Origin of the sequence: Phytopseudomonas daroniae (genome assembly GCF_004327285.1) — a bacterium.
Classification (GTDB): Bacteria; Pseudomonadota; Gammaproteobacteria; order Pseudomonadales; family Pseudomonadaceae; genus Aquipseudomonas; species Aquipseudomonas daroniae.
Window position 1 is genome coordinate 1 of sequence record NZ_QJUI01000018.1, and the last position, 57,671, is coordinate 57,671.

At 62.9% G+C, this 57,671-nt stretch carries 48 protein-coding genes (1 of these 48 running past the window's edge); 23 read left to right on the forward strand and 25 right to left on the reverse strand.

Annotated elements, in window-relative coordinates:
• The 3 genes from DNK06_RS19100 to DNK06_RS19110 all read left to right on the forward strand — a co-directional run.
• Positions 1-848, forward strand: an 848-nt coding sequence (locus tag DNK06_RS19100; protein WP_479724664.1) for a glucose-6-phosphate isomerase, incomplete at its 5' end; no start/stop codon positions are given.
• Between the two features lie 373 nt (positions 849-1,221).
• Complete coding sequence (locus DNK06_RS19105) at positions 1,222-1,854, forward strand: SCO family protein (protein WP_131181589.1); 633 nt, start codon at positions 1,222-1,224, stop codon at positions 1,852-1,854.
• Between the two features lie 79 nt (positions 1,855-1,933).
• The gene (locus DNK06_RS19110) at positions 1,934-2,461 is read left to right on the forward strand and encodes an REP-associated tyrosine transposase (RefSeq protein ID WP_131181590.1); all 528 of its coding nucleotides are present in this window, start codon (positions 1,934-1,936) and stop codon (positions 2,459-2,461) included.
• A gap of 746 nt (positions 2,462-3,207) precedes the next feature.
• Here DNK06_RS19110 and DNK06_RS19115 read toward each other — a convergent pair.
• Positions 3,208-3,633, reverse strand: a complete 426-nt coding sequence (locus DNK06_RS19115) for a VOC family protein (RefSeq protein WP_131181591.1) — start codon at positions 3,631-3,633, stop codon at positions 3,208-3,210.
• Positions 3,634-3,729: 96 nt separating this feature from the next.
• On the opposite strand from DNK06_RS19115, the gene DNK06_RS19120 reads away from it, so the two are divergent.
• The 11 genes from DNK06_RS19120 (at position 3,730) to DNK06_RS19170 (ending at position 20,456) form a co-directional block, all read left to right on the forward strand.
• Positions 3,730-4,593 (forward strand): LysR family transcriptional regulator, encoded by an 864-nt coding sequence (locus DNK06_RS19120; protein WP_131181592.1) that lies wholly within the window; start codon positions 3,730-3,732, stop codon positions 4,591-4,593.
• A gap of 59 nt (positions 4,594-4,652) precedes the next feature.
• On the forward strand, positions 4,653-5,156 hold the full coding sequence (locus tag DNK06_RS19125) for an RNA polymerase sigma factor (protein ID WP_131181593.1): 504 nt from the start codon (positions 4,653-4,655) through the stop codon (positions 5,154-5,156).
• A 90-nt stretch (positions 5,157-5,246) separates the two neighbouring features.
• A complete protein-coding gene (locus tag DNK06_RS19130) occupies positions 5,247-6,224 on the forward strand; it encodes a FecR family protein (protein ID WP_131181594.1) in 978 nt (325 codons plus the stop codon).
• A 678-nt stretch (positions 6,225-6,902) separates the two neighbouring features.
• Entirely contained in the window at positions 6,903-9,581 is a 2,679-nt protein-coding gene (locus tag DNK06_RS19135; RefSeq protein WP_131181595.1) for a TonB-dependent hemoglobin/transferrin/lactoferrin family receptor, read from the forward strand.
• Between the two features lie 99 nt (positions 9,582-9,680).
• Entirely contained in the window at positions 9,681-10,322 is a 642-nt protein-coding gene (locus DNK06_RS19140; RefSeq protein WP_131181596.1) for a heme acquisition protein HasA, read from the forward strand.
• Positions 10,323-10,546: 224 nt separating this feature from the next.
• A complete protein-coding gene (locus DNK06_RS19145; protein ID WP_131181597.1) occupies positions 10,547-12,313 on the forward strand; it encodes a type I secretion system permease/ATPase in 1,767 nt (588 codons plus the stop codon).
• A gap of 234 nt (positions 12,314-12,547) precedes the next feature.
• Positions 12,548-13,879: an HlyD family type I secretion periplasmic adaptor subunit gene (locus DNK06_RS19150; protein ID WP_131181598.1), complete on the forward strand. Its 1,332-nt coding sequence runs from the start codon at positions 12,548-12,550 to the stop codon at positions 13,877-13,879.
• A gap of 2 nt (positions 13,880-13,881) precedes the next feature.
• On the forward strand, positions 13,882-15,243 hold the full coding sequence (locus DNK06_RS19155) for a TolC family outer membrane protein (RefSeq protein ID WP_131181599.1): 1,362 nt from the start codon (positions 13,882-13,884) through the stop codon (positions 15,241-15,243).
• A 353-nt stretch (positions 15,244-15,596) separates the two neighbouring features.
• Entirely contained in the window at positions 15,597-16,103 is a 507-nt protein-coding gene (locus tag DNK06_RS19160) for an RNA polymerase sigma factor (RefSeq protein WP_165493585.1), read from the forward strand.
• Positions 16,104-16,149: 46 nt separating this feature from the next.
• Entirely contained in the window at positions 16,150-17,148 is a 999-nt protein-coding gene (locus DNK06_RS19165; RefSeq protein ID WP_242674630.1) for a FecR family protein, read from the forward strand.
• A 314-nt stretch (positions 17,149-17,462) separates the two neighbouring features.
• Entirely contained in the window at positions 17,463-20,456 is a 2,994-nt protein-coding gene (locus DNK06_RS19170; protein ID WP_131181601.1) for a TonB-dependent receptor, read from the forward strand.
• Between the two features lie 169 nt (positions 20,457-20,625).
• Here the strand turns inward: DNK06_RS19170 and DNK06_RS19175 are convergent, their stop codons facing one another.
• The 3 genes from DNK06_RS19175 to DNK06_RS19185 form a co-directional block, all read right to left on the reverse strand.
• Positions 20,626-23,244: a TonB-dependent receptor gene (locus DNK06_RS19175; RefSeq protein WP_131181602.1), complete on the reverse strand. Its 2,619-nt coding sequence runs from the start codon at positions 23,242-23,244 to the stop codon at positions 20,626-20,628.
• Positions 23,245-23,352: 108 nt separating this feature from the next.
• The gene (locus DNK06_RS19180; RefSeq protein WP_423228072.1) at positions 23,353-24,330 is read right to left on the reverse strand and encodes a FecR family protein; all 978 of its coding nucleotides are present in this window, start codon (positions 24,328-24,330) and stop codon (positions 23,353-23,355) included.
• A gap of 32 nt (positions 24,331-24,362) precedes the next feature.
• Positions 24,363-24,884, reverse strand: a complete 522-nt coding sequence (locus DNK06_RS19185; RefSeq protein WP_131181604.1) for an RNA polymerase sigma factor — start codon at positions 24,882-24,884, stop codon at positions 24,363-24,365.
• Positions 24,885-25,353: 469 nt separating this feature from the next.
• Between DNK06_RS19185 and DNK06_RS19190 the strand changes: the two genes are divergently transcribed.
• The 3 genes from DNK06_RS19190 (at position 25,354) to DNK06_RS19200 (ending at position 26,881) form a co-directional block, all read left to right on the forward strand.
• The gene (locus DNK06_RS19190) at positions 25,354-25,944 is read left to right on the forward strand and encodes a biliverdin-producing heme oxygenase (RefSeq protein WP_131181605.1); all 591 of its coding nucleotides are present in this window, start codon (positions 25,354-25,356) and stop codon (positions 25,942-25,944) included.
• The gene (locus tag DNK06_RS19195; protein WP_423228073.1) at positions 25,937-26,365 is read left to right on the forward strand and encodes a YbaN family protein; all 429 of its coding nucleotides are present in this window, start codon (positions 25,937-25,939) and stop codon (positions 26,363-26,365) included. The genes DNK06_RS19190 and DNK06_RS19195 overlap by 8 nt, the downstream gene beginning before the upstream one ends.
• Positions 26,366-26,440: 75 nt before the next feature.
• A complete protein-coding gene (locus tag DNK06_RS19200) occupies positions 26,441-26,881 on the forward strand; it encodes a GFA family protein (RefSeq protein ID WP_131181606.1) in 441 nt (146 codons plus the stop codon).
• A 42-nt stretch (positions 26,882-26,923) separates the two neighbouring features.
• On the opposite strand, the gene DNK06_RS19205 is transcribed toward DNK06_RS19200, so the two are convergent.
• The 8 genes from DNK06_RS19205 to DNK06_RS19240 form a co-directional block, all read right to left on the reverse strand.
• Positions 26,924-27,742: an alpha/beta fold hydrolase gene (locus tag DNK06_RS19205; protein WP_131181607.1), complete on the reverse strand. Its 819-nt coding sequence runs from the start codon at positions 27,740-27,742 to the stop codon at positions 26,924-26,926.
• A 192-nt stretch (positions 27,743-27,934) separates the two neighbouring features.
• The gene (locus tag DNK06_RS19210; RefSeq protein ID WP_131181608.1) at positions 27,935-28,711 is read right to left on the reverse strand and encodes a MetQ/NlpA family ABC transporter substrate-binding protein; all 777 of its coding nucleotides are present in this window, start codon (positions 28,709-28,711) and stop codon (positions 27,935-27,937) included.
• A 62-nt stretch (positions 28,712-28,773) separates the two neighbouring features.
• Positions 28,774-29,439: a methionine ABC transporter permease gene (locus DNK06_RS19215; protein WP_090423656.1), complete on the reverse strand. Its 666-nt coding sequence runs from the start codon at positions 29,437-29,439 to the stop codon at positions 28,774-28,776.
• Positions 29,439-30,443, reverse strand: coding sequence for a methionine ABC transporter ATP-binding protein (locus DNK06_RS19220; RefSeq protein WP_131181609.1), 1,005 nt, complete (start codon positions 30,441-30,443; stop codon positions 29,439-29,441). The genes DNK06_RS19215 and DNK06_RS19220 overlap by 1 nt, the downstream gene beginning before the upstream one ends.
• 235 nt (positions 30,444-30,678) lie before the next feature.
• On the reverse strand, positions 30,679-31,500 hold the full coding sequence (locus DNK06_RS19225) for a hypothetical protein (RefSeq protein ID WP_131181610.1): 822 nt from the start codon (positions 31,498-31,500) through the stop codon (positions 30,679-30,681).
• 447 nt (positions 31,501-31,947) lie between these two features.
• Positions 31,948-32,736, reverse strand: coding sequence for a zinc ABC transporter permease subunit ZnuB (gene znuB / locus DNK06_RS19230; RefSeq protein ID WP_131181611.1), 789 nt, complete (start codon positions 32,734-32,736; stop codon positions 31,948-31,950).
• Positions 32,729-33,532, reverse strand: coding sequence for a zinc ABC transporter ATP-binding protein ZnuC (znuC, locus tag DNK06_RS19235; protein WP_131181612.1), 804 nt, complete (start codon positions 33,530-33,532; stop codon positions 32,729-32,731). Before znuC ends, znuB begins: the two co-directional genes overlap by 8 nt.
• Entirely contained in the window at positions 33,529-34,029 is a 501-nt protein-coding gene (locus DNK06_RS19240) for a Fur family transcriptional regulator (protein WP_131181613.1), read from the reverse strand. The genes znuC and DNK06_RS19240 overlap by 4 nt, the downstream gene beginning before the upstream one ends.
• Positions 34,030-34,209: 180 nt before the next feature.
• Between DNK06_RS19240 and znuA the strand changes: the two genes are divergently transcribed.
• The gene (gene znuA / locus DNK06_RS19245; protein ID WP_131181614.1) at positions 34,210-35,166 is read left to right on the forward strand and encodes a zinc ABC transporter substrate-binding protein ZnuA; all 957 of its coding nucleotides are present in this window, start codon (positions 34,210-34,212) and stop codon (positions 35,164-35,166) included.
• Between the two features lie 45 nt (positions 35,167-35,211).
• Here the strand turns inward: znuA and DNK06_RS19250 are convergent, their stop codons facing one another.
• Entirely contained in the window at positions 35,212-36,162 is a 951-nt protein-coding gene (locus DNK06_RS19250; protein ID WP_131181615.1) for a homoserine kinase, read from the reverse strand.
• Between the two features lie 12 nt (positions 36,163-36,174).
• Positions 36,175-36,459 (reverse strand): DUF2782 domain-containing protein, encoded by a 285-nt coding sequence (locus tag DNK06_RS19255; RefSeq protein ID WP_131181616.1) that lies wholly within the window; start codon positions 36,457-36,459, stop codon positions 36,175-36,177.
• A gap of 75 nt (positions 36,460-36,534) precedes the next feature.
• On the opposite strand from DNK06_RS19255, the gene polA reads away from it, so the two are divergent.
• Entirely contained in the window at positions 36,535-39,363 is a 2,829-nt protein-coding gene (polA, locus tag DNK06_RS19260) for a DNA polymerase I (RefSeq protein ID WP_131181617.1), read from the forward strand.
• 698 nt (positions 39,364-40,061) lie between these two features.
• Here polA and yihA read toward each other — a convergent pair.
• From yihA to DNK06_RS19280, 4 genes are all read right to left on the reverse strand, one after another.
• On the reverse strand, positions 40,062-40,706 hold the full coding sequence (yihA, locus tag DNK06_RS19265) for a ribosome biogenesis GTP-binding protein YihA/YsxC (RefSeq protein ID WP_131181618.1): 645 nt from the start codon (positions 40,704-40,706) through the stop codon (positions 40,062-40,064).
• A gap of 83 nt (positions 40,707-40,789) precedes the next feature.
• Positions 40,790-41,686 (reverse strand): D-hexose-6-phosphate mutarotase, encoded by an 897-nt coding sequence (locus tag DNK06_RS19270; protein ID WP_131181619.1) that lies wholly within the window; start codon positions 41,684-41,686, stop codon positions 40,790-40,792.
• Positions 41,687-41,875: 189 nt separating this feature from the next.
• Positions 41,876-43,252, reverse strand: a complete 1,377-nt coding sequence (locus DNK06_RS19275) for a TRAP transporter large permease (RefSeq protein ID WP_131181620.1) — start codon at positions 43,250-43,252, stop codon at positions 41,876-41,878.
• Positions 43,245-43,790 (reverse strand): TRAP transporter small permease subunit, encoded by a 546-nt coding sequence (locus DNK06_RS19280; RefSeq protein ID WP_131181621.1) that lies wholly within the window; start codon positions 43,788-43,790, stop codon positions 43,245-43,247. The genes DNK06_RS19275 and DNK06_RS19280 overlap by 8 nt, the downstream gene beginning before the upstream one ends.
• Before the next feature lie 311 nt (positions 43,791-44,101).
• Here DNK06_RS19280 and DNK06_RS19285 point away from each other — a divergent pair, with 311 nt between their 5' ends.
• Complete coding sequence (locus DNK06_RS19285; RefSeq protein WP_131181622.1) at positions 44,102-45,199, forward strand: TRAP transporter substrate-binding protein; 1,098 nt, start codon at positions 44,102-44,104, stop codon at positions 45,197-45,199.
• A 226-nt stretch (positions 45,200-45,425) separates the two neighbouring features.
• Here the strand turns inward: DNK06_RS19285 and argB are convergent, their stop codons facing one another.
• The 4 genes from argB to coaBC form a co-directional block, all read right to left on the reverse strand.
• On the reverse strand, positions 45,426-46,331 hold the full coding sequence (gene argB / locus DNK06_RS19290) for an acetylglutamate kinase (protein ID WP_131181623.1): 906 nt from the start codon (positions 46,329-46,331) through the stop codon (positions 45,426-45,428).
• A gap of 24 nt (positions 46,332-46,355) precedes the next feature.
• The gene (gene algC / locus DNK06_RS25225; RefSeq protein ID WP_207389948.1) at positions 46,356-47,747 is read right to left on the reverse strand and encodes a phosphomannomutase/phosphoglucomutase; all 1,392 of its coding nucleotides are present in this window, start codon (positions 47,745-47,747) and stop codon (positions 46,356-46,358) included.
• Between the two features lie 1,207 nt (positions 47,748-48,954).
• Positions 48,955-49,410: a dUTP diphosphatase gene (dut, locus tag DNK06_RS19300; RefSeq protein ID WP_131181625.1), complete on the reverse strand. Its 456-nt coding sequence runs from the start codon at positions 49,408-49,410 to the stop codon at positions 48,955-48,957.
• A gap of 31 nt (positions 49,411-49,441) precedes the next feature.
• A complete protein-coding gene (gene coaBC / locus DNK06_RS19305) occupies positions 49,442-50,650 on the reverse strand; it encodes a bifunctional phosphopantothenoylcysteine decarboxylase/phosphopantothenate--cysteine ligase CoaBC (protein WP_131181626.1) in 1,209 nt (402 codons plus the stop codon).
• 176 nt (positions 50,651-50,826) lie between these two features.
• On the opposite strand from coaBC, the gene radC reads away from it, so the two are divergent.
• Positions 50,827-51,501: a RadC family protein gene (radC, locus tag DNK06_RS19310; protein WP_131181627.1), complete on the forward strand. Its 675-nt coding sequence runs from the start codon at positions 50,827-50,829 to the stop codon at positions 51,499-51,501.
• Between the two features lie 18 nt (positions 51,502-51,519).
• On the opposite strand, the gene DNK06_RS19315 is transcribed toward radC, so the two are convergent.
• Positions 51,520-52,746 carry an esterase-like activity of phytase family protein gene (locus tag DNK06_RS19315; protein WP_242674626.1) on the reverse strand — a complete coding sequence of 409 codons (1,227 nt, stop codon included), beginning with the start codon at positions 52,744-52,746 and terminating at the stop codon, positions 51,520-51,522.
• Between the two features lie 317 nt (positions 52,747-53,063).
• On the reverse strand, positions 53,064-54,641 hold the full coding sequence (locus DNK06_RS19320) for an ABC transporter substrate-binding protein (protein WP_131181629.1): 1,578 nt from the start codon (positions 54,639-54,641) through the stop codon (positions 53,064-53,066).
• 381 nt (positions 54,642-55,022) lie between these two features.
• Here DNK06_RS19320 and rpmB point away from each other — a divergent pair, with 381 nt between their 5' ends.
• The gene (rpmB, locus tag DNK06_RS19325) at positions 55,023-55,259 is read left to right on the forward strand and encodes a 50S ribosomal protein L28 (protein ID WP_084303647.1); all 237 of its coding nucleotides are present in this window, start codon (positions 55,023-55,025) and stop codon (positions 55,257-55,259) included.
• A gap of 9 nt (positions 55,260-55,268) precedes the next feature.
• The gene (rpmG, locus tag DNK06_RS19330) at positions 55,269-55,424 is read left to right on the forward strand and encodes a 50S ribosomal protein L33 (RefSeq protein ID WP_083723973.1); all 156 of its coding nucleotides are present in this window, start codon (positions 55,269-55,271) and stop codon (positions 55,422-55,424) included.
• An 84-nt stretch (positions 55,425-55,508) separates the two neighbouring features.
• Here the strand turns inward: rpmG and DNK06_RS19335 are convergent, their stop codons facing one another.
• Positions 55,509-57,671, reverse strand: the 3' portion of a protein-coding gene (locus DNK06_RS19335; RefSeq protein ID WP_131181630.1) for a penicillin acylase family protein. It continues 216 nt past the right edge of the window; the window shows 2,163 of its 2,379 coding nt (coding positions 217-2,379); its start codon lies beyond the right edge, outside the window — the gene reads right to left on this strand; its stop codon occupies positions 55,509-55,511.

The following is a 57,671-nucleotide window of genomic DNA, read 5'->3' on the forward strand; positions in this document are numbered from 1 at the left end:
GGCGCTACTCGCTGTGGTCGGCCATCGGCCTGCCCATCGCGTTGTCCATCGGCATGTCCAACTTCAAGGAACTGCTGTCCGGTGCCTACCGCATGGACGAGCATTTCCAGACCGCGCCGTTCGAAGAGAACATGCCGGTGCTGCTGGCGCTGCTCGGCGTCTGGTACGGCAATTTCTGGAATGCGCAGAGCCACGCCATCCTGCCGTATGACCATTACCTGCGTAACATCACCAAGCACCTGCAGCAATTGGACATGGAGTCCAACGGCAAGAGCGTGCGCCAGGATGGCCAGCCCGTCACCACGGCCACCGGCCCGGTGATCTGGGGGGGTGTCGGCTGTAACGGCCAGCACGCTTACCACCAGTTGCTGCATCAGGGCACCCAGCTGATTCCGGCCGACTTCATCGTCCCGGTGAGCAGCTACAACCCGGTTGCCGATCACCACCAGTGGCTGTACGCCAACTGCCTGTCGCAGAGCCAGGCGCTGATGCTCGGCAAGTCCCGTGAGGAAGCCGAAGAGGAGCTGCGCGCCAAGGGTGTGAGCGAGGAGGAAGTGCAGCGCCTGGCGCCGCACAAGGTGATCCCCGGCAACCGTCCGAGCAACACCCTGGTCATGGAACGCGTGAGCCCACGGCGGCTCGGCGCGCTGATCGCCATGTACGAGCACAAGGTGTTCGTGCAGAGCGTGATCTGGGGCAACAACGCCTTTGACCAGTGGGGCGTCGAGCTCGGCAAGGATCTCGGCAAGGGCGTCTATTCGCGCATGGTCGGCAGCGAAGAAAGCCGTGCCGAAGACGGTTCCACCCAGGGCCTGATCGACTTCTTCCGCGGCCGTCACCGCGGGTAAGGTAGACGTCGCTCTTCACGTTCACGCACTACCGGCCTATTCGGTTCCAGGGGTTGGCGAGGTTCACTCGTCTGCCCCTGATGGCGTGGCGCTGCATATCGAGCGCCACGGCCCCACCGGCGCCCGGAAGGTCGAGGGCTGAACATGCGGTGCAGCAAGCCTGATCGCTGTTGGCAACAGGCGTGTGCTGACCCGACCGTGACAGCTGGCCGCATGCGCCAGTCGGTACCTTGGCAGCCAGTATCTGGTACCTTTTCCCGCTACTCATCGCCTGCCTGCCGATCCCATCTGCCAACCCGGCGCGACTCTCCGCGTCGGCCAGGGTTCATCAGGCCACTGGGCGATCACTTTCACTCAGATCATCGTGGCCGCCATGACCCGAAAGCAAATCACCGTATTCGTCCTCGTCGCCATCGTTGCCCTGGTGCTCGGGCTGACCGTCAACAAGGTACTCAGCGGCAAGTCGCAGAATAACCCTGCCGCGCTGCTCGACGCCGGCATCGTGATGCTGCCGCAACAGCGCCAGGTACCGGCACTGGATTTCATCGATCAGGATGGCCAGACCTTCTCGACCGGCCAGCTCAAGGATCAATGGAGCCTGCTGTTCTTCGGCTACACCTTCTGCCCGGACATCTGCCCGGCGACCCTGGCCCAACTGCGCCAGCTGCGTACGCAGATCCCCGAAGAGGCCTGGAACAATCTGCGCATCGTACTGGTGAGCGTCGACCCGGATCGCGACACGCCGGAGCAGATGAAGAAGTACCTGGGCTATTTCGATGCCGGTTTCATGGGCCTGACCGGCGAGCCGGACACCATCCAGAAACTGGCCAATGCGGTGAGCATTCCCTATATCCCGGCTGACACCAGCAAGGAAAACTACACCGTCGACCACAGCGGCAACCTCGCCGTCATCGGCCCGGATGGCACTCAGCGCGGCTTCATTCGTGCGCCCATCAATATCGACAAACTGGCTGCGCAGTTGCCGGGGTTGATCCGCAAAGACTGAAAAAGTGCGTAGGATGGGACGGGCCGCGCAGGCGCAACCCATCACATATCTCAAAGCCGACCCAGGGAAGGGAACGTTGATGACTGGCTATCGCCGCCACTACCGCGCAGGCGGTGTGTATTTCTTTACCTTGACGCTCGCCGACCGCCGCAGGGATTGGCTGGTTTCCCATATCGATGTCCTACGCCAGAGCGTCCGGGAAGAGCAACGGCGTGCGCCCTTCGCCTTGCAAGCCTGGGTGGTGCTGCCTGAGCACCTTCACCTGCTGGTGCGCCTACCGGATGGCGACAGTGATTTCTCCAACCGGCTACGGCGTATCAAGGGCAATTTCTCCCGCCAGATTCCCTTGCCCGCGCACCGGCGGCAAAGCCTGCTGGGCAAGGGTGAACGCGGTATCTGGCAACGCCGGTTCTGGGAGCATGCCATTCGTGACCAGGAGGATTGGCAGCGACATATCGAATACATCCATCACAACCCGGTCAAGCATGGACTGGTAGATCGGGTACGCGACTGGCCGTATTCATCCTTCCATGCCTATGTGCAGCGCGGGGACTATCCGCTGGATTGGGGCTGGGCAGCGGAAGAGGACATCCCCGCCGGGGAGTAAGTCAGGGCGCTAATTGATGGGTTGCACCCATCCTACAAGGATTGGGATGCGCGGCCCGTAGGATGGGTGAAACCCATCATGCATTTCCCCGCCATTCCCCGTGTGGTACGAGTTGACCATCCGCAGGGTCGGCATGGGCAGCCGAGCAGGATTGGGCGGCGATGGGTTGCACCCATCCTACAAGGATTGGGATGCGCGGCCCGTAGGATGGGTGAAACCCATCATGCATTCCCCGCCATTCCCCGTGTGGTACGAGTTGACCATCCGCAGGGTCGGCATGGGCAGCCGAGCGGGATTGGGCGGCTTTGATGGGTTGCACCCATCCTACAAGGATTGGGATGTGCGGCCCGTAGGATGGGTGAAACCCATCATGCATTTCCCCGCCATGCGCCGTGTGGTTCGAGTTGACCATCCGCAGGGGTGGGTGGGCAGCCGAGCGGGTTTGGGCGGCTTTGATGGGTTGCACCCATCCTACAAGGATTGGGATGCGCGGCCCGTAGGATGGGTGAAACCCATCATGCATTCCCCGTCATGCGCCGTGTGGTACGAGTTGACCATCCGTAGGGGCGGGGTGGGCCGCCGAGCGGGTTTGGGCGGCGATGGGTTGCACTCATCCTACAAGGATTGGGATGCGTAGCCCGTAGGATGGGTGAAACCCATCATGCATTCCCCGCCATTCCTCGTGTGGTACGAGTTGACCATCCGCAGGGGCGGCATGGGCAGCCGAGCGGGATTTGGCGGCTGAGTTACTTGGCGAACAGCTGGCTCATATCCTTGAACGCCTTGAACTCCAGAGCGTTGCCGCACGGGTCAAGCAGGAACATGGTGGCCTGTTCGCCCACCTGGCCCTTGAAGCGCACGTAGGGTTCGATCACGAACGCCGTCTCGCGCTCCTGCAGGCGCTGCGCCAGGGTTTCCCAGACCGGCCACTCGAGAATCACGCCGAAATGCGGTACCGGCACATCGTGGCCGTCCACCGGGTTGCTGTGGGCGGCTTCCTGGTGTGCCATCTTCGGGGCTTCGTGGATCACCAACTGGTGGCCGAAGAAATCGAAATCCACCCAGTGGTCGCTACTGCGGCCTTCGGCACAGCCGAAGACTTCGCCATAGAAATGTCTGGCGGCTGCCAGGTCGTAGACCGGAATGGCCAGGTGAAACGGGGACAATGCCATGATCAGGCTCCTTAGGTCGGTGCCCATCGATTTTAAGTGCAAGAATTTTGATTAAAAGCGAATATTATTGCCGTCCAGCTCAAATGAAATCGATCAATGCTCCGTGAACTGAAGACCTTCGTCGCCGTTGCCCGCTATGGCACCTTCGCCGCGGCCGGGCTGCGTGTCGGCCTTACCCAGTCCGCGGTGAGCGCGCAGATGCGCGTGCTGGAACAGAACCTCGGCGTGCGCCTGTTCGACCGCAGCGGGCGCAGCGCGGTGCTGAGCGCTGGTGGCCGTCACGCGCTGCCATTGGCCGAGCAGATCCTTGGCCTCTACGCACAGATGGCCCTGCCCACGGCGCTGGCGGAATGGCAGGGCGAACTGAAGATCGGTGCCATTGCCAGCGTACAGACCGGGCTGTTGCCCGAGGCCCTGGTGCGTTTTCGTACCCAGGCTTCGCAGGTGGAACTGAAGCTGGTGCCCGGCGTTTCCCTCGATCTGCTCGGCCAGGTGGATGCCGGCGAGCTGGATCTGGCCGTGCTGATCCGCCCGCCGTTCGAACTGCCCAAGGAGCTGCTGCAGGTCGAGCTGGTACGCGAGCCTTTCGTGCTGATCGCCCCGCCCGAGCTGCCGGGAGACGATCCACTGCAGCTGCTGCGCGAGCAGCCCTTCGTACGCTACGACCGGCGTTCCTTCGGTGGCCGCCAGGTCGAGCGCTTCCTGCGCGAGCAGCGCCTGACGCCCCGTGAAGCACTGGAGCTGGATGAACTGGAAGCCATCGTGCGCATGGTCGAGTGCGGCCTGGGGGTTTCCCTGATTCCCCGTGCCGGGCTCTGGTGCCAGCGACCCTCGGTGCTACGCGTGCTGGAGCTGGGCGAACTTACCTTTCACCGTGAGCTGGTGGCGATTCTGCGCCGGGCACAGCGCCAGCCGGCACTGGACTGGTTACTGCAGTGTCTTGGCAAAAATGATAATTGAAAACTATTCTCATCGGTCGGTAAGATGCTGCTCCTTCCCGCTCAGGTCAGGTATGTCGATTGTCGGATCTGGATCTCAAAGGCCTTTTCCAGCAGCACGCCAGGGCGCTGCAAAGCTTCCTGCTGCGCAAGAGCCGTGACCCGCACCTGGCTGCCGATCTGGTACAGGAGAGTTTCCTGCGTCTGACCGAGCAGGCGCGGCACGAGCACATCGACAACTCGCCGGCCTATCTCTACCGCACCGCGCGCAACCTGCTGATCGACCATCGCCGTCAGCAGGAACGCCGCAAGACCGACCTGGTGGGCGACGAGGTGCTCAATGCTGTCGAAGATGAGGTCGACAGTCTGGAAGACACGACCGAGAGGCAGCAACGTATGGAGCTGTTGCAACGTGCAGTGGCCGAACTACCGCCGCGTACCCGCGAAATCTTTCACCTCAACCGCATCGAAGGCCTGACCCATGCCGAGGTCGCCAGGCGCCTGGAAATCAGCGACAGCTCGGTGCAAAAACACCTGTCCAAGGCGCTGGCGCATGTCATGGAACGACTGGGTGAACGTCCATGACCGTAAAAGTTACCGATATCACCGGGCACTTTTACGGTAAAAGGGCCGCCCAAGCGTCATTACCCCTATAAGAGAAACCGAGAGCACGACGTGAATAGCCCAGACCTGCAGGATCGCGGGATTCGCCAGGCCGCTGCCGAATGGGCGGTGCGCATGAGCGACTCGCCACTTAGCGAGGACGAGCAGCAGGCGCTACGGGCCTGGCTCGCCCTCGACCCTCGGCATGCCGAGGCGCTGCAGCTCGCCCGCCGAACCTGGGGCGATCTGGCGGCCCTGCCGGTTGCCGCGCAGGAGGCGCCACGTCGTGTACCAACCGCCGCCGTTGCCGTTGCGCGCCCACGTCGGCGACGTGCTCTGCGCTGGCTGAGCAGCGCTTCGCTACTGTTGCTGCTGGCAGCAATCGGCTGGACGCAGGGCCCGGCCCTGTACCTGCCGCTGGTCGCCGACCATCTGACCGCCACCGGCGAAGTGCGCACGGTCGAGCTGCCCGATGGCAGCCAGGCGATCCTCGACGCGCGCAGCGCCATACGCCTCGATTACACCGCCCAGGTACGGCGGATCGAACTGCTGGCCGGCTCGGCCATATTCCAGACTGCCCCTGTGGGCAAGCATGAGTCACGGCCGTTTATCATCGACAGCGCCGGCGGCAAGGCTCAGGCCCTGGGTACCCGTTTTCTGGTCAGCCGCAATGACGCCGAGCAGGCCCTGGTCGGCGTCATGCAGCACCGCGTCGCGGTCAGCAAGAACAGTCACAGCCTGATCCTCGAAGAAGGGCAGAGCGCCCGTTACGACGCCGATGGCCATATCGAGCGCCTCGACCTCGACCTGGCGCGCGCCAGCAGCTGGCAGCGCGGGCTGCTGATCTTCGACCAGGTGCCGCTGGCGCAGGTGGCGCAGCAGCTCAACCGCTACCGCGACGGGCATATCCTGATCGCCGACGGCCAACTGGCGCAACGCAAGGTCAGCGGCGTATTCCGCCTGGATTCGCTGGACGGCGCCGTCGCCACCCTGACCGGCGAACTGCACGCCCGGCATACCGACCTGCTCGGTGTCAGCCTGATCTACTGAGTGCCGGTGCCTGCCGCACATGTAGGATGGGTGAAACCCATCAATTTGCCGATGGGTTAACACCTACGCGGCCCGGCCCATCCTACGACCTGCACATGCCGCGAATCTTGCCGAATGGCCGCAATCGAATCGCCCGCAAGCGTGCTCCTACACGAACGCTGGCTTGCCGACGCGGCCTGTAGGATGGGTGCAACCCATCAATTTGCCGATGGGTTAACACCTACGCGGCCCGGCCCATCCTACGACCTGCACATGCCGCGAATCTTGCCGAATGGCGCAATCGAATCGCCCGCAAGCGTGCTCCTACACGAACGCTGGCTTGCCGACGCAGCCTGTAGGATGGGTGGCAACCCATCAATTTTCGATGGGTTAACACCTACGCGGCCCGACCCATCCTGCAGGCTCATATAAATCAATGGGTTATCTGAGCTTTGATGAGAGCCGGCTTGCCGGCGATGCTTTTGCGCCCTCACGGCCCAATCGCCGCTGAAGTGTTTCCCGCGATCTGCTGGGCCACCCGTAGGGCCGTCTCCCGGCTCTCCACCGTTTGCAAACGCCTGTGAAAAAAACTCGAAAATTCCTTACTGAGTTTTCCGGGCTGGAGCGTCTTGCCTATTGATAGTGATTTTCATTACTAGAAAGGCACACGACAAGCAGGGTAAATGGGGAGCTAGGGGAATGAGTCATCAAGTAGCCAGGGCATCACGAGCGCAACGCTCCGTTCGCCTGGCCGGCAGTCTGGTGGTAGGCGCGACACTCGCTTTCAGCGGCGCCGCCTGGGCGCAGCAGGCCGCCGGCGACATGGCGCCAGCCAGTACCAACGCCGAACAGATCACCTTCGATATTCCCGCACAGCCGCTGGGGAGCGCTGTGGTCACCTTCGCCGAGCAGGCCGGGATTCAGGTGTTCTTCGACAGCGGCAAACTGGCCGGCCTGCAAAGCCGTGAACTGAAAGGCCTGCATTCGCCGCAGCAGGGGTTGGGCCTGCTGCTCAGTGGGTTGCCGGTGAGCTACAGCTTTACCGGCGAGCGGCGGGTGAATGTGGAGCGGGTGGCACAGGTTGCCGGGGCACTGGAGTTAGGGGCCACCCAGGTCAATGCTGGCCGTATCGATGATTGGGTTTACGAGACGCCACGCTCGGTGAGCGTGATCGGGCGTGAACAGATCGACCGCCATCCACCAAGGCACGCTGCCGACATGCTTCAAGACACCGCTGGTGTCTACACCTCGACCAGTTACCAGGAGCCTGGTCTGTCGGTGAACATCCGCGGCATTCAGGACTATGGCCGGGTCAACATGACCATCGACGGTGCTCGACAGAACTTCCAGCAGAGCGGCCATCAGCAGCGCAACGGCGAAGTCTTCGTCGATCCCGAACTGCTTTCCGGCATCGACATCAGCAAGGGGCCGAACTCGGGGATGGGCGGCGCCGGCGTCATCGGGGGCACGGCGAACTTTCGTACCTTGGACATCGACGATATCGTCGATGCCGATCGTCGAGAGGGTGTACGCCTGCGCGGTAGCACCGGCCTGGGAGGCTATGCCAACGGCAATCATTTTGTCGGCAGCTTCGCCGCGGGCCTGCGTGCCAGCGAACAGGTCGAGCTGTTGGCGGCCTTTAGCCGCAAGCGTATGGGCGAATACGCGCCGGGCAGCCGTGGCGACTCTTTCCCGGGTAGCAGTACCTATAGCGGTGACCGCTACCAGGATATCGTCAGCCTGACCGACCAGGACATGGACTCCCAACTGTTCAAGATCTATTGGCACCTAGGCAATGGGCACGATTTCAAGTTCACTCATCTCGCCACGGAGGTGGACTACACCTCGGGCGGCACCTACGACGCTGTACGCAACGACGCGGGCTGGGAGGCCGTGACCCGCAACGAAGTGGAGTCGACCACCACTGCGCTGGACTACAACTGGAACAACGGCGATCCCTGGATCGATCTGGCGGCCAAGTTGTACTTCGCCCGGACTCGCAATCATCAGCAAGCGGACGCGGTGGCCGCTGATTACTCGAGCTTGTTGCCCCCTGTGGCGGCTTATTGCATGGCAAACCCCGCCGGCAGCATTTGCCCGCAGGGCAGTGACGCCTATGCCTTGACCTATGAGACCCGTACCTGGGGCCTGAATCTGCAGAACACCTCGCGCTTCAACTTGCCGCTGTTCGAGGCCAGTTGGAACTACGGCAGTGAGCTGAGCTACGACAAGACCGATCCCAAGACCCAGGGGGTGGAGAATGTCGATACCTATGGGAACGAGACCGCCGGCACCACGCCGCCTGGCGAGCGCTGGCTGGCGAGCCTGTTCACCAGCCTGACGCTGCAGCATGACGATTGGCTGCGGCTGGATGCGGGGTTGCGCTATGACCGTTACCGACTTTGGGGCGATACCGGTTTCACCACCCTCGATTCGCGTGGGGAGATCACAGGCATTCCCAATACACGTATACCTGTCGAATATTCGGTAGATGACCAGCGAGGCCACTTGTCGCCGACCTTGTCGCTGGCGATCACCCCGCTCAAGGGTGTACAGCTTTACGCCAACTACGGCGAGGGCTGGCGTCCGCCGGCGATCACCGAAACCCTGATCTCAGGCCAGCACTTGGGCGTCAATGACGGCACCATCATGCTACCCAACCCCTCTCTAAAGGCGGAAGAGTCGCGAACTTGGGAAACTGGGGTGAACCTGAAGTTTGATGACCTGATGATGAGCGGTGACAGCTTCCGTGCCAAGCTGGCCTATTTCAATACCAAGGTCGACAACTACATCCGCCTAGCCAATGTCGGTCGGCCAGGTGCGGCCTTTCTATCGATTGGCCATTACGCACCGGTGAACATGCTCGATCCGGTGCGCCTGCGCGGTTTCGAACTGGAGACCGAGTACGACGCCGGCGGCTGGTATATCAGAGGCAACGCGACCCGTGTCGATTACCACACAGGGCAGAACAGCTATCGCCTGTTCTATCTCGGCGGCGCCCAAGGCGCGACCGCGGATTACTGGAACAGCTTCATCTCCAGGGATGGTAGCGGCCAGGGTTATCCCTTCTATAGCATGTTTCCGCCGCGCGATACCGCGAGCCTTAGCGGTGGTATCCGTCTGTTCGAGCGACGTCTGGAGCTGGGTTCGCGGCTGCGCTATGCCTCGGAAAACGAATCCAACAGCATCACCCGAGGATCGCTTGCCTACAGCGTGGTCGACCTGTTCGGCAGCCTGCGTGCGACGGACAACCTGACCCTGCGTCTGTCGGTGGAGAACCTGCGTGATCGCCGTTACCTGGTACCCATGGGCGATTTGCTGGCACGCACCGAAGGGCCGGGACGTACCGTGATCGGCTCCTTCGAACTCAAGTTTTGATGATTCGGTGCCTCCCTGATTGGAGGGAGTCGCTGGTCGGCCAGGCTAGCCTGGCCAAACCTCAGGCCGGTTTATCCGGTTATTTAAAGGAGATGCATCATGAGTGTTGAAATCAGCTATACCTCGAGCCTGTACAGCACGCTGCAATCCGCTGGCTATGCCACTACGCTGCAAGGCTATCTGGACTACTACGAGTACACTTTCTCGTTGGAAGATCATTCCACCTCCGGCGGCTTCAATAGCACCAGTTTCACGCCGGATTTCCAAATGTATGGTTCGCAGTATGCCAATGAAACGGAGGCCACTGGCTACACTTCGGCTTTCATTGCCGAGGCGGCCACGGACGAGAACCTCTACTACACCTTCTTCACTGAACCTACCCATACTTTGTATGGAGAATTGGACAGCCTGAGTTTCGGTTCCGATCTGAGTAATGTCAGCAACCAGTGGGGCCTGGGCACCAGCTTCCTGGATATCCTCGGCCTTAGCGAAATCATCAACGATGGCCTGGATGCCAACGGTGACGTGATTGCCGGCAATACCACCTACGACAGCGGCAACGATGTACACGATATCGTGTGGGGCCTGCTCAATGGCGAGACCGATGCTCTGGCTGCGGTGCTCGGCGATTACTTCGACCTGACCGCCAGTCTCGATGCCAGTGGCGGCACACTCACTGGCAGTGCCTCGCTGGTAGGTGTGGCGGAGTTCACCGAGTCCGACCTGGCACTGGCAGCCTGATCGCCATGCAGTAAAAAGCGGATAAAAGATCGCTCTTTTACCCGCTCGGAAAACCCACGCAACCAAGCTTTTTGCCGAGACTGGTTGCGTGGACTGCGGGATTCTCCCGCCCCCTTCGTTATCGAGTCAATCATGAGCGGACTGTCTCCGACCAACGCGTGCGTGCCGGATATAAGCCGGGCTGTGTGTGCTGCCCGATTGCTGTGTTGTCTGGAGCGGCGCCCATGAAGCCTGCGAATACCAACAAGGGCAACGAGATCATCGAGGCCCTTTCCGCCTACAAGAGCGCCTTCTGGAGCGTCGGCATATTCTCTGCCGTCATCAACCTGCTGATGCTCGCGCCGGCGCTGTACATGCTGCAGGTCTACGACCGCGTGCTGGCCTCCAGCAACCAGATGACCCTGGCCATGCTGACCCTGATCATGGTCGGTCTGTATGCCTTTATGGGCGTGCTGGAGTGGGTGCGCAGCCATGTGGTGATTCGCCTGGGTACGCAGATGGACATGCGCCTGAATCAGCGTGTCTATAACGCGGCCTTCGAAACCAACCTGAAAAGCGGCAACCTGGCCGCCGGGCAGGCGCTGAGCGACCTCACCAGCCTGCGCCAGTTCGCCACCGGCAACGCGCTGTTCGCCTTCTTCGATGCGCCCTGGTTCCCGGTGTATCTGCTAGTGATCTTTCTGTTCCACCCCTGGCTGGGCGCTTTGGCGCTGGCTGGCGCGGTAGTCCTGACGCTGCTGGCCTGGCTCAATCAGCGCATGTCCAGCGCGCCGCTCGCCGAGGCCGGGCGCATCTCCATTCGTGCCAATCAGCAGGCCACGGCCAACCTGCGTAACGCCGAAGCCATCGAAGCCATGGGCATGCTGGCCAATCTGCGCCAGCGCTGGCTCGGTGAGCACAAGGCGTTTCTCTATCAGCAGAACCTGGCCAGCGAGAAGAGTGCAGTGATCAGTGCCTGGTCGAAAAGTGTCCGCCTGGCGCTGCAGTCGTTGATGCTCGGCCTCGGCGCCTTGCTGGCCGTGGCCGGCGAAATCACTCCGGGCATGATGATCGCCGGCTCGATTCTGGTCGGCAGGGTGCTCAGCCCGCTGGATCAACTGATTGGCGTCTGGCGTCAGTGGACGTCGGCGCGCCTGGCCTACCAGCGCCTCAGCCAGTTGCTGCAGAGCAATCCGGCTCGTGCCGAAGCGATGGCCTTGCCAATACCCTTGGGCGCCTTGCAGGTCGAGCGGATCACCGCCTGTGCGCCAGGCACGCGCAATCCGGTGTTGAGCAATGTCGGCTTCGCTCTGGAAGCCGGCGATATGCTGGGTGTGCTCGGCCCATCCGGCTCGGGCAAGTCCAGCCTGGCGCGTCTGCTGGTGGCTGCGCAACCGGTGCTTGCCGGCAAGGTGCGGCTGGATGGCGCCGACCTGCATCAGTGGGACAAGGCCGACCTGGGCCCGCACCTGGGTTACCTGCCACAGGACGTGCAGTTGTTCGCCGGAACCATCGCCGAGAACATCGCCCGTTTTGGTGTGGTGGATGCCGACCAGGTGGTCGCCGCCGCACGTATGGCGGGTGTGCATGAACTGGTGCTGCAACTGCCTCAGGGCTATGACACGGTGCTTGGCGAATCCGGTGCGGGCCTCTCCGGTGGGCAGCGCCAGCGTATCGGTCTGGCCCGGGCGATGTATGGCCTGCCGGCACTGATCGTACTCGACGAGCCGAACGCCAACCTGGATGACCCCGGCGAGAAGGCGTTGCTGGCGGCCATCGAACAGCTCAAGCAACACAAGCGCACGCTGGTGCTGATCACTCACAAGCCGGCTCTGCTGGCGGGGGCGGACAAGCTGCTGATCCTGCGTGGCGGGCAGATGCAGGCCTTCGGCCCGGCGGCCAAGGTGATGCAGGAACTGCAGGCCGCCGCCCGGCCGCAGGTCGCCCCGGCGCTGAAGGTCGCGCCTTCCATCAGCATGAGCTATGGCAGCCAGCCGAGCACATCCGCCTGAGCATCGAAAATTAAATTGAAAACCGTAGGAGCCGGCAAGGTGAGGTGCCCCGTTGTTACTACCGGCACGCTAGCGACGGCTCTCGTAAAAATATACTAACCAATTGATTTTTATTGATTTTGTAGGATGGGTGAAACCCATCGGCAACTGATGGGTTGGCACCTGCGCGGCCCGACCCATCCTACGGCCTGTTGCTGTGCAACAGCTCCTACGTATCAAGGATCGGGAATACCCATGCAAACCAGCCTCAAACAGGATGCCGCCATCAGCGCGGATGTGTTGCAACTCGATGAGCGCGGCTATGCCCGTTTCGGCCGCTGGCTGGTCATGCTCGGTTTTGGCGGGTTCCTGCTGTGGGCCGCGCTGGCACCGCTGGACAAGGGTGTGGCCGTTTCCGGCAACGTGGTAGTCGCCGGTAACCGCCAGGCGGTGCAGCATGTGGCCGGTGGCCTGGTGGAGCGCATCCTGGTGCGCGATGGCGATCAGGTGCAGGCCGGCCAGGTATTGCTGCAACTGGATGAAACCCAGGCGCGCGCGTTGCGCGATTCCCTGCGCGTGCAATACATCAACGCCCGGGCCGGCGAGGCACGCTGGCTGGCCGAGCGCGATGGGTTGAGCGAAATCGATTTCGCCGCGGATCTGCAGCAGGATCGCAGCGATCCCTGGGTCGCTACCGCGTTGAGCCTGCAGCAGCAACTGCTGGTCAGTCGCCGCCAGGCTCTGGATTCGGAGCTGGCCGGGTTACGTGAAACCATCGCCGGCACCGAGGCGACGTTGCAGGGGCTGCGCGATTCGAAAGCCTACAAGGAAGCGCAGCGCAGTTCCATGCAGGAACAGTTGAACGGGCTGCGCGAGCTGGCGCGTGAGGGCTATATCCCGCGCAATCGTTTGCTGGAGACCGAACGCCTGTACGCCCAGATCAATGGCGAGATTTCCCGCGACCTGGGCGAGCTCGGTAGAACCCAGCGCCAGGTGCAGGAGCTGCGTTTGCGTAGCGAGCAGCGCCGGGAGGAGTACCGCAAGGAAGTGCAGCAGCAGTTGGCGGACAGCCGCCTGAGCGCCGAGGAACTGGCCAGCCGGCTGCACGGCGCCGAGTTCGACCTGGCCAATACCCAGGTGCGGGCGCCGGCCAGCGGTACGGTGGTCGGCTTGAACGTTTTCACCGAGGGCGGTGTGGTCAGCCCGGGCCAGCCGCTAATGGAAATCGTGCCCAGGGATGCGCCGCTGCTGGTCGATGCCCAGGCCCCGGTGGAGCTGGTGGACAAGCTGCATCCCGGCCTGCGGGTGGAACTGATGTTCGTCGCCTTCAACCAGAGCAAGACCCCTCGCGTCAGTGGCGAAGTCACTCTGGTATCGGCTGACCGCCTGGTGGATGAGCAGACCGGCATGCCCTATTACAAGGTACGCACCAAGGTGAGCGAAGAGGGCATGCGTCAACTGGCAGGGCTGGAGATTCGCCCCGGCATGCCGGTCGAAGCCTTCGTGCGTACCGGCGAACGTTCATTGCTCAACTACCTGTTCAAACCGCTGGCCGACCGCACTCATATGGCTCTGGTGGAAGAATGATGATGCATCGCCTGTCGTGGTTGCTCGTCGCCTTGTTCGTTCCATCCGTCCACGCACTCGACCTGCAGGATGCCTATGCCCTGGCACTGCGTAACGATCCGACCTTCCATGCCGCACTCAAGGAGCACGAGGCGGGACAGGAGGAAATCGCCATTGGCCGTGCGGCGCTGCTGCCCAGCTTGAACTACAGCTACAGCAATGCCCGCAACGAATCGGAGGTCACCCAGTCGACGGCTGCCGGCGATGTGCGTACCAGGCGTGATTACCGCAGCTACTCCTCCAACCTGACCCTGCAGCAACCGCTGTTCGACTATGCCGCCTGGGCAGAGTACCGCCAGGGCGTGGCCAGGGCGCTGTTGGCCGACGAGCGTTTTCGCGCCCGCAGCCAGGAGTTGCTGGTGCGCCTGTTCGAGGCCTACAGCAGCGCGCTGCTGGCTGCCGAACGCAGTTCCCTGGCCCAGGCCCAGCGCCGTGCCTATGGCGGACGACTGACGCTGAACAAGCGGCTGTTCGAGGGCGGAGAGGGTACCCGCACCGACATGCTGGAAACCCAGGCTCGCCATGAACTGGCCCTGGCTCAGGAAATCGAGGCGCAAGACGCTCTGGACGCAGCGCTGAACGAATTGCAATCCATCGTCGGCGAGCCTCTGGTCATGCAGGATCTGACGCCCATGACCGAGACCTTCGAGGTGCAGCCACTGCAGCCGCAGCGTTTCGATGCCTGGCGCGATATGGCCCTGGCCAGTAACGCCGATCTGGCCAGCCAGCGCCATGGCCTGGAGGTCGCCGAGCAGAACGTCAAGCGTCTGCGTGCCGGCCATCTGCCGACCCTCAGTGCCTACGCCAGCTCACGTCTGACCAGCTCGGATTCCGAGAGCAGCTACAACCAGAAGTACGACACCGACAGCATCGGCATCCAGTTCAGCATGCCGCTGTTCGCCGGCGGCCGGGTAACGGCCTCCAGCCGGCAGGCCTCGCGGCAACTGGAGCAAGCCAGTTACGAGCTGGATGCACAGACCGCCGCGACCCTGGTCGAGTTGCGACGCCAGTACAACCAGTGCGTCAGCAGCGTGGCCAAGGTGCGCGCCTACGAATTGGCGGTGGCCTCCGCCAGTACCCTGGTCGAAGCCACGCAGAAAAGCGTCATCGGCGGCGAGCGGGTCAACCTCGACGTGCTCGATGCCGAGCAGCAGCAGTTCGAGGCGAAGAGCAACCTGGCCGAAGCCCGTTACGGCTACCTGCGTGCCTGGTTGCAACTGCGCTACCTGGCCGGGGTATTGGGAGAAGCGGATTTACAGCAATTGAGCGGTTACTTCCCCAGTCCAGAAAGAGCGTCATCTCCAGCCCCGGCAGATGCCCCGTAGGGGGGGCGGTCGCGCAGGTGAAACCCATCAATCGCCGATGGGTTTCACCCATCCTACTCTGATGGCAGTTATCGCCTGGTTGTAGCCATCTGTACCGAACAGCTTGAAAGGGATGGTGCTAAAACATCATCCACCGCGTGAGCGGTGCTGGCCGAAACAAGCGTTACGCGAGGTCTACTTGGAAGCCAGCAGCCAGCAGCCAGTAGGATGGGTCGGGCCGCGCAGGTGCCAACCCATCAATCGCCTAATGGCTGGTTGCCTGGCTGATCTGCAGGCGCTCGACAGTTATTTTACCCACAGCACATGAGAAGCATTACCATCCTTGCGATTCGTATAGCGTGATGGTTTGAGCGATGTTCGACGAGTTGTTCCTGGCACAGCGCGGCACCCTGCTGCGTACCTTGCAACGCATGGTCGGCAACCGCAGCACCGCCGAGGATCTGCTGCAGGAAACCTACTTGCGGGTATCCGCTGCCCTGGCCGAGCATCCGGTCGAGCACCTGGCACCCTTCATGTTCCAGACTGCCCGCAATCTGGCCCTTGACCACCTGCGCGGATTGCGTCGGCAGAACCTCATCGTGCAGACGGACGTGCCCAGCGCGGTCATCGAGCAGGTTCCCGCCCGTGCCGCCACGCCCGAAAGCACCCTGGAAAACCAGCAGTTGCTGGAGGCGCTGGATGCCGCCATCGCCGGCCTGACCCTGCGCCAGCAGGAAACCTTCGTACTCAATCGCCTGCAGGGCTGGAGTTATGCCGAGATCGCCGCGCATTTCGATGTGTCCCTGAGCACCGTGCAGAAGGATCTGAAGCTGGCCATGGCCCTCTGCGTCGCCGTTCACAGCCGGCTGGAGGCGCCATGATTACGCGTTTCACTCGCCCAGACGTCTACAAGATAAGACCGTGAAAATGCCCAACGAGAACGATACCGTGCTGTCATCGCAGATCCCTGACCAGGCACCGCCCACGGTGATGGATACGGCGCTGGATTGGCTGATCCGCCTGGAGGAAGCCGATCCCGCCGAGCGCGAGGCCTTCATCCTCTGGCTGGATGCCGACCCGGCCCATGCCGCGGCCTTCGACCAGGCAGAGCGTGCCTGGAACTCATCGCTTGCCGGCGCCGTGGCGGTGCGCACCGCCGCACGCCTTGCGCCTGCCCCCGCGGTCGCCCTGCCAGCACCGCATACGCCTGCGGGGACACGGCGCCGTCGCCGTTGGTCGCGTTGGGCGACGGCAGCGAGCCTGGTACTGGCGTTGCTGCTGGGCACCCAGGCGGATCTACCGACACGCTTGCAGGCCGACATCATCACCGCTCGTGGCGAACAGCAGCGCCTGCCCCTGGAGGATGGTTCGCAGGTCATGCTCGACAGCGCCTCGGCCCTGGCGCTGGATTTCGATGCTCGAACGCGGCGTGCGCGGCTGCTGCGTGGCGCTGCCTATTTTGATGTGGCCAGTGATCCTTCCCGTCCTTTTCTGGTCGAGGCTGGCAGTGCACAGGTACGCGTGGTCGGTACCGCATTCGCGGTGCGCTACCTGGACGAGCAGGTGCGGGTCAGCGTCGAACGCGGCATCGTCGAGGTCAGCGCCGGTAGCGAAAGCATACGCCTCAGCGCCGGCCAGGAGGCCAGTCTGAGCGATGGCCGGATGAGTGTGCAGCGCTCGACTGGCCAGTCCCTGGCTTGGATCAAGGGACGCCTGGCGTTCGAGGATGCGCCCCTGGGCGAGATCGTCGACGAGCTGCGCCGTCATTATCCGGGCTTGATCCTGGTGGCCGATGCTGAACTGGAGTCCCTGGCGGTAACCGGCAACTATCGCCTGGACAATCCCCAGGTGACGCTTCGCGCGCTCGCCGCCCTGGCCGGTGCCGAACTCAGCGAATGGCCGGGGGTGTTGATTCTGCGGCGTTGAGGCTTTTGTAATTCATAGGGTGTAGAGGCGAACTCTTTTGCCGAGCCTTGTGCGAGAAGCGAATTGCCGTGATCCGTCAGGTATCCATGGGTGATGGGCTGTCGCCCATCCTACGTTCGAGATGTAGTGAGTAGGCCGGCTCCTGCAGATGCGAAACCGCCAGTTCGGGTGGATGGCTGGGTACCGTTCGGCCGTGTCGGTTCACTGGCCTTGTCCGAACCTGGCAGAAATTTTTACGCGATTCGATAGGCCGGGTCGTCATGTCATGGCTTTGCGATTAATACGCATTAACATGACTCGTGACGGGAGAGGCAATGGATCAGGCAATCGGCAAATACCCGAGAAAACAGGGTATGTATAAACGCCACCCACTGGCATTGGCGATCGTTCTCGGACTGACCCAGGCGATGGCCGGTGGCGTGCTCCAGGCGGCGGAAACAGACGAGATCGTCAGCGAGCAACAACGCTACCGCTTCGGCATTCCGGCGCAACCGCTGACCTCTGCCCTGAACCGATTCAGCGATATCACCGGTTGGGAGGTCGGTGTGCCGGCCGTCATCGCCCGGGGCAGGCAGTCCGCCGCGCTGGCAGGCGAGCTGAGCCCGGAGCAGGCCTTGCAGCGGCTGCTCTCGGGAACCGGCCTGGGTTTTCGCCTGGTCGCCGCCGACAGCGCACTGCTGGAGCTGCTGCCCGAACAGACCGGCTCGGCGCTGGAGTTGGGTGCCACTCAGGTGCAGGCGGATCGCGTTGATGAATGGATCTACCAGACGCCAAGATCGGTCAGCGTGATCACCCGCGAGCAACTCGACCGCAACCCGCCGCGGCACGCTGCCGACATGCTGGTCGAGACCCCGGGCGTGTACAGCGCGGTGAGTGCCCAGGATCCCGGCCTGTCGGTGAACATCCGCGGCATGCAGGACTTCGGTCGGGTCAACACCATGATCGATGGCATGCGCCAGAACTTCAACGAGAACGGCCACCAGCAGCGCAATGGTCAGCTCTATGTGGATTCCGAGCTGATCAGCAGTGTGGTGATCGAGAAGGGGCCACGCTCGGACGTCACCGGTGCCACCTCCATCGCCGGCAGTGCCAACTTCGGCACCCTGGCCTATGACGACATCATCCTGCCGGGTCAGGATCAGGGCGTGCGCCTGCGGGGCATGACTGGCCTGGGCGGCCACGGCAATGGCGTCAACTTCATCGGCAGTGCTGCGGTGGCCGGGCGCTTCGGTGACAATCTGGAACTGCTCGGCGCCCGCAGCCGCCGCAGTTTCGGCGACTACTCCCCCGGCTCGCGGCGGGAGAATTTCGACTTTCTCACCTCCGGCGTTCAGGATGGTAGGGAAGGAGTCACCCAAGTGGTCGACCGCATCAAGTTCTCCAATCAGGAGCAGGACTCCGAGCTGTTCAAGGGCCGTCTCACCCTCACCCCTGAGCAATCCCTGCAGTTCACCTACGTGGGAACCGACCTCGGCTACAACAATGTCTCTGATCGTCGGGTAACCAACCCGGTGGACGGTTCCGCTCGCGACGGTGAGGAGGCCTGGATCAAATACGGCGATGCCAGCGCACGTTCGCAATCGTTCGGCCTTGATTACTCCTTCAACCCGGACTCGCCGCTGATCGACTTCAAGGCCAAGCTCTACTACGTCACTACCAAGAATCAACGCGATAACGACGCTGGCCGGCCAATTGTGACCGACGGCGTGGATATGACCGAGACAGCCTGGCGTCTGGGATTCTGCCGACAGAACCCGATCCCGGCGTCTTGGGAACCCGCCTGCGAAGCTGGCCTGGGCAATGAGACCGAGACGCGTATCGATACCTATGGCTTCACCCTGGACAACACCGCGCGCTTCACCCTCGGCGGTGCCGAGGGCTTCAGCTTCAACCACGGCCTGGAGTACTACCAGGACAAGGGCACCTCCAAGACCAGCAGCGATTACCAGGGCGAAACCATCGCCTCGGCGCAGAACACCCTCAATCCCAATGGCAAGCGCAGCATCGCCAGCGCCTTCGGTAGCCTGACCTTCGAGACCGAGCAGGTGACCCTCTCTGCCGGTCTGCGTTACGACAGTTACTGGCTGAAGGGTAAGACCCAGCTTCCAGTTACTGACTGGGCCTATGAAAGCCGCTCCCAGTATTACAACAGGCAAATTACGCAATCTCTTGAGACCAGTCGGAGAAACTGCACCGACTTCAGCCTCCGGGAAAGCCAGCGGATCAATGCCTGTAACAACATATCCCGGTTCGAAGGATACTTAGCCGATCCGACTACGGATTCCAGGTACTCCACCGATTTCTATGCCGGCCGATGGTCTTCCAATCCGGGAATGCGGGAATATCAGGTAGATGAGCATCAAGACAAGCTTCTGCCCACGCTCTCGGCGGCGTATCGTCCGACTGATTGGCTGGAAGTGTTTGCATCCTGGGGCAAGTCCTGGCGCCCACCGGCCCTTACCGAGTCGCTGATGCAGGGCTCGCACCCCGGCGATCCCTTCGCGCGGATGTATCCCAACCCCTATGCCGACCCTGAGACCTCACGCAGCTGGGAGCTGGGCTTCAATGTCGACCATGTCGGGCTGATCCGCCCCGACGATCGTTTCCAGGCCAAGGTCGCCTACTACGACACACGGGTCGACAATTACCTGATCACCTCTATCGTCAACACTCTGCCCGGCCGAACCGGCGGCCTCGGCAACACCATGTTCGTCAATAATCAGGTGCCGATGAACTTTCGTGGTATCGAGTTCGAACTCGATTACGACGCACGGCGCTGGTACACGGGTATCAACTACACCCATGTGATCGGTGGTGATAACGACATCTGCCAGAGAATCTACCCCCTGGGCAGCGATAACATTCGCGAAGACATGCCCCGCGAAGACGGCAGCTATTCGGACTTCCATAACGACGCCATCGCAGCTGGTTATGCCTCCTACGAGGCCTACCTGGATGCCCAGGAATCCTGCGCTGGCGATGTGTTCGGCATGAACAGTGCGCGCAACCTGCCGATGGATCGCGGCAGCTGGGTAGTCGGTACCCGATGGTTCAACGAAAGCCTGGAGCTCGGCGCCCGCCTCAACTACAGCGCTGCCGGCGGCCCTGAGGACTGGGACTACGACCTGTGGCCCAGCTACACCACCTGGGATCTGTTCGCCAGCTACCGGGTCAGCCGCAACCTGTTGTTGCGTGCCACGGTAGAGAACATTCGCGACCGCAGCTACGTCAGCGGTTACTCCGACATCTTCACCAAATCCTATGGCCCGGGCCGCACCGTCATGGGCGGCTTCGAGCTGCAGTTCTGACAGTGACCACTGCCTTCGATGGTCACTACGGAACCGTGCTGAAAAGAGCGCGGAAACCGGCATCGAGCGATGCGGTTGACGCTCTTTCATCCGCCATGGTTACGACGTGTGGTGGATGGGGCACGGCGCTCATGGCAGACGTGCGCGCCACCCTGTGTTTGCTGGAGGGTCAGATGTCCCACACCAGATTGACCGAGAAGTTGCGCCCCGGCTGGGTCAGACGGTCGAGGTTGGCCGGGCTGGTCACCCCTGCTTCGCCTACACCGTCATAGCCGCGCACGTCGTCCCACAGCCAGTATTGCTTGTCGGTCAGGTTGTACAGGCCGGCGTTGACGGTGAGGTCGTCGGTCAGCTTGTAGTAGCCGCTCAGGTCGAGAATGCCGAAGCCCGGTGTGCGGAACTGGCCGCTGGTGCCGTCCGGTGCATTGAAGGCGCTGTCGTCGATGCGGCTCTTGCGCTTGACCAGGGTCCAGTTCAGCAGGGCACCGTAGCGCTCCTGATCGTAGCCCAGGCCGAACACGCCGGTCAGTGGGTTGACGCTGTTCAGCGGCTCGCCGGTATCGTCGTTGCGGCCGCGGGCATAGGCGATCGAGCCTTGGGTGTAGAGGCCCGGCAGGGCGCCGAAGCTGTCCAGGTTCAGGCGGCCCTTGAGTTCCACGCCGCGGATGCTGGCATGGCTGATGTTCTGGCTCTGGAAGGCCAGGGCGTTGCTGTTGGCGGTGATGGCGTTTTCGTCGATGAAGTCGCGGTAACGGTTGTAGAACAGCGCCACATCGAAGCTACCGCCCTCGAAGTTGCCGCGCAGGCCGGTTTCCACGCCGCGGCTTTTCTCCGGGTCGAGATCCGAGTTGGGTTCCACGGTATAGCCGCCGGCCAGGTTCTCGAAACGGCCGTACAGCGCCTTGGCGGTCGGCGTACGGAAGCCTTCGGCGTATTGGCCGAACCAGGTGTAGTGGTCGTCGAAGGCATAGGTGACGCCGAGCTTGGGCGACACGCGGTGCCAGGTCTTGGTTTCGTCGCTGTACTCGGTGACGTTGCTGGCGGTGATGGTGGCGAGAAACTCGTCGGTCAGTTTCGGCTCCAGACGGGTGTAGTCGTAGCGCAGGCCGGGCAGGAAGGTCCACTGGTTCCAGCGGATCTCGTCCTGGACGAACAGGCCGTAGGTGTCGATGGTCGGGGCGGGGAAGTCGCTCTGCGGGGTCGGAGTGTCGGCGCTGGCGGTACTCACCGCGCCGACGGCGCTGCAGTTGATGGTGCCGCTGGTCTGCGCGGCCAGGCAGATACCGTAGCCGGTGCGCAGCCCGGTGACCTTCTGGTGCTTGAGGTTGGCGCCGTAGGTCAGCAGATGGTCGGTGTCGCCGATGGCGAAGGCCTTGTCCAGCTGCGCGTCGAGCACCCACTGGCGATCCTTGTAGTAGGTGTCCCGGTAGCGCATCACGTCGCGAGTCACCGCACCGGTGACGAAGTTGGTGGGAACGTAGTTCTCCACGGTGCTCTGGTCGGTCTTGGCGATCTGGTAGTTCAGGCTCCACTTCAGGTTGTCGGCCAGCAGGCTGTCCAGGGCCAGACTGTGCTCCAGGCCGAAGCGCTCGCGGGTGATGGTGTCGTTGCCTTGGCGCGAATGGTAGTAGCCGAAGCCACTACCGGCATTGAACGGTCCGCCCACCGCGCTCAACTGGTTGGTATCGCGGTCGTCCTTGTATTTCTCGTAGGTCAGTTGCAGGCGGTCGCTGTCATTGTAGTTCCAGCCGAGCTTGGCCAGGATGTTGGTGGTGCGTACGTCCTCGGGGTTGGCCTCGGTACGCGTCAGCCCGGTACCGCCGGTGCTGCCGTAGGATTCGGTCTCGTGGCCGTTGCGCTGGGAGAGGTGCAGCAGGGCGTCGAAGTCGCCATGGCGGCCGGCCACGGTGGCGGAGGTCAGCCAGCTATCGTCGGCCGAGCTGTAGCCGGTCTTCAGGCGTGCGCCGACGTCCTGGCCGGGCTTGATGATGTCGTCCGGGTCGAGAGTGAAGTAGCTGACCGCGCCACCGATGGCGCTGCTGCCATACAGCGCCGAAGCCGGGCCGTGGAGGATTTCCACGCGCTTGACGATTTCCGGATCCACATAGTTGCGATGGGTATTGGCGTAGGGGCCGTTGAAGAAGCTGGCCGGTACTTCGACACCGTCGATCTGGGTCAGTACCCGGTCGCCGTCGATACCGCGGATGTTATAGCCGCTGATGCCGGCGCGCTGGCCGGTGCCGCCGACCGAGACGCTGGGGTCGTCACGTACCAGCTCCTTGATGGTGTTGACGTTCTGCCGGTCGAGCTGCTCGCGGCTGTGCACGCTGACCGAGCTGGGGACTTCGCTCACGCTCTGCGCCCGGCGTGTGGCGGTCACCGTCAGCGGTTGCAGCGCCATCGCCTGTGTGGGGGTTCTGATCAGTACCACGCTGCGGGCGCCGACGCTGTGGTAGGTGATGCCGGTACCCTCGAGCAGGCGTGCGAGCGCCTGCTCGGCCGGCAACTGACCCGTGAGGCCGGGCGAATAGACGCCGCTGGCCAGTTCGGCGGGCAGGCCGACCTGCCAGCCGGTTACCTCGCTGAAGGTATTGAGCGCGCTGACCAGTGGTTGCCGGGCGATGGTGAATCGGTAACCACTCGCCTGGTTCTGCTGCTGCGCACCCTGCCCATCATCGGCGGCATGGGCGCTCGACGGCAGGCTGGCGCACGAAATGGCGAGCGCCAGCAGGGACAGGCTGGCAGTGGACAGTCGGCGCGACAGCGGGCGCCTGGAGTGAATGGTCATCGTTGAGCTCTCTGGAGGGTTCGTCGAAACGTAGCAAAATACGAATTATTTGCATTGGCTTCTGACGGGACGAACGAGAGCGGGAAATGCCGTAAAAATTTTTCAGGGTCAGTTGAGAATCAGCAGCGCCGGGTACTCATGCAGTCGTGCCGAGGTCACCTGGGCCAGCGAGCGCATCACTTCCAGGGGGTCGTTGAGGCGATAGTTGCCGGTGACGTTGAGATCGTTCAGGTGCGGGCTGTTGCTGACGATCCAGCCCGGGTAGTAGCGCCGCAGCTCGGTCAGTACCTCGTGCAATGGACGGTTGTCGAATACCAGACGGCCTTGCACCCAGGCGAGTTGTGGGGCCGAGGCGCGATTGACGAGGTTGCCGAAACCGTTGCGGCCGACACGAATGCTGTCGCCACTGCCCAGGCTCACGCGGGTGTCGTCGTCACGCGAGTGCAGCTCGACTTCGCCCCGCTCGACGCTGACCTCGGCTTCGTCGCCCAGGTAGCGCACGGCGAAAGCGGTACCGCGCACCGAAACCTGCACGGGGCCGGCCTTGACTTCGAAGGGGCGGCTGCTGTCGCGGGCTACATCGAAATAGGCCTCGCCTCGGTACAGGTGAGTGACCCGCTGGCGCTCGTCGATCTGACTGGAAATGGCGGTATCGGTATTGAGCAGCACATGCGAGCCGTCGGCCAGTTCCAGACTCTGCCGCTGGCCGACGGCGGTGACATGATCGGCCTTCAGGCGCAGCAGCAGATCGCTTTGCACGATGACGCCACAGGCCAGTAGCAGCGAGGCGGCGACCGCCAGCAGCCTGCGCATGTGCCTGCGAGCGGGCGCAGCGGTTTGCCGCCGGGTTTCCAGGCGCGCCGCCGCTTCGACCAGCAGCGGCGACTGCCAGTGGCTCTGTACCTGGCGGAAGGCTTCGGCATTGGCCGGCGATACGTCCAGCCACTCGGCGAAACGCGCGCGGCAGGCATCGTCTGCGTCTTCCAGCAGGATCAGCCAGGTGAGCGCCTGATCCTGCGGCGTGTGGTTTTCGGCAGTGAGCTCGTGTTGGGACATCGAGCGATTCTCGCGACTGGGGGCGTCCATTCTGGCCGAACGTCCAGGTAAACGATAGTCGCTCATGTCGGCGGATTCAGCCTGTCGAGCAGGGCCATGCAGATGGCCATGATCAGTTTGAGTTCTTTCTGCACCGTGCTCAGCGAAACGCCGAGTTGGGAGGCGATTTGCGCGTGGCTCTGGCCGTGCAGGCGGCTGAGGATGAAGATCCGCTGCTGGCGCTCGCTCAGTTGCTCCAGCATGCTGCCCAGGCGTTGCAGGAGTCTTTGCGCATGCAGGCTGTCCTCGTTGGAGGAGCCGGGTGCGGGGACGGCCTGAATCACTTCGTCCGGTACATCGTCGAGCAGGGTTCTGGACTGCATGCGTACGCGTCGCAGGTGATCCAGGGCGAGATTGCGTCCGGTCTGGAACAGAAAGGGTTCCAGATGTTCGACCTTGTGCTCGCGCAGGCTATGGGCGACCCGTAGATAGGTCTCCTGTACCAGGTCTTCGGCGATGCTGGCGTTCTTCACCATCTTTACCAGTGTGCGCAGGAGCGGGGTGCGCTGGGTCAGAAATACGCTGTCGAGATTAGAGGTGGTCACGGGCAGATCCGGTTCGCCGACTACTAGTTAATGATAATCACTTTTAATGGGGCCGGCTACCGGATGCTATCCTTTCAGGCGTGGCCGGATCAGACCTATCGCCTTTGGTTCGTAGGGTGAATCGGGGCGCGCAGCTGACGCTTCATCTACGCGGTTCGATCCGTCCACCGCTTTACGATCGCAACGGTGGACAAAAAGAGCGTTGTCCACCCGGTCTGAATGCCTCGGCCTTGTCCAGGGAGACCCGGATCCGCTCAGAAAGCTGATCCGGCCTTGAGCGCCCGTCGAGTTTTTTTACTGACTCCGGGGGGCTCGTTCGTCTCTTATTAATGATCAATGTGAAAGGTTGGCTGTACGCATGGCCTGCTGGCGTGCCGATGGCCGACCGTCGATGTCCAGACGGCGACGACGCCATTCGGATCCGAGTCTGCGCAACCCTATCGTTTCTCCGTCATCAATGAGACCCCTCATGACTGCATCATCGCCCCTGTCCCATGCCCTGCGTTCCCAGCGTCTCAACCAGATCACTCACGAGCCGCACAGCAAGCTCGATGACCTGGTCAAGAGCCATGACCCGTTCAGCAGCCGGGAACGCTTCGCGCGCTTCGTCGCGGCCCAGTACCTGTTCCAGTACGACCTGGAAAAGCTCTATACCGACCCCGCCCTGATCGAGCTGGTACCCGACCTGCCGGCGCGCTGCCGGGTCGAGCAGGCGCGTCTGGATCTGGCCGATCTCGGCCTGCCGGTGCCGCAGGGCGATGAGGCCATTCGTAGCCGTTCTCTGGGGCTCGGCGCCGCCCTGGCCTGGCTATTCGTATCCGAAGGCTCGAAGCTCGGCGCGGCCTTTCTGCTCAAGCGCATGCCTGCACTGGGCCTGAGCGAGACCTTTGGTGCGCGCCATCTCGGCGAGCCGGAAGGCGGCAGAGCGCAAGGCTGGAAGGCGTTCGTCGCGACCCTGGATGCGATCGAGCTGGATGCCGAACAGGAGCGCGAGGCGGAGGCGGCGGCGATTGCCGCGTTCGAGCGTTTCGTGGTGCACCTGGAACGTAGTTTTGCCTGATACCCCGCGGGCGATGGCGAGTGGCTGGACACGCTGGCTGTGGCTGGCGCTCGCCTACCTGAGCATCGGCATGGCGGCGGTGGGTGTGGTAGTGCCTGGTTTGCCGACCACCGAGTTCGTGTTGCTGGCGGCCTGGGCCGCGTCGCGCAGTTCGCCACGGCTCAGTGCCTGGCTGGAAAACCACCGCCTGTTCGGCCCATTGCTGCGCAACTGGCGCGATGGTGGGGTGATCACCCGGCGTACCAAGCTGGCGGCGAGCCTGAGCATGCTGCTGGCCTTCGGCATCATGCTGCTGACGGTGGCGCATACGCCGTCGCTGATTTTCGCCGGGCTGGGCATGAGCTGTGGTGCGCTGTGGATCTGGTCGCGACCGGAGCAGGTCAGGCGTAAGGACGACGAGCAGGCAGCGGAAACCCGCTGAGCGTGAATCGTCTACAGGATCTGGAGCGATGCGTGTCCTATGCTATGCGCTTCAACAGACCCCAGGGCATAAGCGATGAACAAGGATATCGGCGAGATCAGCGGTGCCTGCCACTGTGGCGGCGTGCGTTTCCAGGTGCGCCTGAGCAACGGCCTGCATACGGCGCGGCGCTGTAACTGTTCCTATTGCCGGATGCGCGGGGCGGTCGCTGTATCTGCCGAGTTGACGGATTTTCAGGTGCTGCAGGGCGAGCAATTGCTGACGGTCTATCGATTCAACACCCGCAGTGCACAGCATTATTTCTGTTCGCGCTGCGGCATTTACACCCATCATCAACGCCGTTCCAATCCTCATCAGTACGGCATCAACGTGGCCTGCCTCGACGGCATCAGCCCGTTCGACTTCGCCGAGGTGCCGGTCAGCGACGGAATATTGCATCCGGCGGACGATGTCAGCGGGGCTGTATCGAGACAGGTGGGCGTGCTGCGTTTCATTCCTGCGGACGGATCGCACTGACCACCCTTCAGCTCCCTGCTTCAGTGCATTCGCGGATCGCGGTCAGCGCGACACGAAGGCCAGGAGATCGTCATTCAACTGGTCTGCATGGGTCACCGCAAAGCCATGGGGTGCGCCTGGGTAGACCTTGAGCACAGCACCCTTTATCTGCTCGGCGGCCAGCTTGCCGGTGGCCTCGAACGGCACGACCTGGTCGGCATCGCCGTGGATGATCAGCGTCGGTACATCGACCTTGGCCAGATCGGCGCGGAAGTCGGTTTCGGAGAAGGCCGTCACGCAGTCCAGGGTACCTTTCAGCGAAGCCAGCAAGGCGATGTTGAGGGTCTGGGTGAGCACGCCTTCGGAGACTTTCTGGCCTTTGTTCAGGCCATAGAACGTAGAGCCGAAGTCGGCGATGAATTGAGCACGATCCTCGAGCAGGTTGCCGCGGATCTCGTCGAAGACGCTTTTCTCCACGCCTTGCGGATGATCGGCGGTCTTGATGAAGATCGGTGTCACCGCACCCAGCAGGGCCAGCCCGGCGACGCGTTCGGAACCATGCTTGCCGATGTAACGGGCCACGTCGCCGCCACCCATGGAAAAGCCCACCAGCGTCACCTCACGCAAGTCGAGATGCTCGATGAGCTCGTGAATGTCCTCGGCGAAGGTGTCGTAGTCGTAGCCTGACCAGGGTTGGCTGGAGCGCCCGAAGCCACGGCGGTCGAAGGCCACGCAACGGTAGCCGTGGGAGGCCAGGTGGAGCATCTGGTACTCCCACATGTCGGCGTCCAGCGGCCAGCCGTGGCTGAACAGGATCGGTTTTCCCGAACCCCAGTCCTTGTAATAGATCTCGGTACCGTCGCGAGTGATGAAAGTGGTCATGGAACACTCCTCTGCAGGTTCAGGTTCTTGATCGCTACCTGGGCAAGGCACCGAGCAGCGGACTACTGAGTTATTGAGTGGAGGCATGGCGAAGCGTTCGGTCTTTCCGGCGCACCGCTCGTCAGGCGCGCAAATGAAAATGCCGCGTAAATCAGCTACGCGGCATCGAGTGCAGGGATGGTGTAACGGCAATCAGAACGCCGGAACGACCGCGCCTTTGTATTTTTCCAGGATGAAGGCTTTCACTTCGTCGCTGTGCAGGGCGTTGACCAGCTTCTGTAAGGCGGCGCTGTCCTTGTTGTCTTCACGGGTAACCAGGATGTTGACGTACGGCGAGTCGCTGCCTTCGATGGCCAGGGCGTCCTGGGTCGGGTTCAGCTTGGCTTCCAGCGCGTAGTTGGTATTGATCAGCGCCAGGTCGACCTGGGTCAGTACGCGCGGCAGGGTCGCGGCTTCCAGCTCACGCACCTTGATGCCTTTCGGGTTTTCGGCGATGTCTTTCGTCGTGGAGAGGATGTTGTTGGCATCCTTGAGCTTGATCACGCCGGCTTTCTGCAGCAGCAGCAGGGCACGGCCGCCATTGGTGGCGTCGTTGGGGATCACCACGTTGGCGCCTTGCGGCAGGTCTTTCAGATCCTTGATCTTGCTGGAGTAGGCGCCGAAGGGTTCGACGTGCACACCGCCTACGCTGACCAGGGTGGTGCCACGGCTCTTGTTGAACTCGTCCAGGTAAGGCTGGTGCTGGAAGAAGTTGGCATCCAGACGCTTCTCGGCGACCTGTACGTTGGGCTGCACGTAGTCGGTGAAGACCTTGACGTCCAGCTCCACGCCTTCTTTGGCCAGTGCCGGTTTGACGAAGTTGAGGATCTCCGCGTGCGGCACGGCGGAGGCCGCGACGCTCAGGGTTTCAGCCTGGGCAGCGCTGGAGAAGGCTGCGACGACAGCCAGGGCAGTAAGCAGTTTTTTCATCGTTTGACTCCTTGAGATGAGGCGGCGTGGCGGCGAAGTGCCGGTCGTCCGTTCCAGCTGTTTTATTTACGAGAGAAGTGCACCACCAGCCGGTCGCCGATGGTTTGCAGAATCTGTACGAGCACCACCAGCAGCGCCACCGTCACGAACATCACGTCCGGCTGATAACGCTGATAGCCGTAACGCACTGCCAGGTCGCCCAGGCCGCCGCCACCGATCAGGCCGCTCATCGCGGTGTAGGACACCAGGGTGATGGCCGTAACGGTGACGGCCGCCAGAATGCCCGGCAGGGCCTCGGGCAACAGGGCGTTGAAGATGATCTGTCGGGTGCTGGCGCCCATCGCCTGGGTCGCTTCGATGATGCCGCGGTCGACCTCGCGCAGTGCGGTTTCCACCAGGCGTGCGAAGAACGGCGTGGCACCGACCACCAGTGGCGGAATGGCGCCGGCAACCCCCAGCGAGGTGCCGGTGATCAGCACCGTGACCGGGATCAGCAGGATCAGCAGGATCACGAAGGGCACCGAACGCAGGATGTTCACCAACAGCGAGACCACCGCGTAGAGCGCCTTCTGTTCGAACATCTGCCGCGGGCCGGTGAGGAACAGCAGCACGCCGAGGGGTAGGCCGAACAGCACGGTGAACAGCATGGAGCCGCCGAGCATGTTCAGGGTATCGAGGCTGGCCTGCCAGATTTCCAGCCAGTCGACGTTGGGCAGTAAGGTTTCCATCAGCGCAGAACCTCCAGGTGCACGTCGGCCGCTTCGAAGTGGGCCAGGGCCGCGTCGATATCGCCGCCGCTCAGTGCCAGGGTCAGCTGGCCGTAGGGCGTGTCCTTGATGCGGTCGATACGCCCGGCGAGGATGCTGTAGTCGATACCGGTTTCCCGGGCGACCTGGCCAAGCATCGGCGAATAGGTAGAGTCACCCTGAAAGGTCAGGCGCAGGATGCGGCCCTGGACATGGGCGAAGTCGTCGCGCTGTTCGTTTTCGTCCACCTGTTCCGCCTCGAGCACGAAGCGGCGTGTGGTGGCGTGTTGCGGGTGCAGGAATACGTCGGCGACGGGGCCCTGCTCGACGATCACGCCCGCATCCATGACCGCCACGCGGTCGCAGACGCGGCGAATCACATCCATCTCATGGGTGATCAGGACGATGGTCAGGCCCAGTTCGCGGTTGATCTCGGCCAGCAGCTGCAGCACCGACGCCGTGGTTTGCGGGTCGAGGGCGCTGGTGGCTTCGTCGCAGAGCAGAATCTTCGGTCGGGTCGACAGCGCACGGGCGATGCCCACACGCTGCTTTTGCCCACCGGACAACTGTGCCGGGTATTTGTTGGCGTGATCCTGAAGGCCGACGCGTTCGAGCAGTGCGGCAACACGCTGCTCGATCTCCCTGGCCGCTACGCCAGCCAGCTTCAGCGGCATGCCGACATTGGCGGCGACCGTCTTGGATGACAGCAGGTTGAAGTGCTGGAAGATCATGCCGACCTGCTGGCGGAACTGGCGCAAGCCATCAGCACCGAGGGCGGTCACGTCCACGCCGTCGATATCGATGCGGCCGCCGGAGGGTTCTTCGAGGCGGTTGATCAGGCGCAGCAGGGTACTTTTGCCTGCACCGGAGTGGCCGATGATGCCGAACACTTCGCCACGGTCGATGTGCAGGTCGCAGGGTTGCAGGGCGGGGATATCGCGGCCACTGACGCGGTACGCCTTGTGAACCTGATGAAAGTCGATCACGCATTAAACCTTTTGGGTTCGTTGTTCTGCCGGATAGGCATGAGAAGCACTAGCAAGCCGCTGGAAAACTAACGGCGTTGCCGTCGCCCGTTTTTGCCTTGCGCTGGCTGCTTCGCCTAGGTTTTCACCGGACTGCTAGTTTACCCGGCGCTTGTTAGACCTCAAAAATATTTGTAGGCCTATGTTTATAGCTAAAAAGCTGGTTTATATCGTCTCAGACGGCGCATTCGCGTACTTACTGATCGCGCGAAAGCAACACCAGGCGGGGGACCTGAACCGGCTTCACCGCATGGCTGAGCGTCAGCTTGAAGGCCGGGTCACGCTTCATCACCCGCGCTTCGAGCAGGCTGCTGACCCGGCGCAGATCCTCGGCACTGCGCACTTCTATGTGAACGGTGCGATCGAAGGTCACCACGTCGGCTGCGACCGCATCGAGCCGCTCGAACAGTGCAGCTTCGTCGCGGCTGTCGAGCATCGGCAGGCTGATGTCACTGCGTTTGTCAGCAGGGTCGATCAGGGTGGCCGCTGCTTCGGGCGGTGTGTCATCGGCGGTGCGGGTAGCAGCGGCCTGCGCTTCGGCGGCCTGGCGCAACAGGCGCAGTCGCTCCTGACGTGCGGCCTGAGCCTGTTCGCCTGCCTGGCGCGCCTGTTCCACTGCGCTCAACTCGGCCTCACGGGCTTTGCCGATGGCGCCATCCAGACCGGTGGTCAGTGCCGGCGCCTTGGGCATCAGGTTGCGCGCGTGGCCAAGGGATTTTGCGGCCTTGTCGAGATCACCGTTTTCCAGGGCTTTCTGACCTTCCAGCAAATAGGCCTCGGCCAGCCGCCGCTGGGTGTGCAGCACCACGGCAGGTTCGCCGCTCTGCTGCAGAGCTTCGAGCTGCGCTTCAGCCTCGACCAACCGGCCTTCGGCAAGATTGGTGTCGAACTGTTCCTGGGCACTTGGCGCAACCGCCACGGGAACCGGGGCCGGTTCGGCTTCCTGGCGGCTCTGGCAGCCGATCATCAGCAGAGCCAGTGCGGCCAGCGTGGCACAGCGTATAGGGAACGATGTCATGGCTGCGAGTCTCGATTTGTGCAAAAAACACGCAATTCTACACGGTGGCGTCCGGGCTACCAAATACCACAGGATCAGGCTTTGTGGCGTTCACCCGTAGATACCGTCTTGCACCACGGCCTGCAAGAGCCCGTTGGTATAGGAGCATCGTCCCCGGCGCGATGCGTTGGCGGCCATTCAGCGAACCTGTGGTGCGGCTACCATTCGCTGCGAGGTCGCAGCTCCTACACACGTGTGGTGATCCTCCGAGCTTATCGCTGAAGCCCGTGTAGGGTGGGTTAGCGACGCCATGCTACGTTATTGCAGGTACTTCGATCCTGGAGCGTCGCGTAACCCACCAGGCGATAAGCGGCGTTGCGCCAATGGTGGGTTACGGCGCTGCGGCAATCGCAGAATGTTTGCGCTGTGCAACAGGCGTCTCACCCACCCTACGGCTCTGGCACGGGATCAGGCTTTGCGGCGCGGCAGCGCGAAACTCAGCAAGAACAGGCTGGCCGCCGAGACCACGATGGACGGGCCGGCCGGGGTGTCCTGCAGCCAGGACAGGCTGAGGCCGCAGCACACCGCGACGATGCCCAGCAGGCTGGCGCCAAAGGCCATCTGCTCCGGTGTGCGTGCATGCCGTTGTGCGGCGGCGGCAGGGATGATCAGCAGCGAGGTGATCAGGAGTACGCCGACGATCTTCATCGCCACGGCGATAACGATGGCGATCAGCATCATCAGGCCGAGACGGATCGCCGCCACGGGCAGGCCTTCGACCCTGGCCAGTTCTTCGTGCACGGTGATCGCCAGCAGCGGGCGCCACATCAGCACCAGCAGGATCAGTACCAGAGTGCTGCCAGCGAGAATCCAGGCCAGATCGGTCGGGCTGACCGCGAGCAGATCGCCGAACAGGTAGCCCATCAGGTCGATGCGCACGTCGCGCATGAAACTCAGCACCACCAGGCCCAGCGACAGGGTGCTGTGGGCGAGGATGCCGAGCAGCGTATCGCTGGCCAGGGGCTGGCGGGTCTGCAGGGTGACCAGGAGGATTGCCAGCAGCACACAGCCGACGGTCACCGCGAAGGTCGGGCTGACGTCCAGCATCAGGCCCAGCGCCACGCCGAGCAGCGCGGCATGGGACAGGGTGTCGCCAAAGTAGGCCATGCGCCGCCACACCACGAAGGAGCCCAGTGGGCCGGCGACCAGTGCCAGAGCGAGGCCGGCGAGCAGGGCGTTGAACAGAAAATCAGCCATGCTTGCAGCCATCTCCGTGTACGTGCGGGCGCAGTGGGCCGTTTATGCCCAGGCCCGGTTTGTCGCTGACCACGCTGCCATGCAGGTCGTGCTCATGATCGTGGTGGTGGTGATAGACCGCCAGGCTCTGGGCGTCGCGACCGAACAGTTCGACGAAGGCTGGATCGAAACTGACCTGCTCCGGGTGGCCCGAGCAGCACACGTGGCGGTTCAGGCACACCACCTGATCGGTGGTGCTCATCACCAGGTGCAAGTCGTGGGACACCATCAGCACGCCGCAGCCGTGGCGATCGCGCAGGCGGGTGATCAGCCGGTACAGCTCGGCCTGGCCGGCCACGTCGACGCCCTGCACCGGCTCATCGAGCACCAGCAGTTGCGGCTCACGCAACAACGCACGGGCCAGCAGCACACGTTGCAGCTCGCCGCCGGAAATGCCCTGCAGCGGGCTGTCGAGTACCTGGCTGGCACCCACCTCGGCCAGTGCCGATTGCGCTCTGGCGCGGTCGACGCCCGGTACCAGGCGCAGAAAACGCAGTACGCTGAGCGGTAAGGTCGGGTCAACGTGCAGTTTCTGCGGCATGTAGCCGATCCGCAGTTTCGGCTTGCGCCATACGCTGCCGCTGTCCTGCTTGAGCAGGCCGAGTACGGCGCGCACCAGGGTAGTCTTGCCGGCGCCGTTGGGGCCGATCAGGGTGACGATCTCAGCGGGCTTGATGGTCAGCTCGACATTGTCGAGCACCGTCTGCCCGGAGAAACCGACAGTCACGCCTTCGAGGCGTATCAGAGCGTTGCTCATTTGCTGCCTTGGCAGCCTGCACACAGGCCGACGACTTCCACGGTCTGGCTTTCGACATTGAAGCCGACACCTTTGGCACCGCGTACGATGGCATCGCTGATCGCCGCCTGCTCCAGCTCCACGGCGGCGTGGCAATTGCGGCAGATCAGGAACTGGCTCTGATGAGCATGTGCCGGGTGGCTGCAGCCAACGAAGGCATTGAGAGAGGCGATGCGGTGTACCAGGCCGTTTTCCAGGAGGAAATCCAGCGCGCGGTAAACGGTCGGCGGCGCGGCGCGGCGGCCGTCTTCCTCGCTGAGCACACCCAGAATGTCATAGGCGCCCAGCGGCTTGTGGCTGGCCCAGACCAGTTCCAGTACGCGCTTGCGCAGGGCGGTCAGGCGCAGGCCCTGACGGGCGCAGATAGCCTCGGCTTCGGCCAGCGCATGGCTGACGCAGTGGGAGTGGTCATGGGGGCGCGATGCCAGGGGTGGCACGACGCTGACGGGTTTGTACATGGCGAGGGCCTCGAAGCGTAGGACGTTATTCTATTACGCATCGGCCGCCGGATGCCACGAATGTACCGGTTGGCCGTCTGCCAGGCGCGTGAGCGAGGGTCGTTCGGCGGATGAGTGCCAATTCGGATAGATAGGATGTTATTGTATTACCCCCTTTGCTTCTCGAATGAATCTCTGCCCATGCTGCCGCGCTTGCGTTCCTTGTCGTCGCTCACACTGCCTCTTTTTTTCCTGCTCTTCACCACGACCGGCGTCGCCCAGGCCGATGTGCGTGTGCTCACCAGCATCAAGCCATTGCAGCTGATCGCCGCCGCGGTGCAGGACGGCGTGGGTGAGCCCGAGGTTCTGCTGCCGCCGGGCGCGTCGCCGCACCACTATGCGCTGCGCCCCTCCGATATGCGTCGGGTGCAGGAAGTGGATCTGCTGTACTGGGTCGGGCCGGACATGGAGAGCTTCATGCCCCGCGTTCTGGCTACCCGTGAAAAGCCCAGCGTGGCGGTGCAGAGCCTGCCGGACATGACGCTGCGGCATTTCGGCGAGGATGATGGCCATCACGATCACGATCACGATCAAGCGCATGAGGCGCTCGGCGAGCATGACCACGACCACCGTCCCGGCAGTCTGGACGCTCACCTGTGGCTGCTGCCGGCCAACGCTCGGGTGATCGCCGCGGGCATGGCCGCCGACCTGAGCAAGGCCGATCCCGCCAACGCTCCGCGCTATCAGGCCAATCTGGATGCGTTCGACAAGCGTCTCGATGCGCTGGAGCCGCGTCTGCAGGCTCAGCTCAAGCCGTTGGCGGCCAAGCCTTTCTTCGTTTTCCATGAGGCCTTCGACTACTTCGAGGCCGCTTATGGCCTCAAGCACGTCGGCGTATTCAGTGTGGCCAGCGAGGTGCAGCCGGGAGCTCGCCACGTGGCAGCGATGCGCGAGCAACTGCAGCGGGTAGGGCCGAGCTGCGTGTTCAGCGAGCCACCGCTGCGCCCGCGTCTGGCCGAAACCCTGACCGCCGGTTTGCCGGCGACCCTGGCCGAGCTGGATGCCATGGGCGCGGTAGCGCCAATCAGCGCAGAGGGTTACGAAAACCTGCTGCAAGGGCTGGCCGATGGCTTGAGTGATTGTCTGGGCAAGCTTTGAGCCCGGGCGTCCGTGCCATGGACGCCCCAGGCTTTTGACGGCGATCTACAGCGCGAACGGCAGCGCCAGGTCGACGTGCTGACGCTCTGCCAGACGGCGCTGGAACTCGGCCGGGTCGTGGATCAGCACATCCTGGCCGGCGAAGGCTTCAGCGGCGATCAGGCGCGATAGCCAGAAGCGCACGCAACCGATGCGCAGCAAGGCAGGCCATAGCTCGGCTTCGGCGGCGCTGAACGGGCGCAACGCGGCATAGGCGCCGAGCAGGGCGCGGGTGCGTTCGGCATTCAGCCGCCCCTGCTCATCCGAGCACCAGTCGTTCACGGCAATTGCCAGGTCATAGAGCATGGGGCCGGAGCAGGCGTTGTAGAAGTCGATCACGCCACTCAGGTGAGTGCCTTCGAACAGGCAGTTGTCGCGGAACAGATCGGCATGCAGGTTGGCGCCCGGCAGCTTGTGTACACGCTCCTGCAGCGTGGTTATTTCTTCCAGTGCCGCATTCAGCAGGCTGGCCTGTTCGGCCGGCAGCCGCTGCGCCAGTGCCGCACCTTCACGCAACATCCACTCCAGCCCACGATCGCTTTTGCGTGGCAGTGTGCGCTCGCGGGTCGCCAGGTGAATGCGCGCCAGCAGGCTACCGATTTCCTGGCAATGGTGGGCGTTGACCGCGCTGATGTGCTTGCCGCTCAGCCGCGGCTGCAGCAGCGCCGGCTTGCCCGCCAGGCTGCGCAGGGCTTCGCCGCTGTCGGTGCGCAGGGCGTAGGGTACTGGCAGGCCGGCATCGTGGAGGACGTCCAGCAGTTCGATGAAGAATGGCAGATCGGCGCTTGGCCCGCGTTCGATCAGGGTCAGCACGAATTCGCCCTGTTCCAGGCTGACGAAGAAATTGCTGTTTTCGCTACCGGCCTCGATGCCCTGGAAGTCGAGCAGGCGACCGAGCCCGTAGGGCGCGAGAAACGTGTCCAGTTGCGGACGTTGCAGCGGGGTGAACACCGACATGAATTGACTGCCTTACCAGCTGAAGATTTCCCAGGCCGGGATGAGCATATCCGGCGAATCGGAGCGCACGAAGTTACCGTCGCTGCCATCGGCCCGAACCAGGAAATAGGGTTTGCCACCTTTCGGGGTGACCTTGATGGCATAGAGGAAGCCATTGACCCGGTACTCCTCTACGGTGCGGTCGCCGTCCTGGCGGATGGTTACATCAGGATCCGCCGAGGGTGCATCGTCGGCCTGCGCGGCAAACGGCACAGCGGCCAGTACGGCAAGCAGGATCAAGCGATTGAAGAGTCCCATGGTAACCTTGTCCCTTTGATATCAACGGTACTGCGTATTCTAGCGCCACGCCCGCCGAAAAGGTTGATCACGCTCATGAGCCAAGCCCCCCTCGTCCTGGTCGACGGTTCCTCCTACCTCTACCGCGCCTTCCATGCCCTGCCGCCCTTGACCACTTCCAAAGGCCTGCCGACAGGTGCGGTCAAAGGTGTATTGAACATGCTGCGCAGCCTGCGCAGGCAGTACCCGGACAGCCCCTTCGCCGTGGTCTTCGATGCCAAGGGCGGAACCTTCCGCGATGAGCTGTTCGCCGAGTACAAGGCCAACCGCCCGGCCATGCCCGACGAGTTGCGGCTGCAGATCGAACCCCTGCACGCCAGCGTGCGTGCGCTGGGGTTGCCGCTGCTGTGCGTCGAGGGTGTCGAGGCCGACGACGTGATCGGTACCCTGGCCCGGCAGAGCGCCGCCGAAGGCCGCGATGTGGTGATCTCCACGGGCGACAAGGACATGGCCCAGTTGGTATGCCAGCACGTTACGCTGGTCAACACCATGACCGGTAGCGTTTACGACATCGATGGCGTGAAGGGGAAATTCGGTGTCGGCCCTGAGCTGATCATCGATTACCTGGCGCTGATGGGCGACAAGGTCGACAACATTCCTGGCGTGCCGGGCGTTGGCGAGAAAACCGCCCTTGGCCTGCTGGTCGGTGTTGGCGGCGGCCTCGACGTGCTCTACGCCAACCTCGACAAGGTGCCAGGCCTGCCGATTCGCGGTGCCAAGACGCTGCCGGCCAAGCTCGAAGAACACCGCGAGATGGCGTATCTGTCTTATCAGCTGGCGACCATCAAGCTGGATGTGCCGCTGGATCTCGACTGCTCCAAGCTGCATCCCGGCGAGCCCGATATCGACGCACTGATTCCGCTCTACGAAGAGCTGGAGTTCAAAAGCTGGCTGGACGAGCTGCTACGTCAGAACAAAGGAGCTGCACCCAAGATCAAGGCCAAGGCAGCACTCACGCCGACGGCGGACGACCTGTTCAGCACCGCGATCAACCTGGCGCCGACGGTCGGTGACCTGGCTACTGCCGACGTAGAGCAGGCGGTGACCACCGGTGACTACCGCACGGTGCTCGAGCAGAGCGAGTTCGACGCCCTGCTCACGCAACTGCAGCAGGCCGAGCTGATTGCCTTCGATACCGAAACCACCGGCCTGGATGCCCAGCAGGCGCAACTCGTCGGCCTGTCGTTCGCGGTCAAGGCGGGTGAGGCTGTCTACGTGCCGGTCGCCCACAGCTACATGGGCGTGCCGCAACAACTGGATCGCGATGCGGTGCTGCGCGCGCTCAAGCCGATTCTCGAAGACCCGGCCAAGGCCAAGGTCGGCCAGCACGCCAAGTACGACATCAACATCCTCGCCAATGCCTCCACGCCCATCACCGTGCAGGGCGTGGCGTTCGACACCATGCTCGAGTCCTACGTGCTGGATTCCACCGCCACGCGCCACGACATGGACAGCCTGTCGCTCAAGTACCTGGGCCACAGCACCATCCGTTTCGAGGACATCGCGGGCAAGGGCGCCAAGCAGCTGACTTTCGACCAGATCGCTCTGGAGCAGGCGGGCCCTTACGCGGCTGAAGATGCCGACGTGACCCTGCGTCTGCACCAGAACTTGTGGGATCGCCTGGAAAAGGAGCCGGGCCTGGCGAGCGTGCTGCGCGATATCGAAATTCCCCTGGTGCCGGTGCTGGCGCGTATCGAGCGCAATGGTGCGCTGGTCGACGCCAATCTGCTCGGCCGGCACAGCCAGGAACTGGGCGAGAAGCTGGTCGCACTGGAGCGTCAGGCTTTCGAGGTCGCGGGTGAGGAGTTCAACCTCGGCTCGCCCAAGCAGCTCGGCGCCATCCTCTATGAAAAACTCGGTTTGCCGATCATCAGCAAGACCGCCAAAGGTCAGGCATCGACCGCCGAGGCGGTGCTTGCGGAGTTGGCCGAGCAGGACTACGCGCTGCCCAAGGTGCTGATGCAATACCGCAGCCTGAGCAAGCTCAAGAGCACCTACACCGACCGCCTGCCGGAACAGATCAACCCACGCACCGGACGCATCCACACCAGTTATCAACAGGCAGTGGCATCCACTGGGCGCTTGTCGTCCAGCGACCCGAATCTGCAGAACATCCCGGTGCGCAGCGCCGAAGGCCGACGCATCCGCCAGGCCTTCATCGCGCCTGCGGGTTACAAGCTGCTGGCGGCCGACTATTCGCAGATCGAGCTGCGCATCATGGCGCACCTGTCGCGGGACGAAGGGCTGCTGAACGCCTTCCGCGAGAACCTCGATGTGCATACGGCCACCGCTGCGGAAGTCTTCAAGGTCGCACTGGATCAGGTGACTCCGGATCAGCGCCGTAGCGCCAAGGCCATCAACTTCGGCCTGATCTATGGCATGGGCGCGCAGAAGCTGGCCAAGGATATTGGCGTCGACAGCAAGCAGGCCAAGGCCTATATCGAAACCTATTTCGCCCGTTACCCCGGCGTGCGCGAGTACATGGATCGTACGCGTCGGCAGGCCGCGGAGCAGGGCTACGTGGAAACCCTGTTCGGGCGTCGTCTGTACCTGCCACAGATCAAGTCCAGCCGGCCCCAGGAACGCGCCGGCGCCGAGCGTACGGCGATCAACGCGCCGATGCAGGGTACTGCGGCGGACATCATCAAGAAGGCCATGGTGGCTGTGGATAACTGGCTCGCCGAGTCGGATCTGGATGCCAGGGTGATCCTGCAGGTGCACGATGAGCTGGTGCTGGAGGTGCGTGAGGATCTGGTTGAACAGGTCAGCGAGCGGATTCGGCCGCTGATGGCCAAGGCCGCCGATCTGGATGTGCCGATGCTCGTCGAGATCGGGGTAGGCAATAACTGGGATGAAGCTCATTGAAGGTCAGTTAGTGCTGAGAGCTCTTAGCCGATATTAAGACCAAACAAAGGAATCTAAGCATCGCTGAACTTTACTTCTGTCCACCCGGTCAGAGTTTGTGAATGGCCCATAAAGCCCTTCGATGCTCCTTTGTTGTGTTAAGTGTTGGCAGACATCTGAGCCCCGCCCTAGCGGTTCAGACCCTTAAACCCCGATCTTCTCCCTCCCCATACGAAGTTCGGGGTTTTTTTTGCCTGCAGAAAAGTACTAGGGTCTGTTGCCGTTTCAACGCGAGCCGCGTTGCCGCGAGAAATCTCGCCAGGCCGGGCGGCGATCCGCTAGGCGGAGGACGCAGGGAATGGCATTCCCTTTTCAAGTCCTCCAACGACGCATGGCGAGATTTCCCGCGCAACCCGCAGGGCCGGGCCCGTTTTGCCGCGATGCTGCGTTTCTCGCCGGCTCATTTAGCCCGCTAAACTTCGCGGCTGTGTGACCCACATGGATGTGGGAAATGCCGCAAGCCCGCTGGGAGCGGGCGCGGCCCTTGCCTCGCGGCAAAACGGGCTCCGGCGCGGCCGTGCGTGAAACGGCAACAGACCCTAGGCAGCTCCTCCCCTCGATCTCCTGCGCTGATTGCCTGAAGTGCTGCGCCATACGGCCGCTTGATGCAAAACGCCCCGCTTGGAGCGGGGCGTTTGCGTTGGCGACGAGCAGCCGAGTCAGGTTTCAGCCTGCTCGTCTTCTTCCCCGATCAGGCCCAGCCAATGTCCCAGAACGGTCTGTGCGTCTTCCACGCCGATGCGCTTGGGCGCCGAGAACAGCTGGATGCTGACGTGATCGCCCCAACCCTTGCGTATCTCCTGCTGAACCTTGAGCAGCGCAGTCTTCGCCGCGCCAAAGGCCAGCTTGTCGGCCTTGGTCAGGAGGATATGCATGGGCATGCCGCTGGCGCCGGACCAGTCGAGCATCATGCGGTCGAACTCGGTCAGTGGGTGACGGATGTCCATCATCAGAATCAGCCCGCGCAGGCTTTCACGGCTGCCCAGATAGGCTTCCAGGTGTTTCTGCCAGTGCAGCTTGAGCGGGATCGGTACCTTGGCGTAACCGTAGCCGGGCAGGTCGACCAGGCGGCGTTCGTCATCCAGGCGAAAGAAGTTGAGCAGTTGGGTACGCCCTGGCGTTTTCGAGGTACGCGCCAGGCTGGCGTGGGTCAGGGTGTTCAGCGCGCTCGATTTGCCAGCGTTGGAACGCCCGGCGAAGGCCACTTCGTAGCCCTGATCGTCCGGGCATTGGTCGACCTTGGCGGCGCTGATCAGAAAGGTGGCTTGCTGACACAAGCCGATTGCAGGGTTCTTTGCTTGCATCGGGGGTATCCGGTGGAGGGCGTGCATCGCGGCAGTCTATCAGGCTGGGGCCCCGCTGACGCATATGGGCTGCTGGCCTTATCTCAAAGCGGTTGCGACCACAGTGTTACAGCGAGCCGGTATTCGGCGTCCGGTGCGAGAATCAGCGAATCGTCCAGCACATTGGCGTGCTCGATGCAGAGCATGCCTTGCCAGGCATCGTCGGCGAACTGCGACAGGCGTTTGGCTTTGTCGATCCAGGGGTTCCACACCACCGCCGAGCCCGAGCCTTCGCTGCGCATGAGGATACGGCGCTTCCACTGGGGATCGACGATGCTCAACTGCGCCGGTGTGTCGAGGTAGATGCGGTCGGTCTCGCCACTGAACGCCAGCGCGCCCTTCTGTCTGACTTTTTTCCAGCCGTCGAGGGTGTCGATGTAGCGGCAGGCATCCAGGCCTTCGACCTTCACCTGGCGAATGTCGCTGACCGCGAAGTAGCTGTGCAGCGCCTGGCTGATCGGCAGTTCGCTGTCGCCGAGGTTGCGCGTGGTCAGGGTCAGTGTCAGGCGCTCACCCAGATGGATATCGAGCTGCAGTTCGGCAGCGAACGGCCACTCTGCGAACGGCTGCGCGGCAGTGTCGAAAGCGAACGACAGTGCCACACCATCCTCCTCGGTGTTCAGGCCGATCAGTTGCCAGTCGAGGTTACGCACCAGGCCGTGGGCCGGTGCGTTTTCAGGACGCGTGTGGGCGGCCCGTATCGCCTCCGGGTTGCGCTGCAGATCGCCGAACCAGGGCCAGCACACCGGAACCCCGCCGCGTACGCTTTGCCCGGCTGCATAAGCCGCCTGATCGCTCAGCCAGATCAGCGGCTGCCCGTTGGCCGGCTGGTAGCGCAGGATTTGCGCGCCTTGCTCGCTCACCAGCAACTCGGCGCCAGCGTGGCGGATGCGCCAGCAGACCAGGTCGCCCAGTTGAATGCGTTCGTTGGTGGTGCTCATGAAAATGCTGCTCCTGGTAGACGTTGCCTATTGGGCCACGGCGGGGCCGCGGGGTTCGCTCGCTGCCATGAAAAACGCCCGTCGAGACGGGCGTTCTGTGCGGCCCGCCATCCCTGGCGGCCACCCTGCGGGCCGTCGGCAGAGCCGACGGCAAAAATCGCTCCCGGCGATTTTTTCCTGCTTGTCGGTTTACGAACCGTAGATCTTATTCGGTAGCCAGGTGATCAGCCCCGGGAACTGGTAGGCGATGACCAGCATCGTCAACTGGATGATGATGAATGGGATCACGCCCCGGTACATGGTGGCGGTACTCACCGAACGTGGCGTCACGCCGCGCAGGTAGAACAGCGAGAAGCCCAGCGGCGGGGTGAGGAACGAGGTCTGCAGGTTCAGGGCGATCATCACCCCGAGCCAGACCGGATCCAGGCCCATGGCCAGCAGCACCGGGCCGACGATCGGCACCACCACGAAGATGATTTCGATGAAGTCGAGAATGAAGCCGAGCAGGAAGATCACCAGCATGACCAGGAAGAACGCGCCGAGCACGCCGCCTGGCAATTGATGGAACACATCCTCGATCAGCGCTTCACCGCCGAAACCACGGAACACCAGGGAGAACAGCGAGGCGCCGATCAGGATCAGGAACACCATGCTGGAAATTTCCGTGGTGCCCTGGGCCACGGCGCGCAGCTGCGTCAGGTTCAGCTGGCCCTTGAACAGTGCCAGCAGGGTCGCACCGACGGCACCGATGGCCGCTGCTTCGGTCGGCGTGGCGTAACCGGCGAGGATCGAACCGAGTACCGCGATGATCAGCACCAGTGGTGGTATCAGGGAGCCGAGCAGCTTGCCCCATTCCACTTCGCCGAGTTCTTCCTTCGGCACGACCGGCATTTTCTGCGGCTGGAAGATCGCCACCATGATCAGGTAGGTGACATACAGCACCACCAGCAGCAGACCCGGCACCAGCGCGCCCATGAACAGGTCGCCGACCGACACGGTCTTCGGCGAGAAGATGCCCATGCGCAGCTGTGCCTGCTGGTAGGCGCTGGACATCACGTCACCGAGCAGTACCAGCACGATCGACGGCGGGATGATCTGCCCCAGGGTGCCAGTGGCGGCCAGGGTACCGGTGGAAACAGCGGGATCGAAGCCACGCTTGAGCAGTGTCGGCAGGGCCAGTAGACCCATGGTCACCACAGTGGCGCCGACGATGCCGGTACTGGCGGCGAGCAGGGCGCCGACCAGGCAAACCGAAATAGCCAGACCGCCGCGGATGCCGCCGAACAGGCGCGACATCGATTCCAGCAGGTCTTCGGCAACCTTGGATTTTTCCAGCATCACGCCCATGAACACGAACAGCGGCACGGCCAGCATGGTCTGGTTGTTCATGATGCCGAACAGGCGGTTGGGCAGGGCGCTCAGGTAGCCGGCGTCGAAGGTGCCGGTGACGATACCGATACCGGCGAACAGCAGGGACACACCCGCCAGCGTGAAGGCCACCGGGAAGCCGCCCATCAGCACCACGCAGATGCACAGGAACAGCAGGATCGACATGACTTCAGCCATGTTTCACCTCCGGCTCGGGCAGCACACCGCACAGCAGGTAGATCGCCTTGATCAGGTTGGAGATGCCTTGCAGGCTCAGGCTGACCACCAGCACCAGAATGATGCTCTTTTGCAGGTAGACGAACTTCAGGCCACCCGACTCGCTGGAGCCCTCGCGGGTCGACCAGGAGTTGGCCACGTAATCCCAGCTCGCCCAGCCAAGAAACAGGCAGACGGGTAGCAGCAGGAACAGGGTGCCGAGCACCTCGACCAGTGCCTGACGACGGCCGCTGAATTGTTGGTAGAAGATATCCACACGCACGTGGGCATTGCGCTGCAGTGCCCAGGCCGCAGCGCCCATGAATACCAGCGCGTGGGCATAGAGCACGGCTTCCTGCAGCGCGGTCGCGCCCATGTTCATGCCGTAGCGCAATATCACGACCAGAGCCGTACCGAGTACCAGAAACAGAGTCAGCCAGGAGCATGCCTGGCCGAAGCGGAAGTTCACCACGTCGATGACGCGCGCGATCCCCAGCGGAAGTGAAGGCGTATTGGACATAAGGCGTCCTTATAGTTATCGAAAAGAGCGAAAAAGCTGGGGATTTTAGGCAGGAGGCCGAGCATACGGCAATGGCGATACGACTTTAGTGGCGTCCGCCCGCGGAACGGACTGATTGCCCTTAAAGTATTCGGGCTGAGCCGTTGGCGTTGGTTATAGGTCGATGCCTGGACACGATTTGAAACATTTGCCCCCGATGTATGGTTGTTATGCGGGCATAGGATAACGCGCGGGGCGGTTGGCGGATCGCCACTATGTTATCAAGGCCGGAACGGCCCGAAGGTCATTATTACAACAACAAGGAGCTACCTATGAAACGTCGCCAAATACTGGCTGCTGCGGGTGTCGGCATTGCCGCGGGTGCATTGGTCGGGTGCAAAGAGGAAACCGGCGCGGCCGATTCGTCGCAACCGGCTGCCGAAGCCAAGACCTTCAACTGGAAAATGGTCACCTCCTGGCCCAAGAACTTCCCGGGTGTAGGCGTGGGCGCCGAGCGTTTCGCCAAGCTGGTCGAGCAGATGAGCAGTGGTCGATTGAAGGTCAAGGTCTACGCCGCCGGTGAACTGGTGCCAGCCCTTGAAGTGTTCGACGCGGTCTCGCGCGGCACTGCCGAGATGGGCCACGGCGCTCCTTACTACTGGAAGGGCAAAGTGCCTGCTGCACAATTCTTCTGTGCTCTGCCATTCGGCCCCAACGCCCAGGAAATGAATGCCTGGCTGCATTACGGCGGCGGCATCCAGCTGTGGGAAGAAGTGTACAAGCCCTACGGCGTGCTGCCGATGGCCTGCGGCGCTACCGGCGTGCAGACCGCCGGCTGGTTCAACAAGGAAATCAATTCGGTCAATGACCTCAAGGGCCTGAAGATGCGTACCCCGGGCCTCGGTGGTGAGGTGCTGACCAAGGTCGGCGGAACCGTGGTCAACATGCCGGCCGGTGAGATCTTCACTGCCCTGCAGACCGGCGCCATCGACGCCACCGAGTGGATCGGCCCGTACAACGACCAGGCGCTGGGCTTGCACAAGGCGGCCAAGTATTACTACACGCCGGGTTGGCAGGAGCCGAACGTCACCTTCGAACTGGACATCAACATCAAGGCCTGGGAAACCCTGCCGGCCGACCTGCAGGCCATCGTTCGCGCCGCTGCCCGCGACGTCAATGGCGACATGCTCGACGACTACAACGCCAAGAACATGGAGTCGATGGAGCAGCTCAAGAAGGAGGGCGTCGACGTGCGCCGTCTGCCGGACGAGGTACTGGCCAGGCTCAAGGAAGTCTCCGCCGAAGTGGTCGACGCCACCGCCGCCTCCGACCCCGCCGCGCAAAAGGTCTGGGAACAGCAGAAGGCTTACCTGGCACGCCTGTACGAATACGCCGAAGCCAACGAGAAGGATATCTACGCCATTCGTTGAGTGGTGCATCCGTAGGGTGGGTTAGCGACGCCGTGCCAGGTAATTGCAAGCGCCTGATCTCTCGGTGCGGCGCGTAACCCACCAGGCGATATCCGGTGTTGCACCCATGGTGGGTTACGGTGCCGCATGAAGCTTGTGCAGCTGCCGATTTCCGACAGGCACCTAACCCACCCTACGGAAACAAAAACGCTGGCTGCGAAGCCGGCGTTTTCGTTTCACGGATCGCTCAGTGACGCTTGCGGTTGCTGATCAGGGTGCCCACACCGGTGTCGGTGAAGATTTCCAGCAGCACGGCATTCGGCACGCGACCGTCGACGATGTGCGCGGTAGTCACGCCGCCCTGCACCGCTTCCAGTGCGCAACGGATCTTCGGCAGCATGCCGCCGTAGATGGTGCCGTCGGCGATCAGGCCATCGACCTGCTCGGTGGTCAGGCCGGTGAGGACTTCACCCTGTTTGTCCATCAGGCCGGCGATGTTGGTCAGTAGCATCAGCTTCTCTGCCTTCAGCGCCTCGGCGACCTTGCCGGCCACCAGGTCGGCATTGATGTTGTAGGACTCGCCATCCGGGCCCACGCCGATCGGCGCGATCACCGGGATGAAGTTGCCCTTGACCAGCATGTTCAGCAGTTCGACATTGACCCCGGTGACTTCACCCACATGGCCGATATCGATGATTTCCGGCTGGGTCATTTCCGGGGTCTGGCGGCTGACAGTGAGTTTCTTGGCGCGAATCAGCTCGGCGTCTTTACCGGTCAGGCCGATGGCGCTGCCGCCATGACGGTTGATCAGGTTGACGATGTCCTTGTTGACCTGACCGCCGAGCACCATTTCCACCACGTCCATGGTCTGCGCATCGGTAACGCGCATGCCGTCGATGAAGTGACTTTCGATGGACAGGCGCTTGAGCAGATCGCCGATCTGCGGGCCGCCGCCGTGTACCACCACCGGGTTGATACCGACGGCCTTCATCAGCACGATGTCGCGGGCGAAGCCGGTCTTCAGCTCGTCGCTTTCCATGGCGTTGCCGCCGTATTTGATCACCAGGGTCTTGCCAACGAAGCGGCGAATGTACGGCAATGCTTCGGACAGAACCTTGGCGATATTGGTGGCGGCATCACGCTCTAGGGTCATGCGGGGGCTCCAGTGCTGGGCGGGTCAGAACGGTAATTTGATATCGGGGGCGACAATGCGCAGCTGCGAGCGGAACAGTTCCTGAATCCGCTCGAGTTCTGCCTGGTTCTCCGCTTCGAAGCGCAGCACCAGAACCGGCGTGGTGTTGGATGCACGCACCAGGCCCCAGCCTTTCGGGTAATCGACGCGCACACCATCGAGGTTGGTCACACTGGCTTCGCCCCATTGGCCTTCGCGTTGCAGCCGCTCGATGATGGGGAACTTGGTCTGTTCGGTAACCTGGATGTTGAGTTCCGGGGTCGACACGTCATTGGGAAACGCAGCGAACACCTGCTCGGCGGTGCGCTTGTCCTGGCTGAGAATTTCCAGCAGGCGGGCGGCGGCGTAGATGCCGTCATCGAAGCCGAACCAGCGCTCCTTGAAGAACACGTGGCCGCTCATTTCGCCTGCCAGCAGGGCGCCGGTTTCCTTCATCTTCTTCTTGATCAGCGAGTGGCCGGTCTTCCACATCACCGGGCGACCGCCGTAGCCGCTGATCAACGGGGTCAGGCGACGGGTGCATTTGACGTCGAAGATGATGTCGGCGCCCGGATTGCGCGACACCACGTCCTTGGCGAACAGCATCAGCAGGCGATCCGGGTAGACGATGGCGCCGGTGTTGGTGACGACGCCAACGCGGTCACCATCGCCATCGAAGGCCAGGCCGATGTCCGCGTTCTCTTCCTTGACCTTGGCGATCAGGTCGACCAGGTTCTCGGGCTTGCCCGGATCCGGGTGGTGATTGGGGAAGTTGCCATCGACCTCGCAGTACAGCGGGATCACCTTGCAGCCCAGGGCTTCGATCAGCTGTGGTGCGATCACGCCCGCGGCGCCGTTGCCACAGTCGACCACCACGCGCAGAGGCTTGGCCATGGCGATATCGTTGCGGATCTGTTCCAGGTAACGCGGCAGCAGGTCGATGGCCTCGACACTGCCTTCACCGCTGACCAGGTCGTTGTCGTCGATGCGTGTCTTGAGCGCCTGAATCTGCTCGTTGGCCAGGGTATCGCCAGCGATGACGATCTTGAAACCGTTGTAGTCCGGTGGATTGTGGCTGCCGGTGAGCATTACCGCGGACTTGCCGGCCAGCACGTGTGCGGCGTAGTACACCACTGGCGTCGGCACCATGCCGACGTCGCTGACCTGGCAACCGCTGTCGACCAGGCCCTGGATCAGTTGCTGCACCAGCACCGGGCCGGACAGGCGGCCGTCACGGCCGACGGAGACGTTGGGCTCGCCTTCGGCCTGGCTCTGGGAACCGATGGCGCGGCCGATCCAGTACGCGGTTTCCGGAGTCAGGCCAGCGCCTACCACGCCGCGGATGTCATAGGCACGGAAGATGTCTGCAGGGAGTTTCGGGGCTTGCGGCGCGGTCATGGTCGGGGTCTGCTCCAGTCCCAGGAGATCCTGGTCGTCGTCGAGAATGTCGATATCGAGGATATCGGTGTCTTGAAACAGCGGATTTACGAGATCCGCTGGCTTGGCCGCGACACTACTACTGGGTTGCTGACTGGCGACGACATCCGGGCGTTTGGCCGGTTCCTGGGCACGACGGGGCAGTCGGCTCAGGTTCTGCGCCAGGTCATGCAGGGCGGGCAGGCTCAAGCTGAAGGCTTTGACGGCTTTGCCCGCGGAGAGTTCTTTTACCAGTTGGGTCAATTGCGATATGTCGCTTTTCAGGCGCTGCTGCAGGCGTCGGTTGACCAGGTAGAGCCCTGCCAGGGCACCGGCCAGCGCGACCAGCAGCGCAAGCGCCAGCAGCGCTGGCGACAACCCGTTATTGCCGAGGCTGGAGGCTGGTGTGAAGTTCAGCGTCCAGTGTGGGTTGCCGGTCGCGAATGCCTGGGCGTTACCATCGGCTTGGCCACGCTGAGTCAGTACCTGCGGGGCGCCACCGTCGAAGCGCTGCACCAGTTGGATCTGCCCGACATCGGCCGGTAGCGGCGGCAGGTTGGCGAGCACTCGGTTGAGGTCGACGGCCAGCAGCAGGGTGCCGAGCATCGGCCGGGTCTCGTCCTGGCGCACCGGGGCGACGCTGTAGGCCAGCCAACGTTCGCCCACCCGGTAGGCTTCGACAGCCGGTGCCTGCCCGCTCTCGAGGCGGCGCAGCATGTCCAGTGCGGCGAAGTTCATCGGCGCTGTGCGGCTGCTGTCCGGAACGGCCTGGCCGGTGAGGTTGAGCTGGGCATCGACCACGCCGTTCCAGTAGCGCAGCGCCTGTTCGGCATTGCGCAGTTGCTGCTCGTCGCCGCTCTGCAGGGCTCGCGAAAGCTCCGGATTGCGCGCTGCCACAAGGGTGTCGGCGCTGAGCTGTTTGAGCGCCTGTTGCAGGCTGGCGGCCTGGCTCTTGCCCCAGGCCTGGGTCAATTGCTCCTGCTGCCGCTGCTGGGCCGGAGTGACGGCGGTGACCCACAGCAGCGCGCCGGCCAGCACCACGCCGAGAGTGGCCGCCAGGGCGCCGGGCAGCAGCTCGGTCGTGGCCTTGTGTTTCGGTCGGGAGATAGTTTGCGAGTCGCCGGAGCGTTCTTCCTTGGGCGAGCGTTTGAAGCCTTTCATCGAACGTCTCCTGGCGATTGAGTCTGCTTCAGTGGCTACCTGAGTGGCCGAAACCACCGGCGCCGCGCTCGCTGTCGTCGAATTCCTCGACCACTTCGAAGCGTGCCTGCACGACGGGCACCAGCACCAGTTGGGCGATGCGCTCGCCGATCGCCATCTTGAAGGCGGTGTTGCCGCGGTTCCAGCACGACACCATCAACTCGCCCTGGTAGTCGGAGTCGATCAACCCGACCAGGTTGCCGAGCACGATGCCGTGTTTGTGGCCCAGGCCCGAGCGCGGCAGGATCAGCGCCGCCAGGCCAGGATCGGCGATATGGATCGCCAAGCCAGTGGGGATCAATACGGTCTGGCCCGGTTCCAGAGTCAGGTCTTCCTTGAGCATGGCGCGCAGGTCGAGGCCTGCCGAGCCTGGAGTGGCATAGGCCGGCATGGGGAAGTCGTTACCGAGGCGGGGGTCGAGAATCTTGGCTTGTAGGGCGTGCATGGGGCGATCAGGTAGTCCGTGCTGATGAATGTCAGGGTTTGGGCTGGTGCGCGGCGATGAAGCTCATCAGTTGCCGGGCGATCTTGCCTTTGCTGGTCTGCGCGAAGCTGCTCTGGTGTAGCTCGCGATCGATGATGGTGATCGCGTTGTCTTCGCTGTTGAAGCCGATGCTGGGGTTGGCCACGTCATTGGCGACGATCAGGTCGAGGTTCTTGTCCTGGAGCTTGCGCGAGGCGTATGCCAACAGGTTCTCGGTCTCGGCGGCGAAACCGACGCTGAAGGGGCGGTCGTCGCGATGTGCGAGGGTGGCGAGAATGTCCGGATTGCGCACCATCTGCAACAGCAGGCCATCGCCGCTGTTGGGATCTTTCTTCAATTTGTGCTGGGCGACAACTTCCGGGCGGTAGTCGGCGACGGCTGCCGCGGCGATGAGGATGTCGCACGGCATGGCCGCTTCGCAGGCGGCGAGCATGTCGCGGGCGCTGACCACGTCGATGCGGTTGACCCGATCCGGCGTCGCCAGGTGTACCGGGCCGCTGATCAGGGTGACCTTGGCGCCGGCTTCCACCGCGGCTTCGGCGAGGGCGAAGCCCATCTTGCCGGAGCTGTGGTTGGTGATGTAACGCACCGGGTCGATGTTTTCCTGGGTCGGGCCGGCGGTGATCAGCACGTGTTTGCCGGTCAGTGCCCGGTGCTCGAAGCTGTCGGCAGCAAGCTGCGCCAGGTCATCGGCTTCGAGCATGCGGCCCATGCCCACGTCGCCGCAGGCCTGGCTGCCGGATGCCGGCCCGAACAGGCGCAGACCGCGCGCGCGCAGCAGCTCGGCATTGGCCTGGGTTGCAGGGTCGCGCCACATCGCCTGGTTCATTGCGGGGGCCAGGGCCACGGGCGCATCGGTGGCCAGTACCAGGGTGGTCAGTAGATCATCGGCCACGCCCTGTGCCAGGCGTGCCATAAGGTCGGCGGTCGCCGGCGCGATCAATACCAGATCGGCCCAGCGCGCCAGTTCGATATGCCCCATGGCGGCTTCTGCAGCCGGGTCGAGCAGATCCTGATGCACCGGGTGGCCGGACAGCGCCTGCAGGGTCAGGGGGGTAATGAACTCACGACCGCCCTGGGTCATGACCACGCGCACTTCGGCGCCCTGATCCTTGAGTCGGCGAACCAGCTCGGCGCTCTTGTACGCCGCGATGCCGCCACCCACGCCGAGGATGATGCGTTTGCGATACAGCCGCTGCATAACTCTGCCTTTGTCGTGTGTAGTTACAGACGCAGGTGACCGAGACCTCCCCAGGCCCGGCACCACGCGAAAAACCGGGCTACGATAGCACAGCGGCAGCAGGGGAGCAGCGGCGTGCCGGGCAAGCCTGTTGCCGGCGGTACGCGATGCCGAATTGGAAGGACAAGGAGCGTCTTATGAGTATTCGTGAGTGGCCCGCGGCAGAGCGCCCGCGGGAAAAATTACTGGTTCAGGGCGCAGCCAGCCTGACCGATGCCGAGTTGCTGGCGATCTTCCTGCGAACCGGTGTAGCGGGGCAGAGTGCGGTGGATCTGGCGCGTCATCTGCTCGCCGACTTTGGCAGCTTGCGGTCGCTGTTACAGGCCGACTTGCCTTCATTCAGTCAACGCCTCGGGCTTGGGCCCGCCAAGTTCGCCCAGTTGCAAGCGGTGCTGGAAATGGCCCGTCGGCACCTGGCCGAGCAGTTGCGCCGTGATTCAGCCCTGGAAAGCCCGCAGGCGGTGCGTGATTACCTCAAGGCGCTGCTGCGTCACGAACCCCACGAAGTGTTCGGCTGCCTGTTTCTCGATGCCAAGCACCGCGTGCTGGCGTTCGAGGCGCTGTTCCAGGGCTCCATCGACAGCGCCAGCGTTTACCCGCGACAGGTCGTTAAACGTGCCCTGGCACACAATGCCGCCGCGTTGATTCTTACCCACAACCATCCGTCAGGCGTCGCCGAGCCGAGCCAGGCGGATCGCGTGCTGACCCGGCGACTGAAGGATGCCCTGGCACTGGTCGAGGTGCGTATTCTCGATCATTTCATCGTCGGCGACGGCGAGCCGTTGTCCATGGCCGAGCGCGGCTGGATGTAGCCTGCATGGCCATGCCGGCTATCTGGCTTGCAGCAGCTCGCCCACTTTCAGCAGAACCAGTTCGCTGTCATCCGCGCGGTTGGGATCGCGACTGCTGGAGAACGGCAGGTTGTTGTCGTTGCCGACGACGATGTGCGTATCATCGACGATGTCGACGTTCTCGATGGTGAAGAACGGAAAGGTCAGCACCCCGTCGTTCAACGGCTTACGTGCCAGGCCTTGCGGATCCTGGATCGCGAGAAGGTCGACATAGCCGACCTTGCGCACCGGCTTGCCTAGGTTGCTGTCGTCGAGGGCCACCTTGTATACGCGCTTGAAGCGGGCGATGTCCGAGAAGCAGGTGCTGCCGGTCTCGCCTGCAGGGCAGGCCTTGTCGGGCGTGCCTTCGCCATTGTCGCGTTCGATGATCAGCCCGCTGGTGGCATCGATCATGTTGAAGTCGCCGATGGCGTGGCCGGGCTGCTCCAGGGGGTACAGCCAGTGGCGGCCCGTCCAGACCTCGCGCTGGACGTCGAACTCGATCATGCGCAACACGTTCTTGCCATCGTGCTGCTCGGCGTCGTTGCTGGCTGCATCCCACAAGGGGCCTTCGAGCAGTGCATAGAGTTTGCTGCCGTCGCTGGAGGCCGCCATGCCCTCCAGGCCCTTGGATCGACGCACCTCGAAGCTCATCGGTTCGGCAGGCCAGCCAGGCAGCTTCACCGCGGGGTTGTCAGGCGAGCGCACCGGTTTGCCCGCTACCTGCAGGTCGAATACGTTCAGCACCCGGCCCTGCAGGTCGGTCTTGATCAGGTAAGGCCCGAACTCGTCGCCGATCCAGATGGCATCACCTGCGAACTGGAAACTCTCGGGGTCGAAATCGGCGCCCGTCAGGTAGCGCGCTTTCGAGCCCTCATGAACGATTCGAAACGGCACCTTCTTGTCCGGGTCACTGAGAAATACAGTCGCCAACCGCCCGAACTCGCCTGTCTGGAAGTCGACGTCATAGTGGTTGAGGTAGAGCATCGAGTCGGCGGAGTTGGCCTTGGTGCCAAAGCCGTTGTCGGTCAGTATCCAGAAACTGCCGTCGGGCATGTGCTTGATGCCGGAATGGCCCTGCAGCGGCTGGCCTTCGAAAGGCAGCGACATGCCCGTGGGACGATTGGCCGACATCCCCTCGACGCTGCCGATTTTCTCTGTGCGCTGGCCATTGGAGAATTTGCCGCTGACGGCGAAATCTGCCGGTGCATCCGCAGGTGGGCTCACGAAGCTGGCTGCCGGCAGCACGGCGTGCCCGGCCAGTATCGCGGGGTAGGCGGTGGCCGTGTCCTGCCCGTGAGAGAGGAGCGGGACGCAGCAGAGTGTGGTGGCTAGCAGTTTGCAAACACTGACATTGAAGCGCATGGCCTGAACAACCCCGTCTATGAAGAACGGACAGGGTGGAACAGGCGTATGTCATGACTGTGACAACTGCCTGTCGCCGAACTGCTGGCCCAGGGCTGCCCGAGCCCTGCGGGTTGGCAACCGCTGCCTGCCACGTTCATGGATCTGACGCTGGCGGGCGGCGATCAACGAGCGGTGTATCAGGGCTTTACGCTGACCCTGGAGAAATCCTGGCGGCCGAACGGGCTGACGCTGTAGCCCTCGACATCCTTGCGGGTCAGGGCATAGGCCGTCGGGTGGGCCAGGGGTAGCCACAGCGCCTGCTGCTGGATGATCGCCTGAGCGTCCTTATATAGCGCGCTGCGTTTTGCCTGATCGCTGATCGCCTTGCCGTCGGCGATCAGCTTGTCGAGCTTGGCGTCGCAGTAGCGGGCGAAGTTCAGGCCGGACTCCACCGAGGCGCAGGAAAATTGCGGGGTGAGGAAGTTGTCCGGGTCGCCGTTGTCGCCCGCCCAGCCCATGAACAACAGGTCGTGTTCGCCGGCCTTTGCCCGGCGGATCAACTCGCCCCACTCGATCACGCGAATCTCTGCCGTGATGCCGACTCCAGCCAGATCGGCCTGCAGCAGTTGTGCGCCAAGGCTGGGATTGGGATTGAGCACGCTGCCGGACGGGCGTGTCCAGATGGTGGTCTTGAAACCGTCGGCCAGACCCGCCTCGGCCAGCAGCGCACGGGCTTTTTGCGGGTCATGGGCATAGCCCGGCAGGTCGTTGGCGTAGCTCCAGGTGTTGGGCGGATAAGGGCCGCTGGCGGGTTCTGCGCTGTTCTCGAATACCGCTTTCAGGTAGCTGGCCTTGTCGAACGCCAGGTTGATGGCCTGGCGCACGGCAGGCTTGTCCAGCGGCGGATGCTGACTGTTGATACCGACGAAGGCGGTCATGAAGGCTGCGGTCTTCACGCTGGTGAGGTTGGCATCCTTGCTGGCCGCTTCGACATCCATCGGTTTGGGCGACAGGGCTATATGGCACTCGCCTCGGCGCAGCTTCTGCAGACGTACGTTGGCGTCCGGGGTGATGGCATACACCAGCGCGTCGACTTTCGGCTTGCCGCCGAAGTAGTCGGCGTTGGCGACGTAACGCACCGCCGCATCCTTCTGGAAGCGCCTGAACACGAAGGGGCCGGTGCCGATGGGCTGGCTGTTGAATTTCTCCGGAGTGCCTGCCTTGAACAGCTGGTCGGCGTATTCAGCCGAATAGATCGAGGCAAATCCCATGCTCAGGGTGGCAAGGAAGGTCGCATCGGGTTTGTTGAGGACGATGCGTACGTGGTGTGTGTCCAGCTTCTCGACTGCCTTGATCAGCTCCGGCCATTGCATGGACTGGGCGTGGGGATAACCACTGGTGGCGACCTTGTGCCAGGGTTGGACGGGGTCGAGCATGCGCTGGAAGCTGAACAGCACGTCGTCGGCTTCCAGAGGGCGGCTGGGCTTGAAGTAGTCGGTGCGATGGAATTGGACGTCGGGGCGCAGGGTGAAGTTATAGGTAAGGCCGTCCGGGGATATTTCCCAATCACTCGCCAGGCTCGCCACCAGCTTGCCGCTGGCGGCATCGAACTCCACCAGGCGGTTCATCAGCACGTCGGCCGATGCGTTGGTGGTGGTCAGGGAGTTGTACTGCACCACGTCGAACCCGTCCGGGCTGGCTTCGGTGCAGACGCTGAGCGTGGCGGCCTGGGCGAACAGCGGGGCGATGAGCAGCGGCAAAAGAGCGAGACGCATGGTGAACTCCTGAACGGGACGGCGCGCATCCGGCGGGCCGTCGAATGGAAAACGCTGACTGAGGTGGGTCGCGTTGACGCGTGAACAGACACTAAGCGATAAGTCGCAGGGGAACAACGTATCGTGGCGACGAATGGTCGTTGCCGGTCGCGCCTGCATGGCTGGGCCGGCGCGCCATTGGGCCCGCCATTAAAGTGTGTTCGCGCTTGTTGCTCCGGGGGCTTTCTGGTATAAAGCAGCGCTCTTTTCTAGGGGCCCGGTTGCTTGATTACGATCTATCGCCGGTAAGACCCTGAAGAAACGCGGCGCCCAGCGCCGAAAAACAGAGATTAAGCGGCCAACCCATGCCGGGTTGGGCATGTGGTTTTAGAGGGCTGAGGTATGTCGAGAGTCTGTCAAGTTACCGGTAAGGGTCCGGTAACCGGGAATAACATTTCCCACGCCAACAACAAAACCCGTCGTCGTTTCCTGCCGAACCTGCAGCATCACCGCTTCTGGGTCGAGTCCGAAAAACGCTTCGTTCGTCTGCGCGTTACTGCCAAAGGCATGCGCATCATCGACAAGCGTGGTATTGACGTAGTGCTGGCTGAAATCCGCAGCCGCGGCGAAAAGGTTTAAGGAGCTATCATGCGCGAACTGATCCGTTTGGTGTCCAGTGCCGGTACCGGCCACTTCTACACCACCGACAAGAACAAACGCACCACGCCCGACAAGATCGAAATCAAGAAATTCGATCCGGTCGTACGTAAGCACGTGACTTACAAGGAAGCCAAGATCAAGTAATTGATCGGCGACCCTGTTGAAAAGCCCGCCTCATGGCGGGCTTTTTCATGCCTGGGATTTGCCTCGGCGGGCTGTCGATGTCTGTCAGGGCGCAGGTTGCAAGGTCAGCGTACCGCGCGTATTGGCGATGACGTCCTCAGTGCTCAAGTGCTGCGGCACGTATTCGCCGCCGATGAAGCGCTGCGCCTGGTCGCGGTAATGCCGGTCGAAGGGCACGCCGCTCTGGCCGAGCGGGTTGATGCCCAGGCTGCGGCTGGCATCGGCCATATCGACCAGGCGCCGCGTCGAGGGGCCGTGGCCCACCTGCCAGGGCGCGCTGGCGATACGGTGCGACAGGTTGTTGGGCGTTTCATGACCGCCAGGCGCTGCCAGCGGGCCAACGTTGAGCAATGCGTTCAGCGGCCATTGCACGCCCAGCGGATGTTGATGGGTGAGGGTGTGCAGCAGGCCCCAGCGCCATTGTTCACTGTTCTCGCCCTGGGTCGCCCGCAGGTGCTGCAGGGAAGCGCGCCAGGCCTCGGCTACCGCATCGGCACGGCTGCGGGGCTGGCCGTCGGCACGCGTCCACCAGGGCGACTGCGGATCGGCGGTAAGACGCGGTAACGCGCTGTCGATCATGCGGGTCGACAGTAACTGTTCGAAATAGGTCTGGCCGAGCCTTTTGGCCATGGTGGCGCGGCTCAGCTCGAAGGTGAACTGGTTGAACAGGGTGGCGGCCAGCGAATCCAGTGGATGATCACCCGTCCAGGTCGCCAGCGATTCCACCAGTTTGTGCTCATGCTCATCCGCCGCGGCGGCGCGCAGGTCGTCGAGGATCGGTGCCAATAGCCGCGGGCCATAATCGGTGCCGGTCTCCAGCTGCAGGGCCTGGCTGTTGTGCAGATCCCAGCGCACGTCCGGGTTGGCCAGGTGCTGATTCAGGCGCTGGCCGCGTTCCGGCGGGTTGTAATAACCGGGAATCTCGATGCCGCTGGGCGAGCGCGGCTGAAAGTTGGCCGAAACGATATAGCCGCGTGCTGGATTCTCTTCCTGAGGGTTGGCGCTGAAAGGCTGGAAGCCGAGCTTGTCCGCCGCGTCGCTGCTGCCGTCGAGAATGAACGCCGGATTCACCCCCAATGGCCGTTTGGGCAATTTCGCCGCGGCCCACCAGGCGATATCGCCATGGGCATTGGCCCAGACCACATTGAGGCCCGGTGCATGGATGCGTTCTGCGGCCGCGCGGCCTTTGTCCAGGGTGTCGGCACGGTTCAGGCGGTAGAAGGCATCGAGCAGCGGATTCTCGGTTTCCAGAAAGGCCCACCACATGGCGATCGGTGTCGTGCCGTCAGCGTTGTCCAGCGCATCGTTGATGATCGGGCCGTGGGGCGAACGGCGCAGCTCCAGGAGCACCGGCTCGCCGTCCTTGACCTGGATGATCTCCTGGCGATGTTGCAGATCGACCCAGCGACCCTGGTACCAGACCTGCTCGGGATTGTTCGGGTTGACGCGCTCGGCGATCAGATCCATGTCGTCGTTCTGGAGCATGGTCAGGCTCCAGGCGAAGTCGCGGTTATGGCCGAGAAAGGCCACCGGCGTCGCAGGCTGGTGGTGGCCGTACAACTCGAAGCCCGGATGCTTGAGGTGAGCCTCGTACCACACGGACGGCACGGCGAAACGAATGTGCGGGTCACCGGCCAGCAGCGGCTTGCCGCTGGCGGTGCGCGTGCCCGACACCGCCCAGGCATTGCTGCCCTCGAACTGCGGCAGACCGCTGTCGGCCAGGGCCTGCTGGCTGAGCTGGGCGAGGCGTTCGAGCATTTGCCAATCGCTCTGCCTGAGCGAAGTATCGATCACGCCTTCAGGGTGCCAGTCGATATCGAAGATCTTCAGGTAGTCGCTGCCAAACTCGTCGCGAATATGGGTCAGCAGCGGTTCGCTGCGCAGCGCCGCGGCGAAGCTGTAGGCCAGATAGCCGGCGATGGACAGGGTGTCCGCCGCGGTGAAGGGGCGTTTCTCGATGCCCAGCAGGTCGAACTCCAGCGGCGCCGGGCGGCTGCTCTGATACTGGTTGATGCCGTCCAGGTAAGCGGCGAGTGCCCTGGCGTGGGGACTATTGGCATCCAGCTCGCGGGCCTGTTGGTCGGCGCGCACGCGGATTTCCAGGCTGCGGAACAGACGGTCGGTGGGCAGCAGCCTGGCGCCGAGAATTTCTGCCAGTTCGCCACGGGCCAGGCGGCGCAGCATTTCCATCTGGAACAGACGATCCTG

Coding starts and splice junctions, on each gene's coding strand:
- DNK06_RS19110 (WP_131181590.1), top strand. CDS start 1,934: ATGACTGGCTATCGCCGCCACTACCGCGCAGGCGGTGTGTATTTCTTT.
- dut (WP_131181625.1), bottom strand. CDS start 49,410: ATGCACGCCCTACAAGCCAAGATTCTCGACCCCCGCCTCGGTAACGAC.
- polA (WP_131181617.1), top strand. CDS start 36,535: ATGAGCCAAGCCCCCCTCGTCCTGGTCGACGGTTCCTCCTACCTCTAC.
- radC (WP_131181627.1), top strand. CDS start 50,827: ATGAGTATTCGTGAGTGGCCCGCGGCAGAGCGCCCGCGGGAAAAATTA.
- znuB (WP_131181611.1), bottom strand. CDS start 32,736: ATGGCTGATTTTCTGTTCAACGCCCTGCTCGCCGGCCTCGCTCTGGCA.
- DNK06_RS19275 (WP_131181620.1), bottom strand. CDS start 43,252: ATGGCTGAAGTCATGTCGATCCTGCTGTTCCTGTGCATCTGCGTGGTG.
- DNK06_RS19115 (WP_131181591.1), bottom strand. CDS start 3,633: ATGGCATTGTCCCCGTTTCACCTGGCCATTCCGGTCTACGACCTGGCA.
- rpmG (WP_083723973.1), top strand. CDS start 55,269: ATGCGCGAACTGATCCGTTTGGTGTCCAGTGCCGGTACCGGCCACTTC.
- DNK06_RS19200 (WP_131181606.1), top strand. CDS start 26,441: ATGAACAAGGATATCGGCGAGATCAGCGGTGCCTGCCACTGTGGCGGC.
- DNK06_RS19255 (WP_131181616.1), bottom strand. CDS start 36,459: ATGGGACTCTTCAATCGCTTGATCCTGCTTGCCGTACTGGCCGCTGTG.
- rpmB (WP_084303647.1), top strand. CDS start 55,023: ATGTCGAGAGTCTGTCAAGTTACCGGTAAGGGTCCGGTAACCGGGAAT.
- DNK06_RS19160 (WP_165493585.1), top strand. CDS start 15,597: ATGTTCGACGAGTTGTTCCTGGCACAGCGCGGCACCCTGCTGCGTACC.
- yihA (WP_131181618.1), bottom strand. CDS start 40,706: ATGCAAGCAAAGAACCCTGCAATCGGCTTGTGTCAGCAAGCCACCTTT.
- DNK06_RS19165 (WP_242674630.1), top strand. CDS start 16,150: ATGCCCAACGAGAACGATACCGTGCTGTCATCGCAGATCCCTGACCAG.
- algC (WP_207389948.1), bottom strand. CDS start 47,747: ATGACCGCGCCGCAAGCCCCGAAACTCCCTGCAGACATCTTCCGTGCC.
- DNK06_RS19285 (WP_131181622.1), top strand. CDS start 44,102: ATGAAACGTCGCCAAATACTGGCTGCTGCGGGTGTCGGCATTGCCGCG.
- DNK06_RS19250 (WP_131181615.1), bottom strand. CDS start 36,162: ATGTCGGTGTTCACCCCGCTGCAACGTCCGCAACTGGACACGTTTCTC.
- DNK06_RS19140 (WP_131181596.1), top strand. CDS start 9,681: ATGAGTGTTGAAATCAGCTATACCTCGAGCCTGTACAGCACGCTGCAA.
- DNK06_RS19180 (WP_423228072.1), bottom strand. CDS start 24,330: ATGGACGCCCCCAGTCGCGAGAATCGCTCGATGTCCCAACACGAGCTC.
- argB (WP_131181623.1), bottom strand. CDS start 46,331: ATGACCCTAGAGCGTGATGCCGCCACCAATATCGCCAAGGTTCTGTCC.
- DNK06_RS19320 (WP_131181629.1), bottom strand. CDS start 54,641: ATGCGTCTCGCTCTTTTGCCGCTGCTCATCGCCCCGCTGTTCGCCCAG.
- DNK06_RS19105 (WP_131181589.1), top strand. CDS start 1,222: ATGACCCGAAAGCAAATCACCGTATTCGTCCTCGTCGCCATCGTTGCC.
- DNK06_RS19205 (WP_131181607.1), bottom strand. CDS start 27,742: ATGACCACTTTCATCACTCGCGACGGTACCGAGATCTATTACAAGGAC.
- DNK06_RS19280 (WP_131181621.1), bottom strand. CDS start 43,790: ATGTCCAATACGCCTTCACTTCCGCTGGGGATCGCGCGCGTCATCGAC.
- DNK06_RS19270 (WP_131181619.1), bottom strand. CDS start 41,686: ATGAGCACCACCAACGAACGCATTCAACTGGGCGACCTGGTCTGCTGG.
- DNK06_RS19155 (WP_131181599.1), top strand. CDS start 13,882: ATGCATCGCCTGTCGTGGTTGCTCGTCGCCTTGTTCGTTCCATCCGTC.
- DNK06_RS19240 (WP_131181613.1), bottom strand. CDS start 34,029: ATGTACAAACCCGTCAGCGTCGTGCCACCCCTGGCATCGCGCCCCCAT.
- DNK06_RS19150 (WP_131181598.1), top strand. CDS start 12,548: ATGCAAACCAGCCTCAAACAGGATGCCGCCATCAGCGCGGATGTGTTG.
- DNK06_RS19120 (WP_131181592.1), top strand. CDS start 3,730: ATGCTCCGTGAACTGAAGACCTTCGTCGCCGTTGCCCGCTATGGCACC.
- DNK06_RS19190 (WP_131181605.1), top strand. CDS start 25,354: ATGACTGCATCATCGCCCCTGTCCCATGCCCTGCGTTCCCAGCGTCTC.
- DNK06_RS19225 (WP_131181610.1), bottom strand. CDS start 31,500: ATGACATCGTTCCCTATACGCTGTGCCACGCTGGCCGCACTGGCTCTG.
- znuC (WP_131181612.1), bottom strand. CDS start 33,532: ATGAGCAACGCTCTGATACGCCTCGAAGGCGTGACTGTCGGTTTCTCC.
- coaBC (WP_131181626.1), bottom strand. CDS start 50,650: ATGCAGCGGCTGTATCGCAAACGCATCATCCTCGGCGTGGGTGGCGGC.
- DNK06_RS19170 (WP_131181601.1), top strand. CDS start 17,463: ATGGATCAGGCAATCGGCAAATACCCGAGAAAACAGGGTATGTATAAA.
- DNK06_RS19210 (WP_131181608.1), bottom strand. CDS start 28,711: ATGAAAAAACTGCTTACTGCCCTGGCTGTCGTCGCAGCCTTCTCCAGC.
- DNK06_RS19175 (WP_131181602.1), bottom strand. CDS start 23,244: ATGACCATTCACTCCAGGCGCCCGCTGTCGCGCCGACTGTCCACTGCC.
- DNK06_RS19145 (WP_131181597.1), top strand. CDS start 10,547: ATGAAGCCTGCGAATACCAACAAGGGCAACGAGATCATCGAGGCCCTT.
- DNK06_RS19215 (WP_090423656.1), bottom strand. CDS start 29,439: ATGGAAACCTTACTGCCCAACGTCGACTGGCTGGAAATCTGGCAGGCC.
- znuA (WP_131181614.1), top strand. CDS start 34,210: ATGCTGCCGCGCTTGCGTTCCTTGTCGTCGCTCACACTGCCTCTTTTT.
- DNK06_RS19135 (WP_131181595.1), top strand. CDS start 6,903: ATGAGTCATCAAGTAGCCAGGGCATCACGAGCGCAACGCTCCGTTCGC.